The following is a 49,856-nucleotide window of genomic DNA, read 5'->3' on the forward strand; positions in this document are numbered from 1 at the left end:
TAATCGCCTTTTCTTTATTTACAATAAATGACTGTTTTCCCATTTTCGACACTGTGTAGCAATTGTTACAAAAGAAATCCCCCACGAATATCTCTTATTAATACTCTATGTTATAAAGTATAACGAAAACACCATAGGTTGTACTATCAAAAAAAAACGTCATTTCATTTTTACTGATAGTGCTTTCTAGTTACGTCCAATAAGCTTTTTTCTATTTCTGGCAAGTCACTATCAAGTCCTAACGCCGTAATCACATATTTAGCGAGCGCACTATTTTTGTAATTTTTATCCATGAAATTAGTCACGACCATATCGTAGCGGCGACTGGAGTCATAAACGCTCACATTAGCCCGTAGGTTCAAGTTCAGCTCTTGACTCGTATTCCTAACAAATAATTCCTTAACACGTTCATTCGCATTCAAATCAATCCCAAGCGTTAACATTTTTTCTTTTTCAAGAAGTTTAGCGCTGAATATTTCAATAATCTTATTACTAAATGGTTGCCTGAAGTGTCGATAAAAATCTGACCACTCCTTAGACAACTGTGGGCTTTCAATTAATTCATCCATGGCATCTATCACATTTTGTCTCACTAAATCGTTGGAGTATTTTTCTCGATACCCGTCCATCATGTAAGTCCCTACGGCATCCATAGTTCCTCGAAAACAAAATGCTTCAGCACAAATTGGGTATAGCGAATCACTAACATCTCCGCCACCAATTTTAATGTTCAACTTAGATTCAAATCCTTGCTCCAAGTACGCAACGGCCTGTTGTAATTTCGTATTGTTCTCTCGGTTAACCGCAATAAAATCGCGAGACAAGTACGTTGTCGAAGGCACCGGAACAAACGCGGCTGTCCACGCATACAATAAAGCACTCTCAAAATGAATGTCAATTTTATTCGAGAACTGCACGTAAACATCGTTCATCTTTTCTTCAACTTGATCAAACAACGAATTATTTGAGATCATGTCTTCTAAAACATCAGAGATTAACCAATTATCCCGATTCTTCCCCATCATTCTTTGAACACTAACCTTCATCCATATTTTTATTCTCATTAAATTACTATCATTAACGTTGAAATCAAAATATTTTTCAAATAGCTTAATGTACTCAACAATAACACCGGCTTCTACCGTATCATCGAAATTAAAGTCCGTTGCTAAAAATAATGAATAGTAGAAGAATCTAATTTGTATCTCGCTACCCGTCATTTCACCATGTGCAATTTGGATATCAAACTCAGCTAATAATCTATTTAATTGTTTAATTCTTCTAAAAATTGAAGATTCACTAACGTTCAAACTGAGACTTAGATTATCAACACTATTATTCTCATTGTGATAAAACGCCATTAAAATTTGATAATTTATTGATTCTTGAACGTATCGATAAATCGTTTCATAAAAATTGATTTTACCTCGTCCAATGAATTGAACGTTATTCTTTTTGATAATCATGAAGGGTTCATCACCCGAATTAAATTCATCATCTAATTGTTGTAACGCGACTCGCAATGCCGTATTTGAGACATTTAATTGATCACAGATTGCCTTTCTCGATAATCCGTGTTGGTCTAACGATAACAATTCAATAATTTCACACATTAGGAACTCTTGTCGATCTAAGATATCTTTCTTGTACATTTATTCCTCCAAGAATTTTTCGATCGGCTTTTATACATCGACCTTTAGATTAGAATAATATATACCTTATTTTACCACAGTGTGCCAAGAATGGGATATTCTATTTTATCCTTAATCTCTAATACCCATTCCCCCATTAATACTGGTAAATGTCCCATCTATTAACCACTTGTTTATTAAATTAAGATTAAATTTTTACGCCAATTTTAATCTAAAATAAAAAAGAATAGTAAGTTTGGCAGTCATCCACCAAACTCGCTGTTCTTCCCTATTCTAATCAATAAGTTGTAACTTTCCTCTAAACTTGTTCAACAAACTTAACAAATGCATCCTGTCCATGAGCATCTTGTTTATAAACGCCGGCGTCTTCTAGAACACGCATAAAGACTTTTCCGACTTCATTTTGTACAACCGTACCAACTGTTTCTTCTGAGATTGTTGCATTTTCTCGTTTAATCTCGTCAGCCCACGTTTGGTGATACGCTGCGATGTTATTTGGTTGATCAATCAAATATTTTTCAACTTCTGCCATTTCAGTTTTTAAACGTGGTGGCAAGATAGCTAATCCCATGACTTCAATCAAACCGATATTCTCTTTTTTAATATGTTGTACATCGGCATGCGGATGGTAAATACCATCAGGAAATTCATTAGACGTTTGATTATCTCGTAAAACTAAATCTAATTCATAACGATCATCACGCATTCTTGCAATCGGCGTTACCGTATGGTGTGGTGTTCCATCAGCATCTTTAGCTAAAATTTGTGCGTCGTCATCGCTATATTTTTGCCAAGAAGTCAGCACTTTTTCCGCTAAATCAACTAACCGTTCTGGATCTTTACCATTTAATCGGATAACCGACATTGGCCACTTCACAATTCCCGCCTGAATATCATCAAAACCGACAAAATGCATTGTCTGACTGATTGGTGCTTTTGCCATTGGAAAATCATGGCGCCCGCCTTGATAATGTTCATGCGTTAAAATCGATCCGCCAACAATCGGTAAATCGGCGTTACTACCAGCGAAATAACCAGGAAATTTACCAACAATTTGTAACAAATCTTCAAATGTTTTCTTGTTAATCACCATTGGTTCATGCTTCTCATCTAGGAAAATTGAATGTTCTTTGAAATAAGCATAGGGTGAGTATTGAAATCCCCACGTTGCTTTTCCTAAATCAAAACGTACAATCCGATGATTACGGCGGGCTGGAAAATCTACCCTCCCAGCATAACCTTCATTTTCCATACATAATTGACACTTAGGATAACCTGTTTGCTTCATGGTTTTCGCTAATGCAATTTGCTTTGGATCTTTTTCAGGTTTAGATAAATTAATCGTAATCTCTAAATCACCATACTTTGTCGGTACCTGATAAGCAATATTTTTAGCAATAGCGGCCACTTTGATGTAATCGTTGGCTTGGCTCAATTCATAGAAATGTGCCAACGCAGCCTCTGGATCTTTTGCATACAAATCCCAGAATCTTTTATTAACATGACTTGGAATTGGTGTAACCAAATCCATTAATTTAGCACCAAGAATATCTTGTTCTGCGATTAATTCATTTATTTTTTTATTCTTGATAGCTAACTCAAGTAAGGCATCTTTAGCGGCGATTATTGTATCATCAACTGGTTTATCGAGCTCTAACTCTGATTCACCAACCAAATCCAAAACAACGTTCACTAAATAATTTTTATCATCCATGGAATAAGTGATTGGATCAAACCGAATCACTTTATCGACAAATCTTGAAATCAATTGATTAGAATCCATATTTTTTCCTCTATCTCTTTATGCTTAATCTAGTTTTTTTGCGCCATCAGAAATTTCTGCTAAATAGAAACTTGGTGCATAACCAATTTTTTCTTCGTAAATGCGTCCAACTTCTTTTTCAAACGTTTCAACTTGATCTTTAGCAACGATTGCAATTGCACAGCCACCAAATCCGGCACCGGTCATTCGTGCACCTAGCACACCAGGTTGTTTCCAAGCCGTTTGAGCAAGTGTATCTAATTCAACACCCGTCACCTCATAATCAAACTGTAATGAAACGTGTGATGCGTTAACTAGTTTACCAAAACGTTCTAAATCTTTATCTTGTAAAGCTTTTTGAGCCATGATTGTTCGTTGGTTTTCTGAAACTGCATGACGCGCACGTTTTAAAAGATTTTCTTTTTGGATTAAGTAAGTTTGTAAATCAAAACTTGCATTATCCATATCGCCTAATGATTTTATATCATTTTTTTCTTGTAGTAATGCTAATGCTGCTTCACATTCGCTACGTCGTTCGTTATACTTGGAATCTGCCAATTCACGACGTTTGTTTGTGTTCATAATAATAATAACATTGTCTTGTAAATCAATTGGTACCAAATCATATTCAAGCGTGTTTGTATCTAATAAGATAGCATGATTTGCTTTACTCATACCAACCGCAAATTGATCCATAATACCTGAGTTAACACCGATAAATTTATTTTCTACTGTCATACCCGTTTTAACAAGGTCAATGCGATCAATATCCAAATTAAATTGGTCTTCTAAAATAACACCCATCAACAATTCGATTGATGCAGATGATGATAAACCGGCACCATTTGGGATATTACCTTCAAGAAGAATATCCAATCCTTTATCAATTACGTATCCTTGTTCTTGCAAGTAAACAATCATTCCTTTTGGATAATTTACCCAGTTATGTTCTTTTTGATATGATAGATCACTTAAATCAAATGATACAACACCGTTATCTTTAAAATTATTCGACATGATGTTAATTTTTGTATCATCACGTTTTGTTGCAACTGCATATGTGCCTAATGTAATGGCCGTTGGAAATACATGTCCACCATTGTAATCTGTATGTTCACCAATCAAATTAATTCGACCTGGTGAGAAGTAACTTGCATTTGCATCCACGCCGTAAACATCTTTAAATTCGCTCTTTAACTTATCAATTTTCATTATATTTTCCTCCAATTTATTAACCGCTTTCATTTTACTAAATATTTACTAAAATTACAATCTTTTTCACTCAATTATTTTTATTATGGTAAACTAATAAACATAATCACCCAATCAGGAGGTAGTCATGGCAACACTTAAAGATATTGCACAGCTTGCTAAAGTTTCTAATGCGACTGTTTCCCGTGTCTTAAATTACGATCAAACATTATCTGTCGGAGATGATACGCGTAAACGTATTTTTGAAGCGGCAGAAAGTTTAAATTATTCAAAAAATACAAAGAAGGCAACAACGACTAAAGGTAAAATTGCCATCGTCGAATGGTACACAGAAAAAGAAGAATTAGAAGATTTATACTACCTTTCTATTCGTATCGGCGTTGAGCGTAAACTAATTGAACTAGGCTATGAAATTACCCGTTATTTCCAAAATGATCAATTCGATTCCTTAAATAATGTACTCGGGGCCGTTGTTATTGGAAAATATAGTCCCGCACAGATTACCGAACTAAAAAAAATGAATTCAAATTTAGTTTTTGTTGATATGAACACACTGGATGCCGGCGTCAGCTGCGTTATGACTGATTTTAAATCACCAGTTAAGTCGGTAATCGATTGTTTTAATGAACAAGGTCTCACAAAAATTGGTATGCTCACCGGACAAGAAAGTACTTTTGATGGTGTTAACTTAGGACCCGATCCTCGCTTCATCTACTTTAAACTATATTTAGAAAATATGAATAATTATCATCCCGAATGGATTTACACAGGTGATTTCACGCCAGAATCTGGTTACCAGTTAACTTTAAAATTATTAACTGACCATTCAGATAATATGCCAAACGCACTATTCATCGCAAACGACGCAATGGCCATCGGTGCATTACGTGCCTTGAATGAATCGACGATTAAGGTTCCGGAACAACTCAGCTTAATTAGTTTCAATGATACCTCTATCGCCGAATATACTTTCCCGGCACTTAGCTCAGTCAAAGTTTACACTGAACAAATGGGAAAATCCGCCGCTGAATTGTTAATTAATCAAATGACTATGTCTGATGAAATCATTCCTCAAATTATTACAATTGGAACGACTTTATCGCTCAGAAACAGCTCAAAATAAAAATAGGTTAATTCAGAGTTTTCCTGAATTAACCTATTTTTATTTACCCCTATTACGACCAATTAACCAAAATACTAGGCCAACGGCCACCATAATTAAACTTCCAACCAGCATCGTATCAAAGGTATCACTAATATACGTATTCACGATATCAGTAAATACTGATGCTTTACTAGATACAATCTCAACTACCCCACTATATACGACAATTGCTGATCCAATTGCAACTAAAATACCACTCCAAATCGCACTAGTACCAACATATTTAAGCGGTAAAAAGAAGGCGCGATTAATAAGTACTAGTAGCAACAAAATTATAATCGAAGCAATCAGACTGTATAAAAAGAAGGATTGAACTATTGATTTCGTTGAATTAACCATTGATGTTATTTTTGAAAGATATGGTGTTTGAATATTATTAGTCAAATACTCATTCAGGTTACTTTTAAAAGTTGCAACCAGACTATCTACTTCACCACTCGCCATCGCATTTGACGCATTAGCTCTTTTCGAAATGTTACTAGCAACTTGATTTGTTATCTCCGTTGGATTAATTACTTTTTCTTTACCCGTGTAGATATTACTAAGACTCGCTTTTGCGATATCATCAACTTGTTTATCTGTTAACGCATCTTTGACAACTGATGTTGGTACGTTATTTAACGACGCAATATTTGAAATTGCATCGTTCATCTCCCTGGTCACTAAACTTACGCTTGTGTCCGTCAAGACTCTATCTTCCGTATATTTTTGATCTAACACGGTCATCCTTAAAACACTTGTCACAAATAATACGATTAAGCTAAGTGTTAAGAAGAATGCCAACCAGCCGTTCAATATTTGATGACTGTCCACTTGATTTGAGCTGTTATTCTGTTTTTGAAATTCTTCTCGCATTATTTTTCTCCTTTTAAAGTTTCTGATTTTCTCGATGAGACTTTCGTAAATCAATTGTACTCGCCATAACTAGAAAATGGTAGTTTGAACGATTAAAGTAAATTATTTATGAGACCTCAATGCAAACAAAAAAAGTATTATCACTTTTCATGATAATACTTTTTTAGTATCGCCGTTAATTTTTGCTCTACACCAATCACGTCGTTATCCGTACCTAAGCCAGTAATAACGTACTTTTCAAACGTTGAATTCAGATAATTTTTATTCATGAAATTGGTAATGACTAAATCATAATTTCGATTGGAATCATAAACATCTAAGTTCACTCGTAAATTACCATTTAATAATTGGCTGACGTACATAATAAAAACATCTTTAACTCTTTCGTCCGTGTTTAAATCAACACCTACAGTCAATAATTGTTCCTTAGCCAGCAGCCGTGAATTAAAGATTTCCATAACGGAATTAGCGAATGAAACACCATACCTCAAATAAAATTGGTGCCATTCAGGTTGATCTTTTACTTCTTCAATCATTGCATCCATTGCTTCTTCTACATTTTTACGAACCAGTGCGTTATCACTTTTGATACGATATGTCTCCATCATCGTTGTACTAACTGATTTTAAAATACCGTGAAAGCAAAATGCTTCTGTACAGATAGGATATAATGATGCACTTAAATCTCCGCCAGAAATTTGAATACCTAAACTTTTTTCAAATCCATTTTCCAAAAACTCAACAGCTTGTTGTAATTTATTATTATTTCTCCGGTTAATGGCCACAAAATCATGCGCAACAAAGGTACTCCAAGGCACCGATACAAATGCTATCGTCCACGCGTAGAGCAGAGCACTTTCAAAATGGACATCAACTTTGTCTTTAAATTGTTTAATTATCTCCCCTAACTCTTCTTCGACGCTATCAAATAAAGAGTTATTCGTAATCATATCTTCTAAAACGACTGAGATGTTGTGGTTATCTTGATCGTTGACCGTCATTCGTTGACTCGTTACTTTTAACCATATCTTCACTTGAACTAGACTACTATCGTTTACATTGAAATCAAAATATTCTTCAAATCGTTCAATGATTGTCATGATACTGCCATTTTCGATTGATTCTTCAAATTTAAAATCAATTCCTAAAAATAATGAGTAATAAAAAAATCGAATCTGACTCTCATCACCCAACATGACGCCTTGCGCAATTTTTAAATTAAAACCCTCCAAAAGAGGCGTTAACCGTTTGATTCTTCTAAAAATTGAAGCCTCACTTACGTTTAATTTGGCACCTAAATTTTCAACCCTAGTGTTACCTTTAGTATAAAATGCCATTAAAATTTGATAGTTAATAGATTTCTTGATGTAATCATATATTTTTTCATTGAAGTTAATTTTACCTTTACCGACTAATTGGACATTATTTTTTTTAACAATCATGTAGGGTGTGTCCCCAGAATTGAAATCTTCATCTAGCTGAAGCAAAGCAACTTTTACGGCGGTTTCGGAAACGCCTAATTGCTGACATAACGTTTTTTTTGATAACCCGGTTTCATTTAACGCTAAGATTTCAATAATCTCACAAATCAGCCATTCCTGTTTATCAAGGATACTTTTTTTGTACATACTTGCCTCCAGGTTTTTCTAATCGTCATCATATTTTTAAATAAATTTATTTTTATCATACGGAATACCATTTCCAAAAGAATAAATTCTCTTTTTAAGATTTTAACATTTAACGTATCCCGTGTCATTTTTTTCCAGTCTAGATATGTCATGCCAACAAAAAAACCATTATCATCAGATAACAGTTTTTTCACATTATTATTAACTTAATCGTTCAGGTTATATCGTAATTTCATTTGTTCAGAACCAGAAATAACCATCTCACCTAATAATTGTGTTTGGCGTTTCAACGATTCCTTAGCTAATTTAGCATTAATTTCTTCTAAGAATGTAGTAGCGTTAGATTTTGTAGGTAATGCCTTATCAGCGGCATTTTGAATGGCGTGGTACGCGCTCATCGCTTCTAGTTCGAATGTATTTCGCATATCTACATAGAAATCATAATTCGTATCGCCCAATAATGCCGTCGTACAACTTAACCAATACATATTGTTCAAATCAAATTCACCGGTCGCATTTTTATACGAATCTGGCGTGTCATTAACATTAGCATAGAATGGCACAATTGTGTTAAATGTATTTGCCCCATAAGCCAACCAATGAATACCAGCGATTTCATCAGGAACATCATTACGAACTTGTAGTAAATGTACATTATGATTACGGTTAATTCCAATTGGACGAAAACGAGTTTTAATATCTTCAGGTGCACTTCCATAAGGATCATAATCCGTATTTTCAAAATGCGCACTTAAAACAAATTTCACGTCTTCAATCGAGATTTTACGATTTGCACGACGGATAAATGGTAAGTCTTGATCCATTGGATCCTGTGTAATTTCAGGATTAAAGAATTGTTGACCATACCATGTACGAGGATTGTTATAAACTGTATCTTTAATTGATGCACTACCAAAAATATGACGCAGATTATAACCGTCAAAATCAGGATTCAAATGATTATTATCAATCAAAACTTGTAAATCTTCAGAACAAAGAGTGTCTTCTGAATCAAAATCAAATGTATCAATATTTCTACGATTAGGTGCTACTACGTAAGCGTCATCCGGAATACGGACGGCGGCCCAGTGATGACCACCAATTGTTTCAAGCCACCAAATGCTATCATTATCAGAAAATGCGATACCATTTGGTTCATATGTGCCATGAGTTAGAAGTAAGTCACCTAAACGTTCTACACCTTCTTTAGCGCTATGGATATAAGGTAAAACAAGTGTGACAAGATCCTCTTCGCCAATACCGCCAGCAACATATGGATCAATCCCTTGAATCCGTGGATTAGTTGTTATTGTTTCTGTTGCAGACATTGTAACGTTGTCACTATTAATGCCCGCAGCGGGCCAAATACCGTTCGTTAAGAGTGAGTTTGGAATTGATGTATAACGCATTGGGTTATCCGGTAATTCTACCTTCACACCACTGATCACAGCTTGATAATTACGAGGTTGATCTTCAGGTTGTACCACAACAAAACGTTGTGGGTCTAAAGCCTCATGCCCATCGTCATTTCGAGAAATCATCGTTGAACCGTCGATTGAAGCCTTCTTACCAACTAGAATTGATGTACAAGAACCGTGAACTCTTTTTTTCATTTTCCAAACACTCCTTATCGATTTAATACTAATAGTATAGCTGTTTTCACAATAAAATAACAGGTCTTAACGTCAAACAAAAAGAAGTCTTAACGCCAGTTTCGGCGTTAAGACTTCTTCAATTAATTCTAAATACTTACTTGCTTACTTCTTTGTCCGTTTTGCTTTTTTTCTACCTACCATAAAGATCAGTGATGTTGCGAGTAAAGCAGCACCGACCAAGGTCATCAAAAGACTTGTTGCTTCATCAGTTTGAGGTAAACTTCCTGTTTCAGTTTTTGTCTTGTTGGCTGAGGTTGCGTGAGAACCGCCATTTGGTGTATCAGTCAATGTTGTTGTCGTTCCTTTAGACTGATCATCCGTTGTTGGTGGTGTTACAACGACTGCTTCCTCGTCCTTAAGATAAACATACGTAACTGTTTGCGTCGCATCTGTGAAGATTCCTTCAGCATTGTTTGGTGTTTCTTTCAATTTCCAACCTGAAAGTTGTTTTGCCTTAGATGTATAGCTGTCGCCAACTTTTCCAGAAAGTGTAATCGATGCCGATAATTCATTACCATCTTTATCAACATATTTAACTGTTACATCTTTAGCTTCTGCTCTGACGTAAACATAGGTGACCGTCTGAGCCTTATCTGTAAACTTACCCTTTGCATTGTCTGGCGTCGTCTTAAGCGTCCACCCTACAATACTCTTAGCAGTTGTTTCATAGGCATCCCCTAACTTACCAGAAAGGTTGTCAGGTGTTGCTAATTCGTTTCCTTTTTCATCTACATATTTAACTGTTACGGCCGCAGCATCTGTTTTTTCATACACATACGTAACCGTTTGAGCCTTATCTGTAAACGTCCCCTTAGCATTCTTTGGTGTTTCTTTTAATGTCCAACCTGCCAACTCTTTTGGACTAGATGTATATTCATCGCCAATTTTCCCCGACAAACTATCAGGCATTGCCAATGCGTTACCATCTTTGTCAACATAGTTAACCGTCACATTGGCCGCATCTGTTTTTTCATACACATATGTGACCGTTTGTGCAGTATCTGTAAATAGCCCTTTGGCATTAGTTGGTGTTTCTTTTAATGTCCAGCCAGCAAACACCTTAGGATCAGTTGTATAAGCATCTCCAACTTTTCCAGAAAGTACGTCTGCCTTAGCTAAATCATGACCTTCTCCGTCCACATATTTAACTGTAACAGGGACGGCGTCCGCTTTTTCATAGACATATGTGACCGTTTGTTTAGTATCCGTAAAGGTTCCGGTCGCATTTTTTGGTGTCTCTTTCAGTGTCCAACCGGCAATATTCTTAGGCATTGTACTGTATGGGTTGTCAATCTTCCCTGAAAGAATGTCTGATGCCACTAATTTGTTTCCTTTTTCATCAACGTAATTAACCGTTACATCAGCCGCGTCTGCTCTTTCATACACGTACGTGACTGTTTGTGCTTTATCTGTAAACGTTCCTTGTGCATTATTTGGTGTTTCCTTTAATGCCCAACCGGAAATATTTTTAGCCGTTGTGTTATAAGGGTTAGCGACCTTTCCTGAAAGCACATCTGACGCCGCTAGTTTATTGCCTTTTCCGTCAACATAATCAACTGTCACATTAGCTGCGTCTGCTCTTTCATACACATATGTGACTGTCTGTGCTTTATCTGTAAACGTTCCTTGTGCATTATTTGGCGTTGTTTTTAACGTCCAACCTGATAATACCTTAGAATCAGTCGTATAAGCATCCCCAACTTTTCCTGAGATAACGTCGGCTTTAATTAAATCATTGCCTTTTTCATCCACGTATCTAACCGTAACGGACACAGCGTCCGCTTTTTCGTAAACGTATGTGACTGTCTGCGCCTTATCTGTAAACGTTCCTTGCGCATTATTCGGTGTTTCCTTCAACGTCCAACCAGCAATATTCTTAGCCGTTGTACTGTACGGATTAGAAACTTTCCCTGAAAGAATATCTGATGCTACTAACTTATTACCTTTTCCATCAACATAATCGACAGTTACATCGGCCGCATTTGCCTTTTCGTAGACATATGTCACTGTTTGTTTAGCGTCTGTAAACATCCCTTGCGCATTGCTTGGTGTTTCCTTTAATGCCCAACCGGAAATATTTTTAGCCGTTGTGTTGTATGGGTTAGCAATTTTCCCTGAAAGCACATCTGGCGTTGCCAATTCCTTACCATCTGTATCAACATATTTGACAGTCACATCAGCTGCATTCGCTCTTTCATACACATATGTGACTGTTTGCGCTTTGTCTGTGAACGTTCCTTGCGCATTACTTGGTGTTTCTTTTAATGCCCAACCTGACAATACCTTCGAGCTAGTTGTATAAGCATCTCCAACTTTCCCTGGAAGAACATCAGTGTTCGTTAAGTCATTACCTTTTTCATCCACATACCTAACCGTGACAGGAACTGCATCTGCCTTTTCATAGACGTATGTGACCGTTTGTTTTGTATCCGTGAAAGTTCCAATGGCATTCTTTGGTGTTTCCTTCAATGTCCAACCGGAAATAGTTTTAGCCGTTGTATTGTATGCGGCGTCTATCTTTCCTGAAAGAATATCCGATGCCACCAGTTTGTCACCTTTTTCATTTACGTAGTTAACTGTGACGTCAGCCGCGTCCGCTCTTTCATACACATATGTGACTGTTTGTGCGTCAACTGTGAATGTACCAGTTGCATTATTTGGTGTTTCTTTTAATGTCCAACCAGCAATATTTTTAGCCGTTGTATTGTATGGGTTAGAAACTTTTCCCATCAACTTATCTGGATCCGCTAACTTGTTGCCTTTTTCATCCACATAGTTAACTGTGACCGGTGCCGCATCTGCTCTTTCATAGACGTAAGTTACTGTCTGTGCATCCGCAGTAAACGTACCACTTGCATTTTTTGGTGTTTCTTTCAATGTCCAACCGGAAACATCAGCTGCAGTTGATGTATAAACGTCACCGAAATCACCCGTTAATTCTTTCGAAGCGGCAATTGTTTTACCAGCCTCATCGACATATTTTACTGTGACTGGTGCAGACGTTTTCTTATAAATATAAGTCACTTTAACGGCGTCTGCTCCAAATTTACCAGAAGTTTTACCTTCCACCTTCACAAAGTCATAACCTGGAATTTGTTTCTGAGTTGTTGTGTAGTCATCATCAAAGTAGCCACTTTGTACAACATCATCGGCAATCGTATCGCCTTTAACATCAACGTAGCTCGCCGTTACATCAGCACTGGCACGAATTAATTGCGTCCCTATGGCACCCGTCTCAACAACTTGTAGCTTATTAGCCGCAATTCCGAAACTGTTATAAGCACCACGCGTTTCTTGAACAGCACGTGAAACTGCTGTTGTTTTAACCGGTTTATTACTAATTAATGTTGAATCTGAAATTTCAGATTCTTTAGGTGCAACTAAATCAAATGATAACGTTACGCCCTTGCCTTGAGCCCATTCAACGCCATCGTTAAGTGTGATTTTGTATGAGTGAATGGTTGACCAATCACTTACTTTGTCGGCTGCTACCCAAGTTGCATCCTCAGCACCTGCTGGATCAACAATTTTAGCAGCGCCTGCTGGGTAAACAGTATTTTTATCCAAGATACCCGCACGTTTAGGATTTTTAGAAGTACTGTAGAGCACGGTCATCTTATTTTCCCACTCGCTAGGTAATGTAATTTCACCATCTAACTTCATTTCATAAGCTGAATTACGAGCGGCACCATCAGTAATATTGGCATCTCCGATTGAAGGTAAGACATCTAAAAATTGCATTGATGTTATTTTATCGTCAGTATCATTTTTAAGAGTTGCTTTATAGGTAGCTTTTTTACCAACCGTTACATTACCTAAATCGCCATAACCAGTATCCTTATCACCTTTGATACTTGTGCTAATATCGAGATTAGACGCTTTATTTAAGACGTAGGCGTTACCCGTTTTAACAATTGGCGTATCCGTTTTACCATCTTTATCAATATCGTCCGTATCTTCAGATTTAACGGTATCCGTTAAGAGAACCGTATCACCTGTTGGTTTAACCGCGGTATAATCAGTATCACCGATGGTACCAATCATATTAAATGTCATATTAGGTGTTGCGTCTTTAGAGATATCTACTTTAAATTGTCCCGTTAAGTAACTACCGGAAACTAACTTACCATCTTCCATCGTCACTTTAACCATTTGACGTCCAGTACCCTGATAATCTTTGTCGTAGAGTTCGGCACTGTATTTGGTTGAAGAAACGGCCTCTTTAAATGTGACCCCAGTTGGTAAAAGAACGTAACTTGTGTAAGGCCCATTTAAGGGTGAAATTGATGCTTTATTATTTTCAATTGAAGTTAAAACTGTGTTTTCACCTTCATTGACGGTACTTCCAACAGTATCTAGTAAACTAACTGAAGCTTTAACAACTTTAGTTTCTCCGGTTGTTTTAGCCGCAACTTCAACACGACGGGGGCCAATTCGGTCTGTATAGACCTGACCAACATCGCCACTAAATTCTTCTGCCCATGTATTCGTTGTATAATCTACATATCTTGCTGCTTCAAAACCTGTTTCATCGGCAGACTGAGCACCGTAAAAGGTCATATCCATGGTATTTTTTACTTGACCCGTATAGCCTTTATCAATCGTAGCATTAACCCTCATACCATTATTGTATAACCCGGCCGGAGCCATTTTGATTGGTTTTCCGTCTGGACCTTCAGATCTTTCTGCCGCCGCATCCCGATTTGCTGGAACTTTTGTATAACTTTTATCATGGAACCATAACCAAATATTCGCAACCTTTTTCCCGTCTGGGATTCCTAATTGAGAACGTGAATATTTAGCGTTCGTTTGCATATCCATCTTAAGTAATGACCAATCGGCATCGACTTTACCATTTGTTTCATATTTTACCAACATCGCAAATGAAACTTTTTCCTTAGGTGCTCCATATGTTGGTAGCTTATTATTTGGCATGTAATAAAAATTACCAGTCGTGAAACTATCAAGATCTAAGTGCGCATCCATATTATAATAAATATTGTAATACGCAAATCCAATATATGTTGACGTTGCTGTTTGTGATGATAATGTTAAGCCGTAACTTAAGAAAGCATCATCATTAACTGTTATATCAGGATCAATATTCGAAGTCGACGCCACCCCACCATTTCCATTCGATGGACCTAAATGGTTAGTCGGAAATGCTGAACCACCAGGAATTGGAATTGGTACTTCCGTAGGATCATTTGGCATAACCATAACAACTGATTTAATTGGTGTCGTATCATTCGTACTGCCGTCAAGGAATGTTGCCGTTGAACTCATTGTATTCGTAATTTGTGAGTAGTACGCCGCAGTATCCGAAACTTTAGCTTGAATTGTGACATTTTTTTCAAAGAAGTTAGTTGCTGCGGCCTTTTGTTCTGCGTAACTTGGTGCTGTATATTCCCAAGTTAACGTTCTACCATCGGCGCTGACTTTAGGCTCTTGTGCCCCATCTTTTACACCGTAATAGTCTAACCCTGCTCCTAAAGTATAGGTTGCCTTGACTGTTGATCCTTCTTTAACATAAAGTGCACCCGATGCTTTTTTGGGTGCACTAATACCGACACCGTAATTAACGATATCGCCACGATTAGGATTATTATATGTTTGGCCTTCAATGCCAATTAGTTTATTTGTTGCAGCATAATTATTATCCGCTGTGATTTTCACTGCTGATTTTGAGTCATAACTCTTACTTTCACCATTTTGATCTGTACCAGTGAAAGCCGCAGCTACATTCAAAGTTGTATTAGGTAAAATTGCTCCATTGGTTGTTTGAATTTTTAAAATTGCTTTATTAGCAGTTCTTGCATCAAGTTTATCAAAATGATAATTCAAGATACCCTTATCTTTATCGTAAGTTGGTGTGACGCCCGCAATTTTAAGCTCAGCTAAATCTTGCGTAAAGGTCACATTCTCATCTAAATTGTCCGGTAACGTTACTTTTAAATCAACGTTTGTGAATGATGTATCTCGACCTGACATTTTAAAATACAGATTAAAATCAGCCCATTGTCCGGCTTCAATTGTATCTTTTTGAGCCTCAATGGTAATATCTGTATTAACATCTCCGGCACGCGTCATACCCGTTTTTGACTTAGCGGTAGTCGACGACGATGATGTTGATGGTGCCGCTTTTGCGGTCGTCGTTTCGGATGTTCTGTTAACCCCCTGTGCAAAAACAGACGATAATGGTAACTGTGTAAACAACGTAATAACCGTTGTTGCGATTGTTAGTCCTTTTTTCATATTTAATTCCCCCTGTAATCCAATAACCCATGTACCACCCCGGTACAAGCAAAGTGTACCTTAACGCTATTTTTTTGTAAACGATTTCAACTCAAGCTATTAAAATACCCACGTATGAACCTAATAAACGTTAGATTCATGCGTGGGTATTTTTAGTAGACCAATTTAACCGTTATTTAAAAATAAAATGTTCGTCCCCATTCATGCACACCCGTGTAATCAAATAATGTTGAATTAAACCCGGATAACGCATAACTACTAAACATAACAATGGCACCAAACCAAATCATGAACAAACTAATCTTAATCCAATTATGACGTATATATTCAAACATTTTATACAATCTCCTTTAATCTTCTTTTCAAAATCCGACCTACTAAGTGCGTTAAACCTGCCACGAATCTAATTAAATATCTGACCGAATACCAAGCCACCGGTGCCATTAGAAACCCAACACCCAACATTGTAGCCCCTAACCCCAATTGCATTAACCCAATTAGTAACCCTTGTCTCAGACCTACAAGCGGCGACAAGAATACGCTAAACACACCAACAATAATTGACGATAAGGATAAGACACTTGTGGCTACTGGGATTAACCACATTAATAGATAGCCTACAGTAACTAAAAATATACTCACCAATTTATGTCGTAATTGTCTTATCATTTTAAGCCGCCGATCCTATTTTTCTTCTTAATAGCCGACCTATCCAACGCGTTAAATTAACTGAATATACGATTAAGTATTTTGCCGTGAATCTTGTCATTACGCCACATAAGAGCCCCACGCCAATCATGACAAATCCCATGCCAAATTGCATTAAGCCAATCACAAATTCCTGATTAACCATCACAACTGGTGACAGTATCAAACTAACAGCTCCACCCAAGACAAATGATGCGAAAAAAATGCCGGCAAGTGCTGGTACCAACCAAATTAAAAGATAACCCGTTGCAATCAAAATGGCAGCCGTTAACGCTAAACTTCCCCATAATGGTGATCCCAATATAAGTAAAACAACAATTAATGCCGTTAACGTTGGTGACCGTTTTTTCTGTCCACCTGGACGCTCAATCAGCGCCAATCTCATGGCAATTTGGTTCGGCGTTTCTAAACTAGTAAAGATGGTGGTTTCGGATTCGCCGGCCTCCAATCGGTCATCGATTAGCTCATCGTAGTACGCAATCGTATTATCAACATCCATCACTCGATAACAATTGAGTTCTTCTTCCAATTTTTTAATAAATTTTCTTTTATCCATTAGTTAACCCCCTTTATGTAATCATAAACCGTCATTACTTGTTGCCAATCATTCAGAAATCCCTGAATATCCGCTAGCCCCGTTTCGGTTAGATGGTAGTACTTTCGCAATCGTCCATTATGCTCAACACTGTAACTCTCAATAGCCTCTTGTTTTTCCAAGCGTTTCAAAATAGGATATAGAGTTGAATCTGAAAGATCAATGACTCCCGACGTGTCCTTAATAATTTGATAACCATATGAATCCGACGTTCTTAAAGTAGCTAGCACACAATATTCCAACATGCCTTTTTTTAACTGACTATTCATCAACTCACTCCCTTCAAAATATATACTATACGTTACATAGTATGATGTCAAACACTATATTTATTTTTAGGCATAAAAAAATCCTTTGGAAACTCTCCAAAGGATTTAAGAATAACTTATTTACTACGTTTAAAACTAAGCGTTAGACGTTTAGTTTGCATGAAGTATTGGCAAATACCTGCAAAGACAAGTGGAATGACGATACTTACTAGTACGATAAGCCAAAGATATGGCTGTCCAAAATCAAGTTCATCGATACTTCCCATCCCGCTAAAATCATTATAATAATTCTGCCATCCAGGTAATAAGTTCACGATAGCAGGTTGAATGTATGCTTCAAATAATTTTGATACAACCAACCAGGCGCCTAGAACAACCCACCATATTTTACGTTCAAATAATGTCACAAAACTACTGATAGCAATGGCACCGGCCATTATGCTCCAAATACCCAGGATAATTACAATGATCATTTTAGGGTCCAATAAATTCGTGGTACCCGAATAACGACTGTTAAATAAGATTCCCATAATTGGGTAAAAAATAACAAATGTCACCAGTTGGCTACCGAAAAGGCTGACCAATTGTGTGATGTAACTCGTTTTTCTAGATATACCATTTAGAATACCAAAATCAAATGGCTTACGAGCTGTTGTAAATGACAGTATAATTAGGTCCGCCTGCGTCACAATCAACCCGCCTGCAGCTAAACTAATGCCCAACGTAGATGATAAGACTGAAAAATCGGCAAGTTTAATACTCAAAATAATTTCAGTAATAATCATAAACGCTTCTACAATCAGAAATGCAATAATTAAATCACGCCAGATGGCCGTTAATCGATACTTTAACATTGCTTTAAACATTTAACTCACGCTCCTCTTCGGTTAACTTGATAAAACTATCTTGTAAATCACTATGTTTAATCACAATACTGTCAGGAATAATGCGATCGGCAGGAAGGTCGGCGTATATGTAACAAGTGTAGAGTGTACCAATCTGTTCATCGTCCAAAATTTGAAGACCCTGACAGTACAACTGGACTTCCTCTTTGGGTCCACTAATCTGATAACTCTTTGCCAATAAATCTTCGACATCAGAATCAATAATAATTTTTGCATCTTTTAGTATCAAAACATGTGCCACTAAATTAGCGATTTCTTCAACAAGATGTGTTGAAAGAACAACTGTTCTTGCTCTATTCTCATAAGCTTTTAAAATATAACGGTATAGCATAACTCGATGGTTAGCATCCAACCCCAGAATAGGTTCATCCAGGAAAACATATTCCGCGGGTACACTCAGCGCAACAATCGTTTTAAAAATTGTTCGATACCCCGTTGAAAGTTGTGAGACTTTTTTCTTAGGGTCCAGCTTAAATGCTTTTAACATCTCATCCGCCAATGTTTGGTCGAAAGCCCCCTGTAATAAAGTCGTTTTCTTCATAATATTCTTTAAACTATCCGACTTATTAAAGAGATTATGTTCTGACATTAAATAAAATTCCTGAACTGGGTGATCACGCCCCGTTAATTCTTTGTCCTGCCAAACAACTGATCCGCTAGAAGCGAAGATATGATTAGCTAAAATACTCAACAACGTACTCTTTCCCGCACCATTCCGGCCTAATAATGCATAAATTGTATTAGGTTTAAGATTCAAATTCAAATCATCCAACACTACTTGATTACCAAATTTCTTCGTTAAATGCTTTGTCTCTAAATTACTCATTATCATAACTCCTCTCAATAAGTGCGATTAGTTCAGCCTTAGTTAACTTTAATTTTTGTGCTTCCTTAATGAACGTTTCAACGTAATGATCATTAAATTCAGCTTGCCGTTTAGTTGTTATCTGATCCTGTGCCATCTTAGTCACAAACATTCCACGCCCTCTTTTCTTTTCAATTAAACCGTTCTCTACCAACTGGTTCATTCCTTTTAAAACTGTCGCCGGATTAATATTAAATTGCCGTGAAATCTCGGTCGTTGAGGGTACTTGGCTTTCGGCCGGGAAAATGCCCGTAAAGATACCCTCTTCAATTTGTTCAGCTATCTGCCGATATAAAGGTGTTTCATTATCAAATTCAAAAAACAAAATTATCACCACTTTCGTTAGTTAGTTAATTACTTATGTAACTAACTTAGCATTTATCTTTTTATTATGCAACCTTAATGGTTAAATCATTTATGACAAAAAAAGAGATAAAGCTGTTAGACGGCTTTATCTCTGAGTTAAATTATTTTTTCCACACCATTAAATATTCTTTTTCATTGTTATCTGTATCCATATCTTCTGACTTAATTATAAACCCTTCTCTTAAATAAAAATGAGTTGCCCGTTCGTTTTTTTGATATACATTTAAATTTAATTCAGATTTTATCTTTTTTGCATCATCTAATAATTGTTTCCCAATTCCTTTAGATTGCACATTAGATGATACAAATATGCCAGAAATATAGGTGTCATTCAGACCAATAAATCCTGTAATTACACCATTTTCTTCATATACAATTATTTCCGCGAGCGGCAACATTTTTTTAACCTCATCAAAATGACTTTTCCAATAGTCTTTAGAGATAAAAGCGTGCGCAGTCACGTTTACCTGATACCATAATTGAACAATTTCTTCAATATCATCGTTCGTTGCTTGTCTTATCATTTATTCTTTCTCCCTTTATTACCTAAAATAACGACCTGTCTTTTCCAAATAAATCCTAAATAAATACCTATCGCTAACCAACTTAATAACGTTATATAACCAGAGACCTTTTGAATCAAGGTCTTCTTATACACCACTTGATATACCATTTTCCCAGGCATTATTTTTGCCGCCACAAGCCCATGACTCGCGTACGTCGGAATGGTTTGATTATTATCCATCTGAACAACATACCCTTTATAATAAATTTTCGGAAAAACAACAATAGTTGGTTGATCAAAATTAAAGGATCCTGAACTCTTTTTTTCACGTAGTGCTTTGTAATTGATATCTTTAGGTAGATAATCAAGGCCACCACCAATAGCAGTATTATATTTTTTCGTTATATTCTGGTTCGTCAACGTTAAATTATTAGCTTTAAAATTATTTGATACAGAAAAATTAAACGTCATCGCCAACATCAGGATTAAAAAAATTAACGATTTAAAATACTTATGTTGATTCGTTTCTGACATTTTTGCCAGCAATAAACTACCAAATAATGTCGCAAAAATTAGAATCCGCCATTCAAATTGAATATTTGAAAACCATGAGTCTTTAAGCATTGGCCAAATCAATAAATTAGTTGAGCCAACCATAAACAGAATTGTGATTATTAATAATCGTTTAATGATTGGTAAACTACTTCTATACATGAATAAGCCAACAATCACGGCCAACATTAGGAGCGGTCCAACATTGGGAGAACTATTATTCCAGACACCTGCCGCATTTGACATTGATCCATAGATTAATTTAGACAAAGAAAAATCCAGCCCGGTCCCCCATAATGAATGATGTCCCATGAAATTATATTTTTCACTCGCCATTTGTTCTAAAACTGGAAAAACTGTCGCGCTTGCTAATATAATGGCGAATAGATAAGCATCAAATTGTCGTTTTACAAATTCAATTGATTTTTCTTTTTTGATTAATACGTATATATTAATCACTCCTATGATATAGACACAGATTAGCGTAGTCATGGGATGAATACTTGTGACTAACCCTAATCCTAGCGCTAATGTTAGGATACCGTGTTTTTCATTTTTATAGACCTTATAAAATCCTAAAATAACCAACGGTAAAAAGATAAAGGCACCGGCCTCGCCCAAATCCCCACGAATAAACAAATCACTCAATCGATAGGTACTACAAGCATAGACAACTGTTGCCAGTAACGCCGTTCGCCTATTTTTAAAGAAGTATTGCGCAGAATAGAAACCCACGAGTAGCGTCGCAAACGTATACGTCCCAATTAATAAGTAATATGATGCGATAAAGCCTAATCCCAATGAATAGAATAAGACAAATGGCAGTAAACTGTAGGATGGATAAAATAAATCAGTAGCATACCCATAACCTTTTGCCATACCATCAAAAATCATGGGATGAAAATCCTTGTTCACCATAACCGAATGGTAATAAGACAGTAACCTGTTTTTATGAAACAAAAAGTCATCATTAACATTTATTTTATGCTCTAGTAAAAATGGCATAACCGTTAGTATTGAGATACCGATAAATAGTATCACCATTAAAATTTTATTTTTGCGTGACATGAGAACCCCTTAATTTTAAGCCCATTGATTCGGATTAATGCTACATTATGATCTAGTCTTTATAATCATATACCGCACATACACAATTGAATTAATAATAGCAATCAAAGCAGTCGTTATGACAACTACTGCAAATTGATTAACCATCAGACTTACCAGTAATCCAACAATTGTTGTAATGGTAAAAAAGACAATTACCTGCTTATCTGAGTTCAACTGTTTCTTATTATACGGACTCGTTAAAAATAATCCTAAGTAAAACAAACTTAAGCCTAAATATAAACTTAATATCGCAAAATTTTTAGGAATGTGGCTCTCTCCGATAAACTCTAACGAAACAGTCACCAAACTTATCCCAAATAAAATGAAATAATGAACATAAATTAATCGAATACCCGTTTCATCAGAACGATTCTCGTCTATATAATGATCCATTTGCGTGATGTACGTCATAAACAGTGCGCCAACAATTGTAAATATGAGAATCGAATAAAAATTAAACGTTTTAACCGTAAAATATGACGCAATACCAACGATAGTTTCTCCAAAAGTAATGATTGTTAGTAATGTTAATCGTTCCAATATATGCGGAAAATTAAGTGCATGGAGCTTTAAAATAGATCCAAAAAGACCTGGTAATACCCAACTAATTGCAATACCAATCAAGGCGACCGGAATACCCAACTTAAGTGGTAAAAATGCGCCAATAAAAACTAAGACTGTTCGCGCCGCAGTAATTGTCATCATGAGTCTAGAAATTCTTTTATCTGCACTTTTTTTAGAGGTCAGATAGACCGTTCCATACTGAATGACTAATACGGTGGACAACAGCCCCGTTGCGACAGCAAAAGGTTGAAACCAATCTTGAATATTACCTTTAAACGCATTAGACATATATAACAAAATAGCGACGTCAATCATAAAAAGAATAATATCCGCGATTGAATTTTCCCCATATCGATTAATAAACACACTCTTAATCATCCAGGTATTAATAAAAACAACCATTACTACCGAAAAAATAATAAACGCTTCGGCGACGCTCGCCAGATTCCCTTTAAAATGATAAAGCAAATCAGTCGTTTGCGAAATTGCATAGGCAAATACTAAATCATAAAATAATTCCGGTAATTCAACTTTCTTCTTAATTATTTTTTCCGCCATGTTAATCTCCCTCAAAAATGGTTTACTCTTATTATAAACGATTAATTAAGTTCAAGCCTCATATTAACTTTGATTGACCCTAAAATAAGCTGTTCACCCTATCCCTTTCATGTTTTCTTCAGAATGGTACAATTAAACCAACAAAAGAAAGGTTCGGTGAAAATAATGCCTATTACAGTTAATATTTTATATAGTGGTACTGGCACGAATGCTCAAGACTTCGCCAATGAAATGATGTCTACCGGAGTCGTGTCACAGATTAGACAAGAATCCGGAAATTTACGTTATCATTATTTTACGGATATGGAAGATAACCAATCTGTCTTACTAATTGACGAATGGACTGACCAAGCAGCTATTGATAGTCATCACAAAAGTGACATGATGACCACCATCGCAGAACTCCGCATAAAGTATCATCTTAAAATGCAGGTCACTCGCTATGTTAGGGATGAAAAGTAGCCCGTTTACGCTACCCTTAAACAAAAATACCGCATAACAATTAGATTTCCGTCTAATCGTTATGCGGTATTTTATTATCTAGATAAAAGGTCTTCCACCCGCAAGCATAAGTCCTAAAACCCCTACTCCTATACAACAGATGCCCACTGCGTAAATCACACTTTTATTTAATTGTTTTCTGTTTTTTCGTGCAAAAGTCATTTCAGTTAATCCGATAAATATTATAGCAACAATCAATTTAATGGCTGTTAGCATTGGATCCCTTTGCCATGCATAGCCCAACAACATAATCCCACTAGCAATTGAAACCAAATATCCCAGTCTTGTAATCATTTGATAAATTTTTGTATTAGAATTTGTAAAAATCGTGAGTGCCACTAAAACTGCTATCACAACCCAAGTAATAAGATGTATCAATAACCAAATCATAGTTAATCTCCCTTTAAATTAATCTTATTATTAGTTTATCATTATTCTTCGTGAAATCAAGGTTTCAAAATTTATGCAAAAAAAATAATCCTTTTGTTAAAGGATTATCTGTTTTAGTCTATTCCCACTCAATAGTTGAAGGCGGCTTGCTCGTAATATCATACACGATACGGTTAACGTGTGCGACTTCATTTACGATACGTACTGAGATATTTTGTAAGACATCCCAAGGGATTCTAGCAAAATCAGCAGTCATACCATCAATTGACGTTACGCCACGAATACCAACTGTGTAGTCATAAGTACGACCGTCACCCATCACACCAACACTTTTAATGCCCGGTAGGACAGTAAAGTATTGCCAGATTTCACGGTCAAGACCAGCTTTTTTAATTTCTTCACGTAAGATTAAATCACTATCTCTCACGATAGTTAATTTTTCTTCAGTAATTTCACCAAGTACACGAATTCCAAGACCAGGACCTGGGAATGGTTGACGCCATACTAATTCATCACTCATACCCATTTTTTCGCCAAGTTCACGAACTTCATCTTTAAATAATGTACGTAATGGTTCAATTAAACTAAATTGCATATCATCAGGAAGGCCACCAACATTATGATGAGATTTAATCGTTTGGGCAGTCTCTGTCCCAGATTCAATCACATCAGTATAAAGTGTTCCTTGAGCCAAGAAGTCAATTCCCTTTAGCTTAGTAGCTTCATCATCAAAGACACGGATGAATTCATTACCAATTGTTTTACGTTTCGTTTCAGGATCAGAGATTCCCTCTAATTTACCTAAGAAACGTTCTTGTGCATCAACTTTGATAATATTTAATCCAAATTTACCGCCAAGCATTTCCATAACTTGATCAGCTTCATTCTTACGAAGTAAGCCATGATCAACGAAAATGCTTGTTAATTGGTCACCAATTGCTTTGTGTAATAAAACACCAACAACTGAAGAATCAACCCCACCAGATAAACCAAGAAGAACCTTCTTGTCACCAACAGTTTCGCGGATTTTAGCAATTTGTAAGTCGATAAAATCTTCCATTGACCAGTTACTTTCAGCTTCACAAACATCAAATGCAAAACGACGTAAAATGTCATCCCCAAATTCAGTATTGCGCACTTCAGTATGGAATTGAAGACCATAGAATTTTTTATCAAGATTTTGGATTGCAGAAATAGGACAGTTAACTGAAGTTGCAACCGATGTGAAACCATCAGGAACTTCTGTTACTAAGTCACCATGACTCATCCAAACAGTTTGTTCAGTTGGTAAACCTTTAAATAAAGTTGCTTCTGGATCTGTAACTTCGATAACGGCTTTACCGTATTCTTTGTTATTTGCATTTTCAACTTTACCACCAGGCATGCAGTATGCCATTAATTGCATACCATAACAGATGCCTAAGATAGGAATGCCTAATTCGAAGATTTCAGGATCAATTCTGAATGCATCTTCATCATAAACACTATTTGGGCCACCAGAAAAGATAATACCTTTAGGGGCAATCTCTTTTATTTCGGCCGCACTAATCTTGTGTGATAACAATTCAGAATAAATTCCAAATTCGCGCACACGACGAGTAATTAATTGATTATATTGACTACCAAAATCAAGAACGATAATTTTGTCGAAATCTTGCATGTTAACGTTGGCCAAAAATAGTCACCTCTTCATATTTTTTAATTTCTTATTACGTCTATTCTACTGATTGAAACCCAGTTGGTCAATCGTTTGATTTAATTTTCATGAAAATCTGTGAAAATACGTCTTTTTTCTAATATTTGCGTAAATAAACGGTGTTGATTCGATGCTCGTCTGTCTTCTCTAAAATAAGATCAGCACGATTTCTAGTGGGTAAGATAAAGGTATTCAAATTCTTTAGATTCACGGTTTTCCAAACATTACGAGCTAACTTAAATGCCTCATCATGACTACCAATTGCATAGTCATAATAGTAATTTCCAGGTTTCTGAAAAGAAGTATTCAATAAGACACCGAAACGTTCCAAATACCATTTTTCAATTAAATCCGCATTGGCATCAACATAAATTGAGTAATCAAAAAAATCACTAACATACAGTTGTTGGTTACTAGGTAATTGTAAAACATTAATCCCTTCGACAATTAAAATATCAGGCTGATCAATAAGTTGAACGGCTCCCGGTACAATATCATAACTATCATGCGAATAAACAGGTGCTTCAGTTTTCAACCCACTCTTAACATCATTCAAAAATAAAATCAGTTTCTCCATATCATAACTTTCTGGAAACCCTTTGCGGTCTAATATATCTCGACGAATAAGCTCTTTATTGGGAAATAAAAAACCATCTGTCGTAATTGACTGCACCTTTTTAGTTGGATATAACGTCGTGAGCAATAGTTGTAATAACCGTGCAGTCGTACTCTTACCAACTGCCACGCTACCCGTGATGCCAATTACAAAAGGCCATTTTTTAGCTTTAATTCCCAAAAAATCGGCTTTTTTTGATTGCAAATCTTGTTTACCCGCCAATGTCATATTCAATAAATGAACCAGGGGCATATAAATTTCCCGTACATCTTGAACCGATATTTTATCGTTGACGGATTGAATTTGATTCAATTCTTGTTGGGACAATGAAACCTGCTCCGCTTTATAGAAGTTTTGCCACTCATCCCTTGGAATTTTATAATAATTCATTTGTTTATCCATTTTAGAAATCCTCTAATAAAAATTACTTACCTTAGCAAATAATTTCTTTCACAGCTTATTTTAAAATATATAATGCTTTTGAAACATGATCAAATAATGGTGACAATTCAGTTTCAGCATAGACATTCAAGCGGTGCATTGCTCTTGAGCAAATCGTATAAACCAATTGACGTTCGTCTTCTTCATGGTAATTGACTTTTGAAGCGCCCCACATCACAACAGCATCAAATTCCAAACCTTTAGCCAAGAAAGCTGGCACAATAATTGTCCCATCAGCTAAACGTTGGTTTTCCGTTTTAATCAACGTTACGGGCACACCATCAGCCTGTAAATGATTATAAAGTGCTGTACATTCGGCCAATGATTTCGCAATAATAGCTGTCGTCAAATGATCATCTACATTTTGCGTTAATTGACTTTCTAAATCTTGAACCAATTTATCCGAGTTCTTATCCACAGTAATTGTGGGTAAGTCCCCTTGTCGGTTGAACGAGGTAACTGATTCACCATTTATCAACACTTCTTTTGTGAAATCGGTGATTTGTTGTGTTGATCGGTATGATTTCGTCAATTGAACAACCTTTGTTTTATCAGCAGGGAATAAATGCCCCAATTCTGACAATAAGCTCTTACTATTTTCTTTTGTAAAAATAGCTTGATTCAAATCGCCTAGCAAGGTGAACTTAGCTCTTGGGAACCCTTCCTTCAAAAAGGCTAACTGGAATGCCGTATAATCTTGAATTTCATCAATAAAGACATAACGGACATCCGTTTCCCCATGTTTACCCGTCATTCGATCAAATAGGTAAAGGTACGGTGTTACATCGTGCATCGAAATTTGACGCGTTTTCAATCGCGCGACAACATCAGCAACATCGTCTTGCCATTCTTCTAAAGTAACCCCATAATCACTCAAATTAACATACTTAGGCACATTGTGTAAAAAGTTCACATATTGTGAATTAATATTCAAAAATCGGTTACGCACAATAGCTTTGTGGACACTTGTGAATTGACGCATGACAAATGTTCGTGTTAAGAAACGCATTTCTTTATCGCCACTCGCAAATTCTCGATCTTGATCACCGTATAAAGCATTTAATTGTTCTTTTGACATATCTTGAATGGCTTTTTCAACCCATTCTAACTTAGCCTCAGCTTCAATTCGACGGTTCAACAATTTAACTAACGACTCGCGCGTTGCTTCCAATCTCGTACGCAAATGGTAATTTTCGTTATATTTATAGTAAATTGATTTAATTTTATCTTTTGAAATAAAGATTTCATCATTAAATTTAATATCTCTAAATTTCATATCCGCTTGTTCCAAGTGTTCCGAATAAGCCATTGATGCATTGAAGAAAGCGAGACTATTTTTCAACACCTGAATATGCTTCTTAGCAGGCGTATTGTCTTCTTCAAATCGCTCTTGTAAGGTTTCAACTTGCATGTTCGGTAAGCGTCTTGATGCATATTGGAAGTAAGTCATCTGAACCATGTTTTGTTCGCCAAGTTCTGGCAACACTTGATCGATATAATCATTGAACAGCTGATTAGGTGAGAATAACACAACTTGGCTGGCCGTTAAATTACCACGATAACGGTATAACAAGTACGCCACTCGTTGTAAGACTGCTGATGTTTTACCCGATCCAGCTGCTCCTTGAACAAATAATAATTCTGCTTTAACGTCACGAATAATTTGATTTTGTTCTTTTTGAATTGTTGTAACGATACTCTTCATTTTTGTATCTGCAGAATCATTTAAAACGTCTAACAACATTTGATCTCCGACAGCTTCATCGGTATCAAATATTGTTTCAATCTGGCCATCTTCAATCACAAATTGACGTTTCAATGAAACGTCTACCGTCTGGTCACCATCTGGCGTCTGATAGGTGACATCCCCTAGCCCACCATCATAGTAAACGCTTGAGATGGGTGCACGCCAATCGTAGACCATAAAATGTTCAGGACGGTCCGCGAATGATCCTAGTCCAATATAAATTGTTTCTTTTTTATGATTTCCTTCTTGAATATTCAGTCTAGCAAAATATGGTTTCTTCTCTAATTTCTTTAAAATATCTAAACGTGATGTGGCGTTTTTCCAACTTGTCTCACGTTCAGCCAGCATTTGTTGTTGTTGACGAACGGACATTGCCGTATCAATCATTCCGGTATACGTTGTCGTATTGATATGGACATCACTTGTAAATTCACCATTGATTGATCGTGCTTCATTTTCAGCGTACTTAATTTCATTTTGGCGTTTAACTTCAGCGTCTTTAATCTTAATAATCACGTCATCAAGATGTGCTTGTTCTTCTATTTTAATTTTATCAGCCACTTCTTAATACCCCACTTTACATGATTTTCTTAGGCTTAATAGTGTATCACTTTTCAATAATCAACTCAAATAAGATCCCAGTCGACTTTATTTTTTATTTGGTAAGAATTGGTCAACCGTAATACCCACAGCCAGTCCAATTAGTGTCGCCACGGCAATTTTATCCATCATAATACCGGCAACTAATCCAATTAATGTTGTCATCCCTGCAATTAAAGCACGTCTTGTCATATTGACCTCCAAAAATTTAATATATCAAGTATACCAGTATCAAAACCGGTTTGACACCAACGACCCTCGATAGTGTGACAAATCTTAATAAAAGCTAAATATCGGCTAAATTAATAGTCTTTTTTTACATTTCGGTTTAATATAATTATTAAGAATGAAAGGACTGGAGGAACCCGACAATGTTAGAACAAGCTTGGTTTTTATTCACCCATTTCGAAAATTATCTAGAACCCTTGTTTCAGACGTTAGGCAGCTGGAGTTATCTAACTCTTTTTGTCCTAATTTTTGCCGAAACAGGCCTTGTTATTTTCCCCTTTTTGCCCGGCGAAACGTTACTTTTTTTCACCAGTTCGATTGCCGCTTACTCAACTCAAACGTTGGATATTCGTGTCTTAATTCCAGTCTTCTTTTTCGCGGCACTTATTGGCGATGCCGTTAATTTTGAGATTGGCCGTCACTTAAATAAATTACCGTTCCTTAAAAATAGAATTTCGCCAGAAAAAATGGCATCCGCAAATATTTTTTTCAAAAAGCACGGAGCTAAAACCGTTATCTTCGGACGCTTTGTCCCTTTAATTAGGACCTTTGTGCCCCTTATTTCGGGTAGTGCTCGAATGAGTTATCGCCATTTTGGACTTTATAACTTTATCGGCGTCACACTTTGGGTGGCACTAGGAGCCGGTATCGGTTATTATTTTGGCGCACTCCCTTTTGTTAAAGATCACTTCTCGGTCATTTTTATCTCAATTGCCGGAATTGCTCTAATTCCTTCAATCTTAGCCGGATTATTACAATTATTTAAATTTATTACTAATAAAAAAGCGCGTTCTTAAAATTTAGAATGTGCTTTTTTGGTCTCATAAATCTTTAGATTAATCGTTTTCTTTAGCGTATAATGGGCCTATCATATAAATTTCAGGAGGTTCACATGTCATTTACAGTCTATCTCGTTCGTCATGGTCAAACAATTTTCAACAAATATAACCGGATGCAAGGGTGGTCCGACTCTCCACTAACAGAAAAGGGCATCAACGATGGTCACGCAACTGGTAAGAAGTTAGCAAACATTCACTTTGCTAACGCTTATAGTAGTGACACGACTCGTGCAAACCGTACAGCAAATTATATCTTATCTGAAAATGAAACATCTTCAAATCTAACCGTTAAATCATCTGAATTCCTTAGAGAACAAGGATACGGATACTACGAAGGTGCTGATTCTTCTCAAGCTTGGTTCGTTGTTGGTAAACCACATGGTGCAGCTAACTTTACCGAAATTCTACAACAATTCTCAATTGAAGAAGCCCGTGATTTTTTTAAAGAAACAGACCCTTTTCACGATGCAGAAGATGATGCTGATTTCTGGGCACGTCGTGATAAAGGCTTTAATTTATTACGTGAAGATGCTAAAGACGGCGATAACGTTCTCGTTGTCAGCCACGGTACAACTATTCGGAGTGTCGTTTCTCGCTTTGCGCCCGAAATTGATATCACAATGAGTCCTAAAAACGGTAGTGTAACGAAATTAATTGTTGACGATGATTCTGTTAAAGTTGTCTACTTTAACCATCACGATGACGATAAAATCTAAATTAAAAGGAGTAGCCAGTTGATGGCTACTCCTTTTAATTTAGATTGCTTTACGTTGTGCTTTGTAATCAATAACTTCTTTTTCAGATAAGTTACCTAATTCTTGTAGTTTATCTTCAATGATATTTAAAACAACATTACGATCAGCTTCGTTTTCAACGAAATCATACTTGTCGCCATCAATAACTAAAAATTCTGAGACATCATATTCTTTTTCCCAATCTTCATAGTAACGAAGTAATGTTTTATAGTATTCAACCAATGAATGATCCGTTTCGATTTGTTCGTAATCGCGTCCACGTTTTTGGATACGGTTAACCATTGTTTCGTAAGAAACTTTGATCATAATCATCAAATCAGGTGATTTTTTATGTGCCGCATAAGGCAATTCTTCAAGCATATTTTCTAATAAATCTTGATAAATGTCATATTCAACATTTGTCGCATTACCCATTTCCGTATTCATCTTCATGAAAATCGCATCTTCATAAATTGAGCGGTCAAGGACATTGTTATCCTCTTGCATCGCTGCTTTAATCATTCTAAAACGACGATTTAAAAAGAAAGTTTGTAATAAGTAAGCATATGGGTTAGTTGCGTCCTTATCTCCTGCTTCACGTTTTTTTGCAGCAATCTCATTACCCTTGTAGAATAAAGGTAATACGGGGTTATCTGTTACGGGTTCGTAGAAAGCTTCTACCCCAAGTTCTTCAGATAATATTTTTGTCATACTAGATTTTCCTGAACCAATAATACCAGCCAACGTGATCAAAATAATAAACACTCCTTCTTAAATAGTTAATCCAATTTATGTCGTCAAAAATAATCAAATCTAGACTTATAACACCTCATTCGGTATTATCTTACTAGTCAATATTAATAAATAATCTCATATTTTTAATTCTCCGTTTATTTAGTATACATTGGTTTAAATAAAATAAAAGTCTTTTCTTTTTCCAATATTAATGATTTATAGTAAACTTTTTATTGAAAGCTAGACAGCTCTAAGCACCTTTTTATTTACAAAATAAATATTATTTACCATGAAAGGATTCTTATGTCATTTACTGTTTATATGGTCCGTCATGGCCAAACATTGTTCAACTCTTTCCAAAGAATGCAAGGTTGGTGTGACTCGCCCCTTACAGACGCCGGAATTGATAATGCGATTCATTCAGGCAAACTTTTACAAGATAAATCCTTCAATGCAATTTATCGAAGTGACACAATGCGTACAAAAAATACGTTGATTCATCTTTTAAAAGAATCTCATGTTCCGGAGAATACTCGATTAACGCCAATCGAATCAGATCTTTTTCGTGAAGAGTTTTATGGTTTTTTTGAAGGTCAGAATACTGATAAAGTCATGGAAACGGTTGGTCTACCCTATGGTTGTCGAACATTTCTTAATATTCTTGAAAAATATTCAATTGAAGAATCTCGCGATTTTATGAAAAAGGCTGATCCATTTGATCTAGCTGAAGATAATCAAGAATTCTGGGATCGTTATGATAAAGCATTCGATTTTTTACGTGCTCGCCAAAATGATGACGATCAGGTACTTCTCGTTGGTCATGGTACAGCCATTCGAAGTATCGTTTCACGTTATGCGCCAGAGATTAATATTTTAAAAAGTCCCAAAAATGGTAGTATCACTAAATTAATTGTTCACTCCGATACAATCGAAGTGAGCTATTATGGTAACTTGGGTGAAACGCCAGTCTAAATATTAAAAAAAATGCATATTACTCAGTTTTTTACTATCTGAGTAATATGCATTTTTATTTTATTTCTTCAATACAATACCTTTATACAAGCTAACCGTTAACCAATAGTAACCCAAGTAGAGCACCGCAAATATGATAAACGGAATCGCAATATGTGAATAAGTATCTGGAATCATTTCCTTAAACATTTGTAACCCGAATAAAACATGGGTTACACCAACAATTCCTGGTAACAAAAAGAGAATTCCAATTTCACGATTAATTGATTTTCTCATCAATTGGTGTCTAGCACCCAGTTGATTTAATAAATCATATCTTTTTTTATCAGCTGCTGCGCTTGATAAAATTTTAAACATCAGGATACTTGCTAACATCGCCAACATCGCAATGCCTAGGAAGAAGCCCATGAATTCCATACCGCCAAAAATACCATTAACACTTTGGTAAACGACATACTTATTCATTAAGTATGTTGAACTCTCAATCTGGCTCTGAGAGATCCCCTGACTTAATGATTTTAAAGTATCTTTATTATCTTTGAAAGAAGCGAGTCTAACCGCATGAACATTTCGAGTTGGTGCAGAAATAGTTGAAAATGATTTATCCGAAACAATCTCTGGATCCAACATGTCAGATTCCAAAGTAGTTCGAACGACATTCCCCCACACATCATCTTCATTTTTAGTCGTCATATTATTGGGGTCAATTTTAGATAACTTACCCGCATTCATGTTTGACGCCGTGAAACTCAGCATGTAAAGTGGCGATTTTACAAAATCTGATTTTTTAAAGTAACGTTTATCGCCCACTTTTTTCGTTGCATAAATGGCCTCTTTTTTATCAGTTAATTGACCAAGTAATTTTTGTTCTTTTGCCGAAGGGGCTTGAAGGACAACGTCGTATGGTGACGCATTGTCTACTGATTTATCAGTAATACCAGAAAATCCCATACCAACTGTGATAGCCCCCAAAGCCAACGCAAACAACATTGCAACCATTGTTAGTACTCGATTTAATGACCCTAAACGAAAGCTAAGTTGGCCAACTAAGAACGTATTTAATTGTTTCTCTGAAAACTTTTTACTACGTTTCAATAATTGAACTAATCCACTAAATAATGAATTAAATATTAAGAACGTCCCAACGAAAATAGTCACAATTGAAACGGCTAGTCCGGCTACTTGATACTGTGCCATGTGACTTAATAAATAGTAACCCATGATAATTAAGGCCAATCCCATTACGCTCTGGATTAAAATCGTACGCAGTTTCATTTTTTTACTATTTGGTTGTTCCGCCTCATTTAATAATTTTAATATAGGCGTATTCAGCAATACGTGACGATTAAATAGTGCGGCAATCATAAAAATAACAATAAAAAAAAGTAACGTTATTAAGATAGCCGGAATATAAAATGGTTGGAAAGAATGTGGTGCGATGTCCATCTTACCGATTAGTAATTGTCCAACACTATACGTCAACCCGACACCAACCAAGGCGCCAACAACTGTTGCAATAAGTCCAATAATTAACGTTTCCATAAAAATTAAACGTCCAATTTTACGCTTCTTTGCACCAAGCATCATGAACAACCCATAATCTCTCTGTCGCATACTCATTAAGAAAGTATTCGCGTAGATGATATAAAATAGTGTAATAATTGCCAACAGGACTGAGCCAAATTGAAAAATCATTGCCGCATATTTAACCGTTGCATTCTGTTTAATGAACTCTTGATTTGTTGCTAATGCCTCAAACATATAGAAAATTGCTGAAGCCATAATGAGTCCTGATAACAGAATTAAATAGTCTTTAAATCGACTTTTTATCCCCGTTAAAGATAATTTTAATAACATTTAGTTTCCCTCCTTCCTAGAATTATTGTTCAGCGTTTGCCAATTCTTTTAAAATTTCTTGATAAAATTCTGTTCTTGTTTGTGTCCCTTGAATCAATTCTTGTCCAATTTTTCCATCTTTAATGAATAAAATCCTCTGGCAATAACTAGCGCTAACTGCGTCATGCGTCACCATCAAGATAGATACTTGCTCATTTTTGTTGAGCTCTTCCATTGTTGAAAGAAGTGATTTAGCACTCTTAGAGTCTAAAGCTCCTGTTGGTTCATCAGCCAACAGAATTGCTGGATTATGCACCAATGCACGTACGGCCGCAACACGTTGTTTTTGACCACCAGATAATTCAGTTGGGTATTGTCCCAAGACATCACTAATTCCAAGCGTTTTCGTTAGTTTGTTAATACGTTCTTGATATTTTGAAATTGAGGCATTCTGTAAAGAAAGTGGCAATGAAATATTCTCTGAAGCTGTTAAATTATCTAATAAATTAAAACTTTGAAAAATGAATCCAATTTGTTGTGCTCTAAAATCAGATAATTTATCGCCACGCATTTGTGAAATATCTTGATGATTAATTTCGATGCTCCCTGAAGTAGGCTGATCTAACGTTGATAATAAATTCAATAACGTAGATTTACCTGACCCTGAAGCCCCCATGATACCAATAAATTCACCCTGTTCGACAGAAAAATTAATTCCTTTTAAAGCCTCTGTTTTTTTCTCTTTGTTCTTACCATAAATCTTTTTAACATCTTTCACATTTACAACGATTTCTTTCATTTTATCCAGCCTCCGTTTTATATTTAATATAATGCTCTATGTGTACCATTATACATAGTACACAATAAAAATCAATTTTTAACTTTTATATTCCTAATTTAATTCTCATTAAACCGATTACATTGATTATTAATTTAATTTATCGTGGAATTTAATTAGGTAGTTCACTATACTTATAAACTGTTAGTTTAATTTACATAGTCAGTTACCTATTCGGGAGGCACTTATGGAAAAAGAGAAAAAAACATTTATATCGTGGCCAATTCTGGCATTAATGTCATTTGTAACAGTTATTGGCTTCGACGATATCGTCTATAACTTTCAAAATCAAGGTATGGGCGTTATTACATCTTGGATTATTTTATTGCTATTATATGTTATCCCCTATTCTTTAATGGTGGGGCAATTAGGATCCGTCTTCAATTCAGAAGGTGGCGGATTAAGTTCATGGGTTCGTGGTACTCGTGGTGAAAAATTAGGTTATTTTACGGCCTGGACTTACTGGGCTGCTTCAATTCCCTACGTTGTTGATACGGCTAACGCAGTCGTCGTGGGCTTCGGTTGGTTGCTCAATGGGAGTAACGCACTCGAGGATAGTTTATCAACTGCCATGTTTGCCTTAATAACCCTGATCATTTTTGTTAGTTTCATCTTCATTCAACGTTTCTTCAAGGGTTCATTAGAATTCTTGGGCTTAGTTGGTGGGGGAGCCATGTTCATTCTCACAATTTTGTACGTTTTCATGGCATTTGGCTCATTGTTAACACCATCTGGCCATATCGCAACAACAAATATGAGCTGGCGTACATTAATTCCTAAGTTTGATTTACATTACTTTACAACAATCGGTTTATTAATCTACGCAATTAACGGTGCAGAACTAATCGCACCATTTGTGACAAAAATGAAGCGACCAAAAAAAGATTTTCCTAAGGCAATGATTATGCTAACGGTAATGACGATTTTCTTAACCGTTTTTGGATCATTTGCCCTTGGTATTTTCTTCAATGCTCACAATATTCCTAATGATTTTAAAATGAATGGTTCGTACTACGCATTCCTTCGTTTAGGGGATCAATTTCACATGGGTAGTTGGTTGATGTATGCCTTCGCTGTTACTCAAATTGTGTACATGTGCGCGCTTCTAGCTGTTCTTCTTGATGCTATGACCCGCATGCTCATCTCCGACACAGGCGCTCGTTACATGCCTAAAAAATTACTTAAAGTTAACAAAGATGGTTTACCCATTAATGGTTATATTCTAACCTGTGCTTTAAGTGCCTTCATCCTCTTCTTGGGTGTTTTCTTACCAGATATGAATACGATTTTTAACTGGTTATTGAACTTAAACGGGATTATTTCACCTGGTGTCACTTGTTGGATTTTCTTCGCCTTCATGCAAATTCGTAAAAATAGTGACAAATATCCATCAGAATACGTTTTTATTAAAAATGATAAACTCGCTTATGCTGTTGGTTTATGGTGTTTAGTCGTTACGGTTCTAGCAACCATCTTTGGAATTATTCCACAAGATGTTGCCATGGGTAGTTCGTTATTCTATTATCAATTAGCAATTAATGTTATTAGTATCATTGTTCTAATTGGACTTGGTTTCATCATGCCAATTATCGCAGAACGCGAACGAAAAAGAGATGGACTTAAAGATTAACTAAAAAATGCTGTCATTACTTTTAAAAGTAATGACAGCATTTTTTAGTTACACGAGGACACTCTTTGCACTTACTGACTCACAAAGTGTCAAAAAACGAATATTCATTAATTTTTCAAAATGAGCGCTATACCGCCTGAACCATCTGCGGTATTCCTTATAAATCATTATCATTTGGATTGCCTCACGTCGGTTTGTTTTAAAATTAGCAAACAAGCTTTTTCGGTCCCCGTTAAATCCGTAAAACTCTGTAAAAGTAGCAACACTTTCAAGAAATACATCAAGGATTGTTCCCCAACTCACCCGATTCTCTGAAAGATGCCTTTCATTCAACAAAAGACGAGCATCATATGGTAACTCACTCATGGCTTTTGCTTTTTCGCCTAAACTCATTCGATTACCCCCAATGATAGCACCACTATATCATATCTTTCCTATTGGCACCAAGTACTTGATTTATTGTTGGTTTTAAAAATTAAATAACCCTATAACTAATAAAAAAGTTGAACAATAGTGTTCAACTTTTTCACATATTAACTGCCTTATTATTCTCTACTTGGTTAAACCAATGTTCACATCTTTTTTCAGGTATCAAAATATCTCTATCTTGTGATAGAACTTCATAGCATTTATTAACAACAAGTGTATCCTTACATAAATTATAATCAATCTTGAGCTCAGACGGTAATGGCTCGTCTGATGCTAAATAATCATCACGCAGTTTATGCAAAACTGTCTTCAGTTTTTTCAATAGAATCAGCTGATCTTCTAACTTATTCTTAGTCGCGCAATGGTCTAAATCAATATCATCTATGCCAATGAACTCGCCGTCTGCCTTAAACATTAGATTCAGATAGCATCTACGATTTTCATTAGCACAATAAATATAAATTTCACAATGATCGTACTGCACGTAATCTTTTATAATCGCTAATATTTCCCTTTTGTATTCTAATTTGTTATCCTCAAATTTTCCCATTTGTCCTCCAGTTCGTTAACTTCCCCTTGATCTATGTTCAAACACTGCTCAGTGCCCCGTTCGCAGACAGTTAGAAATTTCACCTCTGCAAACCTATCAAAATAAGGTTGATACTTTTCAAACCAATTTTTATAATAACGGTATTGATCAACTAGCTGCGTTGCTTCCGTTAAATCTTTTCTTAAATCATTAAATAATTGTCTTCTATTATCATTAAATCCATAAAATTCACTAAGATTTACTGTACTTTCAATAAATAAATCAAACAGAGTAGCCAAATTTTTATCATCCGGACAGAGATGGCGCTCCCTTGAAAGTACTCGGACATCGTTTGGTAATTCCCTGTAAGCTTCGTCGTATATTTGTGTATTGTCTTTCATTTTGGGCGCTCCATTCTCCCCACTACCCGAAACCCTTTATGTCACTTCCTACTCCATAATTTGTGCTTTTAATATTGGCCAATCTTTATCTTCTGGTAATCCATCGAGTAATATCTGTCTACATTTCAAATGCCCCATAACAACGTCCGAAATATAAATATCTGTCCGATTAGACAATCTTTTTTCAAATTTAATGGCACTTTCACCCTGATCTGTTAGCATCTTAATAACATAATCATTGTATAAATCACCCTCTGAGATATCGACGCAAACATGTATCGTCCGACTAATATAGTTCAGCGGGATGCTGTTAATGAGTAACAGCATATACTCCAGATATAAAGGTTTAAAATTTTGATATTTATCTTGAATATGACTTTCGCTAATTCTTAAAGATAAAAAATTCGTTACGAATTCATGAAAAGTCTGATACTTAGCGTCAAATGTAACTTCATTTTGCGTTGCCATATAATCAGTGCGTATCAGAAATCGACTATTAATTTTAATTAATTCCGTTCGCATTTTATGAACTAACTGGTGCCTGTACTCATCACTTATTCTATCCGTATTCAGATACACTTTTGTCACTTCAGTCATAAATAAATCGGTCACCCTTTTAATGCATTCATTTTGACTTGAATTAAAATCAGAATTAATAAGATTCTCAATACTCAGAAAAAGAATTAGATTTTGTGTTTCTTTCTTTGACATTAGTTTAGGTTGACCCATCACTTCAGCAATAAACACTTGGCATTCCTCATTGAAGTGTTTGATTTTGTCGCTATCTCCACTGACGTTACACGAAGAATAAAACTCAATATGATGCTTATTTTTAATTCTAAAATAATTAATTTCAAAAAATAATTTCAGCTTCACTTCGCCTGTCGGCGTTAATTTTAAATTAAAGTAAGAAACAACAAAATCAACCATCTTCTTACTATCAACTTTCACTCTATTCCCAAAAGTAGGTAGTTCAATTCGATTAAAAAATTGATAGTAGATATTAAATAATAACTTTCGAATATTAAATTCGTCCCCAACAATTTCACTATCTTTAAATTTTAGATCATATAAATCTAAAAATGACTCCAGCTCATTTTTTAATTCGTAAGCCCTGGAAACACTAATGAAATATCGCTTAGAGAACTGTCTCACGGTCACCGGCTGTACTAATGAATCTTCTAAAAAATGAAATAGATAGGACTCCTTTAGGTACTTAAGACGAATCTGTCTCACAATTTTTTTTGATAAATCGTGACAACCGATGATACCCTTACTATCAAATCTCATTTCTATTGTAGCCGTTTCGGCCAGATCCTCATTTAATTCTTTAAACCTTTTGTTTATTTTAAATTTTGAAAGACCTGATTCCCGTTCAATTTGTGAAACGGTTACATTAGTATTTCTTTCCAACAAATTTAATATTTTCAATTTAGTGACATTTTTATCACTAATTAAAACGAGTAGATTGTCTTCGATTTAAATCCCTCTGTTCTCTTTTTAATCTAATGCATTCTATAATAATAGTATATCTTTTTAATTTATTAATATCATATATAAATACTCATAATATTCCACATTTTTTTATTAATTTTATAATATTTCATATTTTTTCAAACTAATCACTAAGAGTCTAGTTTACTCCTTTTCCAGGGAACAAGAAAAGGCCTTTTCAAATTTTTTTGAAAAGACCTTTTTAAGTTAATACTACACTTCTTGTAACTGTGCTTTTACAGCACGTTCTTTATACATTTCGACCTCGTCTTCACTGGCCAAAACAAAATGTTCTGGTGCAATTTCAACCATACGCCGTTGCTTACCATCGGCTTCAACTGACGCATCATAAGGAACTTGAATACGATTGCGTTCAAATTCAGGATCAGGAACAGGGACAGCGGAAATTAAACTTGCCGTGTAATCATGTAAGGGATGCGTGTAAATTTCATTAGCAGGTGCAATTTCTAACAACTTACCATAATGCATGACACCAATTCGATCACTGATATATTTAACCATTGATAAATCATGTGCAATGAATAAATAAGTTAACTTATTTTTTATTTGTAATTCTTTCAATAAATTAACGACCTGGGCCTGAATGGAGACATCCAAAGCCGAGATTGGTTCATCGGCAATAATAAACTTAGGCTCAACAGCTAAAGCCCTAGCAATTCCGATTCGTTGACGTTGTCCACCCGAAAATTCATGTGGGTAACGACTTGAATGATCTTTATTCAACCCAACTGTTTCCAATAATTCTTCGACGCGTTTTGCACGGGCCTCATCGTTGGCAGCAAGATGATGAATATCAATGCCTTCAGCCACAATATCTTTAACTTTCATTCGCGGATTAAGTGACGCATAAGGATCTTGAAAAATCATTTGCATATCACGTCTAAATTGTAATTTATCTTTTTTTGATTTTATTTTACGGATATCTACACCGTCAAAATCAATTTTACCGTCCGTTGGTTCATATAAATTAATAATGCTACGGCCAGTTGTTGTCTTACCAGACCCCGACTCGCCCACCAAGCCGAATGTCTCACCTTCATAAATATCAAATGAAATGTCATCAATAGCTTTCACTTCGTCCGGTTTGCCGACATTAAAATACTGTTTCAAATGGCGTACTTTTAAAATTTTATTTTTCTTTTGGTCAACCATGTCTAGCTCCCCTTCCTTAGTTTTCTACCAAATTTTGATTCGCTTTAATCTTTGTTTCCTGTTGTTCAGCAAAAATTTTGTACCGTCTTTGGATTTCAACCGGCGGTGTCACCTTTGGCGCATCCGGATGCAATAACCATGTGGCTGCTGCATGCGTTGGTGATACATCAAAGAATGGCGGCTGTTGTTCCGTATCAATCTTCATGGCATAATCATTACGAGCCGCGAAGGCATCCCCTTTTGGTGGATCCAATAAATCAGGAGGTGTACCTGGAATGGCGTACAGATGTTCACTATCAAGTGTTGGCATTGAGTTCAATAATCCCCAAGTATATGGATGTTGCGGATTATAAAAGACTTCATCAACCGTTCCATATTCAATAATTCGACCGGCATACATAACCGCGACACGATCAGCCATACCAGCAACGACACCCAAATCATGAGTAATAAAAATGATTGATGTTTCAATTTTCGATTGTAACTCTTTCATCAATTCCAAAATTTGTGCTTGAATAGTGACATCCAAGGCCGTTGTTGGTTCATCCGCAATTAAAATTTCTGGATAACAAACTAACGAAATGGCAATCACTATTCGTTGGCGTTGCCCACCGGAAAACTGATGTGGATAATCTTTAAATCGTCTTTCAGCATCTGTAATTCCAACTAATTTTAAGATTTCTAAAGCTTGCGCCATTGCTTTTTCTTTTTTGAAATGTTTGTGTTTCATTAATGGTTCAGCAATTTGTCGCCCAATTCTCATCGTGGGATCCAAAGAAGTCATAGGATCTTGAAAAATCATCGCGATATCCTTACCACGAATACTTTCCATTTGCTTCTCTGACTTTTTAAGTAAATCTTCGCCATGATAGAGGATTTCGCCACCCATCACCTCCGCGTTATTAGCTAGTAAACCCATTAAACTTTTTGTTGTAACAGATTTACCGGAGCCGGATTCGCCAACGATTGCTAAGGTCTCACCTTTAGCCAGATGGAAACTAACATCACGTATGGCCTTAACATCCCCGGCATACGTATGAAAATTAATTTCTAGATGATTAACTTCTAAAATATTTTCTGTCATTTTTCAACACCTACTCTTTCGTTTTTGGATCAAAGGCATCACGGAGTCCATCGCCTAATAAGTTAAAGGCAACCATGATAATACATAGGACAATCGCTGGATACCACATCTGATATGGTAGGAACTGGAAGTTCTTTTGACCATCATTCAACAATGATCCTAAAGAAGCTTGAGGAGCACTGATCCCGATTCCAATGAAACTTAAGAAAGCTTCGAAGAAAATTGCACTTGGAATTGTAAACATGGTTTGAATAATAATCACACTTGATAAGTTAGGTAAAAGATGTTTTACCGCAATCTTCATAGGTGATTCGCCCAATGTTCTAGCTGCAAGAATATATTCTTGATCCTTTAATTTTAATGTTTGTGCCCTAACAAGCCGGGCCATAGTTGTCCAACCAGTTACAGCAATCGCTAATATGATTGATGTTAGACCCGGTTTGAAGACAAGTAACATTAAGACAATGACAACTAGGTTAGGAACAGACGAGATAATTTCTATAATTCGTTGCATGACCGTATCGACATGTCCACCACGCCAACCTGACAGAATCCCGTATGCCACCCCAACGCCCAAATCAACCAATGCAGCAACTAAAGCCACAATTAGGGAAATTTTAGTTCCGTACATAATTCTTGATAATAAGTCACGGCCAAAAACATCCGTCCCTAAAATAAAGTACTTATCTTTTGGAATGCTATTTTGCTTGTAAGCATCGTACCACTCGCCCGATGATGTTTTTAATTTACCATTTAATCCATCAATCGGAACACCGGGAATTTTAGGTGGTAAATTGGTATATTCAACATTTTGTTCCGTCGCACTATGCGGTGCTAAAATTGGAGAACCAAAGGCTAAAATAAAGATGACAACCAGTACCCAAAGTGAGATAAATGCCCCTTTATTCTTCTTTAACCGGCGCCAAGCATCTTGAACGAAAGTCAACGACGGTGCAGCAATTTTTTCATTATCAATAGTGTTATTTTTGTCTAACGGTTCAAATGCATCTACTGGTAGATCAATTTTATCTGCCATCGTTAATTTCTCCTTCCGGTTAATCGAATTCTTGGATCAATAATACCGTAAATGATATCTGTTAATAAGATAACAACGACTAAACCTGCTGAATATAACATTGTAACGCCCATAATTGTTGGGAAATCATTCGTTAAAATTGATTTAACAAATTGTTCACCAATTCCGGGAATTGAGAAGATATTTTCAACAACCATTGAGCCAGTCATTAACGCAACCGTGTAAGGGCCGATTAATGTCACTAAAGGAATCAAACTGTTACGTAAAGCATGATGGAACACCACGCCAAACTTCGTTAATCCCTTAGCCTTAGCTAACTCAATGTAGTCACTGCTCAAGACGTCCACCATTTCGGTTCGAATGAACCTGGCCGTTTCCGCCAATGGCCCGACACCCAGCGCTATCGTTGGTAGGATGGTGTAGCTAAATCCACCCCAATCAGCAATTGGTAACCAGCCTAACTTCAATCCAACGTAATACTGTAGTAAAACAGCTAATACGAATGATGGAATTGAAATACCTAAAATTGATAAAATCGTAGAAGATGTATCAATCCAAGTATTCTTGTTAATTGCACCAATAGCACCAATCACAATTCCGATAACTAACCCAAAGATAATTGCTTGAAGTCCAAGCTGTCCCGATGGTCCAATCCGACTTGAGATCAAGTACGAAACCGGTTGATTACTGTATTGGAATGATGTTCCTAAATCGCCTTTAACTAATCCCAATAAATAAATGAGATATTGTTGCCAGACCGGTTTATTCAATCCGTATTGTTCATTCATAATTTGTAATTGTTCAGGCGTCATTTTTTGTTGATTCGCATACGGTGATCCAGGCATTAACTTCATTAAAAAGAAGGTAATGGTTGCAACTAAAAACAACGTCAGTAACATATAAAAAATTCGTTTGACTAGGTATTTACCCATAATTCTGACCCTCACTTTTTGCTTTATTATGTAATTAAAACAAGTCAGAACTAGCCATTACGGTCAATTCTCACTTGTTAAATTTTACCACGTTGGTTATTTATTTAGTAACATAAGCACCCTTAAAGTTGTAATTAACACCGGCACCGTTGTAGATAACACCCTTAACTGTTGATCTCAGCAATTGTGCTTGAGACATTTGGTAAAGTGGTGAAATACCTTGGTCTTCCATCAAGATTTTTTCAGCTTTAACCAAATCGTCCCAACGTTTGTCAGGGTTACTTGCATCTGTTGATTTTGATGCTTTAATTAGTGCATCAAATTCACTATTCTTCCACTTACCTGCATTTTGCGCATTATCTGAAGTAAATAAATCTAAGAATGAGATTGGGTCTGAGAAATCAGCTGCCCACGCTGTCACAACGATATCAAAATCACCACTTGCTGATCTTGCTAAACGTGATTTGAACGGAATGTTCGTCAACGTAACATCAGCGCCGTCTAAGTTATCTTCAATCGCATTTTGTAAAAATTCATTTGTTTTCTTAGCCTTATCAGTATCTTCACTCATGATTGAGAAACTAGCTTTTGAAACGCCAACTTCTTTCAAACCGGCTTTCCATAATTTTTTAGCTTCTGGAATATCAGTGCTTACAGCTGATTTAACTTCTGATTCTTTTGAAAAATCTGTTCCCGTTTTAGGATTTGCGGCAAGCTCTGTGGTAACCAATCCTGCGGCCGCTGTTGATCCGTCACCTAATATTTTATCAACAAATTGTTTTCTGTTAATAACTAATGAGATAGCTTGACGAATTTTTTTGTTTTGGAATAATTTATTCGTTTGATTATATTGTAGGTAGAACGTTGACGCTTGTTTACGCGTGATATAGTCCTTATCTGAACTTAATGTCTTAGCCTGTTCAGCCGATAAATTCGTCATATCCAATTTTTTACTTTGGTATAAATTATAACTTGTCGTATTATCTTTAGACACTTGGAAGTTCATTTCTGTTAACTTAACTGCTTTTTTATCCCAGTAAGTATTATTTTTCTTTAATTTCCAGTTAAGATTTGTTCCCGTCCATCCGTCTAACGTGAATGGGCCATTATAAACCATGTATTTACTTTGCGTTCCGTAATTTGATCCATATTTTTCAACCGTTTTTTGATTTTGTGGATAAAATGCTGGGAATCCCATTAATAATTTAAAATATGGCACTTTTTTATCTAACGTCACAACTAATGTGTGTTTGTCTTTTGCCTTAATTCCTAACTCTGATAACGCCATCTTTCCAGTGCTGATTGCGTCATAGTTCTTAATTCCTGAGAAGAGGTAACTATATTGTGAAGCCGTCTTAGGATTGACCGTCCGTTGCCATGAATAAACGAAATCTTGAGCTGTTACGTTATCTCCGTTACTCCACTTAGAATCGCGAAGATCAAATGTATAGGTCATACCATCCTTTGAGATTGTTGTTTTAGTAGCGAGTGCATTTGAAACTTTACTATTTTTACCAATGCTATACAAACCTTCATTTGTATTGTTCAACATATCAAAACTAACTGCATCCGTTGCTTTTGATAAATCCATCGATGGTAATTCTGCTGTCTCGGACCAATTAATAACTTGTTTATCGGCTAGCTCTTTACTATCCGATGATGAAGATTTAGATCCACACGCTGCCAATACAACGACAGACAATGCAAGTACACCACTTAATTTCAACACTGACTTTAACTTCATAATATGACCTCTCCTTTTTTATTTACCTTTTCTTAACGTAAGTTTATCTTACATTAGAATAAGATTAAAATCAACATTAAAATCTAATTTAATCTAAAATCACTTACAAACAGTGTTTAAATAGTGTTATCAAACATCGTAATTCATTTTAAATTGGTATTATTAAATGGTTAAATGAGATTTTAGCCATTATTAATTACAAATTCTCATTTATTTCTTTCTCTCCATTTTGATGTTCGAATATTTTTCCCGATAAATGTTATACTTAACCTATTAAGTAAGTTCCACGAGGAGGTTCTCATGAAAGAAACATATTCTACAGAAATACCAGTTATTGATGTTTTTATTGCCGGTATCGAAAAACAACGTGAAAATTTAGATTATACAATGTCCGAATTAGCTGCATTAGTTGAAGCAAATAACATGCATGCAGTTGAAGATATTCGCCAAAAATTAGATCGACCTACTGCCGCTCTTTACTTTGGTAAAGGTAAGGCAGAGGAATTCAAAGCCGAAAGTGAAGCACAAGGTGTTAAAATTTTAGTTGTTAACGATGAACTATCACCAACTCAAATTCGTAACCTTGAAGCCGCATCAGGCATGGAAGTCATGGATCGTACAGGACTAATCTTGGCTATTTTTGCTTCTAGAGCTCAATCTCGTGAAGCAAAACTCCAAGTTCAAATGGCTCAACTTCAATACCAATTACCTCGTTTAAGAGGTATGCAAGCTAAATTAGATCAACAATCTGGTGGCGCTGGTCTGGCTAACCGTGGTGCCGGTGAAACAAAGATTGAATTAGATCGTCGTGTTATCGAGAATCGGATTACTCATATTAAAAAAGATCTAGCTGAAATGGACAAAGAAGAATCAACCAGACGTAAACAACGTGATAAATCTGGTATCCCTACCGTTGCCCTAGTTGGGTACACTAACTCAGGTAAATCAACAACAATGAATGGGCTGCTTCGTCTAATCGGACAAGATGAAGACAAACAAGTTTTCGAAAAGAATATGTTATTCGCTACATTAGATACAAGTGTTCGAAATATTCAATTTGAAGACAAGAAGCAAATTCTATTGAGTGATACTGTTGGATTCGTTAGCAAGTTACCTCATCAATTGGTTAAAGCCTTCCGCACAACCTTAGCTGAAGCTGCCCAGGCTGACCTATTAATTCAAGTAATTGATGTTGCCGATAAACATGCTGAAGAGATGATTCAAACGACTGAAGAAACATTGAAGGCCATTGGTGTTGAAAATATCCCAATGATTTATGCCTACAATAAAGCTGACTTAGCAGATATTGCTTACCCTACATTTTCTGATGATAAGTTTACTTACAGTGCTCGCGATGAAGCGTCACTTAATCAACTGGTTGATATCATTAAAAAGAATGTCTTTAAAGATAACGAGATTATGACCGTTTTAATTCCATTTGATAAAGGTCAAATCGTTGATTTAATCAATGAGAAAGCAACAATTTTAGAAACGACTTATGAAGAATCAGGTACAAAATTAAAAATAGATGCTCCAAAGATTATTGCTAATCAAGTACAAGATTATATCGTCTAATCTAATAATTAAAAGAGTAACTCAATCAAGTATTTCTTACTGATTGGGTTACTCTTTTTTTGATGTGACAGTATTGTCAGATTAATTGCGTCGCCCCCACCGTTATGCTAAACTTCTAATATTCATTTTAGAAAAAGGAGGATTCAATTTTGGAAAAAAAACCAGCAGTTGAACTTAACAGATCGTTAGGTCTGTGGTCAGCACTATCAATCGTCATTGGAACGGTTATCGGTTCCGGTATCTTTTTTAAGCAAGCATCGGTACTCGACTATACCGGATCTACTACAAATGCCTTGCTTGCATGGCTATGTGGTGGCATCATAACCTTAACCGCCGGATTAACTGTTGCCGAAATTGGATCTCAAATTCCGCAAACTGGTGGTTTATATATCTACATGGAAAAGATTTACGGAAAAATCTGGGGATTTCTAGCCGGTTGGATGCAAGTTATCGTTTATGGACCTGCCATGATTGCTGCTCTCGGTGCCTATCTTGCCATTTTAATAGTAGACTTCTTCGGTATTCCAGCTGGGTATTCACATCTCATTGCACTGGTTGCTGTTGTTTCTATCGGGGCACTTAATATGTTGTCTAATCGTTATGGTGCGTCATTTCAAATCATCACAACTATCTGTAAATTATTTCCAATTGCCGCAATTATTATCTTTGGCCTGTTTTTTGGAGACGCAAATGCGCTTGGTCAGTCAGTTTCAACTGTCAGTCACTCAACGAGTAATTTTGGAGTTGGTATTCTTGCCACTTTATTTGCTTATGATGGTTGGATTCTAATTGCTAATATGGGTGATGAAATAAAAAATCCTAAAAAAACACTACCTAGAGCAATTGTTTTAGGTATTTCATTAGTTCTTTTCATTTACGTTCTGGTTTCATTCAGTATCATGCGCGTTGTCCCCGCGGATCAAATTCATCAGTTAGGCGAGAATGCGACACCGCAGTTCGCTAAGATTGCTTTTGGCGAAATTGGCGGTAAGATTATGAATATTGGTGTAATTATTTCTATCCTTGGTTGTATGAACGGAAAAATCATGACATTTCCTCGGATAATGTGGGCAATGGGTAAAAATAAACAACTTCCTTTCCATAAACAAATTTCTTATTTACATCCAAAATCTCACTCGCCTATTGTTGCTACATGTGTCGCCTTAAGTATTGCTGCCGTTATGATTTTATTTTTTGACGCAGATCGCTTATCTGAAATTTGTATTTTTACGGTTTATTGCTTCTACGTTATGACTTTTATCGGCGTCTTCATCTTACGTCGTCGGAATAAAGAATCAAATTTAAAACGCGTTTTTTCGGTTCCGTTATATCCATTTACACCTATTGTGGCCATTTTGGGCGCAGCATTTGTCTTAGTTAGTGAAATCCAATCAGACCTTATAGGGGTTCTTATTTCTTTCACAATTGTGGCAATTGGCATACCTGTCTATTTATATGAATCACATAAAAATAAAGATTTATAACAAATAAAGACCTAATGACATTACCGTCGTTAGGTCTTTATTTGTCTATTCATCATGGTTATCGGTTAATTCAATCCTCCGCGACAAAAGGAGGGCCCTCCGACGAATCCCTCCTTAAGTATTATCCGTTATAATTATTTATTTTTTAATACGTTTTTTGATAAAAAGGCCTATCAATGATAATCCTGCTACTAAACCTCCAATCATCATAGTCAGAACGGAATTGGCTTTCTCATCCGTTTGTGGCAATTGTTTTTTATCTTTCTGTACTTTTTTTGATTGTACCGTCTTTGTATCGTTTTTCTTATTTTTATTTTCCACTTCCCCCATTACTTTTATATTTTTACTTGTTTTTTCAGTTACCTTTAAGCGCTCTTTTATCGGTTTGATTACTTCTGACTTTGTTGCTTTTAGTTTTGGTATTTCTAGTTTTGGTACTTCTGGTTTTGGTACTTCATTCACAAGATCTTTTGTATAAACGTAAATTACGATAAGGTTATTATCCGCATATACACCACCCGTTTCAGCACTTCCGTTTTTAATCTCTTTAAATGTGTATCCTTTTATTTCTTCTCTATCCACTGAATACGATGATCCAACTGGTCCGGTCATTAATACATCCGTCCGAAGTGCCTTACCATTTTCGTCAACATATTTTACCGTTATCGTGCCATTTACAATAGGTTTCATATATTCTACGTATACATAAGTGATAATCTGGTTCTCATTCGTATACTTTCCTGTCGTTGAGGCACTTCCCGCTAACATCTCTTTAAATGTGTATCCTTTCACTACTTGTTGGTTTGTTTTATATGTTGTGCCCTGTGCACCGGTCGTTTTTATATCTGCACTTATTTGGCGTCCGGTTACATCCACATATCTTGCTGTTACTGTTCCCGTTGATACCGGTAATTCTTCTTTTTCATATACATAAGTTACAACTAAGTTGTTCTTCATGTACTTGCCTGTCTCAGATGCACTTCCTGCTAAT

General features: G+C 35.9%; 43 protein-coding genes. 8 read left to right on the forward strand and 35 right to left on the reverse strand.

The features are described from left to right. Positions 1 to 170: 170 nt before the first annotated feature. From N0K80_RS07255 to N0K80_RS07265, 3 genes are all read right to left on the reverse strand, one after another. Positions 171 to 1,652, reverse strand: coding sequence for a helix-turn-helix domain-containing protein (locus tag N0K80_RS07255; RefSeq protein ID WP_269024253.1), 1,482 nt, complete (start codon positions 1,650 to 1,652; stop codon positions 171 to 173). Between the two features lie 298 nt (positions 1,653 to 1,950). Continuing rightward, complete coding sequence (gene galT / locus N0K80_RS07260; RefSeq protein WP_269024252.1) at positions 1,951 to 3,435, reverse strand: UDP-glucose--hexose-1-phosphate uridylyltransferase; 1,485 nt, start codon at positions 3,433 to 3,435, stop codon at positions 1,951 to 1,953. 24 nt (positions 3,436 to 3,459) lie between these two features. Then, a complete protein-coding gene (locus N0K80_RS07265; protein WP_269008131.1) occupies positions 3,460 to 4,626 on the reverse strand; it encodes a galactokinase in 1,167 nt (388 codons plus the stop codon). A 127-nt stretch (positions 4,627 to 4,753) separates the two neighbouring features. Here N0K80_RS07265 and N0K80_RS07270 point away from each other — a divergent pair, with 127 nt between their 5' ends. After that, the gene (locus tag N0K80_RS07270) at positions 4,754 to 5,749 is read left to right on the forward strand and encodes a LacI family DNA-binding transcriptional regulator (protein WP_269024251.1); all 996 of its coding nucleotides are present in this window, start codon (positions 4,754 to 4,756) and stop codon (positions 5,747 to 5,749) included. Positions 5,750 to 5,788: 39 nt separating this feature from the next. Here the strand turns inward: N0K80_RS07270 and N0K80_RS07275 are convergent, their stop codons facing one another. From N0K80_RS07275 to N0K80_RS07340, 14 genes are all read right to left on the reverse strand, one after another. Continuing rightward, positions 5,789 to 6,646 (reverse strand): hypothetical protein, encoded by an 858-nt coding sequence (locus N0K80_RS07275; protein ID WP_269024250.1) that lies wholly within the window; start codon positions 6,644 to 6,646, stop codon positions 5,789 to 5,791. A 140-nt stretch (positions 6,647 to 6,786) separates the two neighbouring features. Then, positions 6,787 to 8,274 (reverse strand): helix-turn-helix domain-containing protein, encoded by a 1,488-nt coding sequence (locus N0K80_RS07280; protein ID WP_269024249.1) that lies wholly within the window; start codon positions 8,272 to 8,274, stop codon positions 6,787 to 6,789. Positions 8,275 to 8,480: 206 nt separating this feature from the next. Then, positions 8,481 to 9,887 (reverse strand): C69 family dipeptidase, encoded by a 1,407-nt coding sequence (locus tag N0K80_RS07285; RefSeq protein ID WP_269024248.1) that lies wholly within the window; start codon positions 9,885 to 9,887, stop codon positions 8,481 to 8,483. 144 nt (positions 9,888 to 10,031) lie between these two features. Next, on the reverse strand, positions 10,032 to 16,184 hold the full coding sequence (locus N0K80_RS07290) for a MucBP domain-containing protein (RefSeq protein ID WP_269024247.1): 6,153 nt from the start codon (positions 16,182 to 16,184) through the stop codon (positions 10,032 to 10,034). 176 nt (positions 16,185 to 16,360) lie between these two features. Continuing rightward, the gene (locus tag N0K80_RS07295; RefSeq protein WP_186726304.1) at positions 16,361 to 16,519 is read right to left on the reverse strand and encodes a hypothetical protein; all 159 of its coding nucleotides are present in this window, start codon (positions 16,517 to 16,519) and stop codon (positions 16,361 to 16,363) included. A gap of 1 nt (position 16,520) precedes the next feature. Continuing rightward, positions 16,521 to 16,853, reverse strand: a complete 333-nt coding sequence (locus N0K80_RS07300) for a hypothetical protein (protein ID WP_269024246.1) — start codon at positions 16,851 to 16,853, stop codon at positions 16,521 to 16,523. Position 16,854: 1 nt separating this feature from the next. Further along, a complete protein-coding gene (locus tag N0K80_RS07305) occupies positions 16,855 to 17,448 on the reverse strand; it encodes a DUF1700 domain-containing protein (protein WP_269024245.1) in 594 nt (197 codons plus the stop codon). After that, positions 17,448 to 17,756: a PadR family transcriptional regulator gene (locus tag N0K80_RS07310; protein WP_269024244.1), complete on the reverse strand. Its 309-nt coding sequence runs from the start codon at positions 17,754 to 17,756 to the stop codon at positions 17,448 to 17,450. The genes N0K80_RS07305 and N0K80_RS07310 overlap by 1 nt, the downstream gene beginning before the upstream one ends. Before the next feature lie 116 nt (positions 17,757 to 17,872). Continuing rightward, entirely contained in the window at positions 17,873 to 18,622 is a 750-nt protein-coding gene (locus tag N0K80_RS07315; RefSeq protein WP_269024243.1) for a hypothetical protein, read from the reverse strand. After that, positions 18,615 to 19,487, reverse strand: coding sequence for an ATP-binding cassette domain-containing protein (locus N0K80_RS07320; protein WP_269024242.1), 873 nt, complete (start codon positions 19,485 to 19,487; stop codon positions 18,615 to 18,617). The genes N0K80_RS07315 and N0K80_RS07320 overlap by 8 nt, the downstream gene beginning before the upstream one ends. Next, complete coding sequence (locus N0K80_RS07325) at positions 19,480 to 19,851, reverse strand: GntR family transcriptional regulator (protein ID WP_269008144.1); 372 nt, start codon at positions 19,849 to 19,851, stop codon at positions 19,480 to 19,482. The genes N0K80_RS07320 and N0K80_RS07325 overlap by 8 nt, the downstream gene beginning before the upstream one ends. A 142-nt stretch (positions 19,852 to 19,993) precedes the next feature. Next, positions 19,994 to 20,416, reverse strand: coding sequence for a GNAT family N-acetyltransferase (locus tag N0K80_RS07330; protein WP_269024241.1), 423 nt, complete (start codon positions 20,414 to 20,416; stop codon positions 19,994 to 19,996). Further along, positions 20,413 to 22,017, reverse strand: a complete 1,605-nt coding sequence (locus N0K80_RS07335; protein ID WP_269024240.1) for a glycosyltransferase family protein — start codon at positions 22,015 to 22,017, stop codon at positions 20,413 to 20,415. The genes N0K80_RS07330 and N0K80_RS07335 overlap by 4 nt, the downstream gene beginning before the upstream one ends. 45 nt (positions 22,018 to 22,062) lie before the next feature. Then, entirely contained in the window at positions 22,063 to 23,181 is a 1,119-nt protein-coding gene (locus tag N0K80_RS07340) for a low temperature requirement protein A (protein ID WP_269024239.1), read from the reverse strand. A gap of 165 nt (positions 23,182 to 23,346) precedes the next feature. Between N0K80_RS07340 and N0K80_RS07345 the strand changes: the two genes are divergently transcribed. Beyond that, positions 23,347 to 23,643 carry an antibiotic biosynthesis monooxygenase family protein gene (locus N0K80_RS07345; protein WP_269024267.1) on the forward strand — a complete coding sequence of 99 codons (297 nt, stop codon included), beginning with the start codon at positions 23,347 to 23,349 and terminating at the stop codon, positions 23,641 to 23,643. Positions 23,644 to 23,721: 78 nt separating this feature from the next. Here the strand turns inward: N0K80_RS07345 and N0K80_RS07350 are convergent, their stop codons facing one another. From N0K80_RS07350 to N0K80_RS07370, 5 genes are all read right to left on the reverse strand, one after another. Continuing rightward, positions 23,722 to 24,072, reverse strand: coding sequence for a DUF1516 family protein (locus N0K80_RS07350; RefSeq protein ID WP_057974313.1), 351 nt, complete (start codon positions 24,070 to 24,072; stop codon positions 23,722 to 23,724). Between the two features lie 118 nt (positions 24,073 to 24,190). Further along, the gene (gene guaA, locus N0K80_RS07355) at positions 24,191 to 25,732 is read right to left on the reverse strand and encodes a glutamine-hydrolyzing GMP synthase (protein ID WP_186726306.1); all 1,542 of its coding nucleotides are present in this window, start codon (positions 25,730 to 25,732) and stop codon (positions 24,191 to 24,193) included. A gap of 133 nt (positions 25,733 to 25,865) precedes the next feature. Further along, the gene (coaA, locus tag N0K80_RS07360; RefSeq protein WP_269024238.1) at positions 25,866 to 26,786 is read right to left on the reverse strand and encodes a type I pantothenate kinase; all 921 of its coding nucleotides are present in this window, start codon (positions 26,784 to 26,786) and stop codon (positions 25,866 to 25,868) included. A gap of 55 nt (positions 26,787 to 26,841) precedes the next feature. Then, positions 26,842 to 29,133, reverse strand: a complete 2,292-nt coding sequence (gene helD / locus N0K80_RS07365) for an RNA polymerase recycling motor HelD (protein ID WP_269024237.1) — start codon at positions 29,131 to 29,133, stop codon at positions 26,842 to 26,844. An 87-nt stretch (positions 29,134 to 29,220) separates the two neighbouring features. Next, positions 29,221 to 29,364, reverse strand: a complete 144-nt coding sequence (locus N0K80_RS07370) for a hypothetical protein (RefSeq protein WP_186726305.1) — start codon at positions 29,362 to 29,364, stop codon at positions 29,221 to 29,223. 179 nt (positions 29,365 to 29,543) lie between these two features. Here N0K80_RS07370 and N0K80_RS07375 point away from each other — a divergent pair, with 179 nt between their 5' ends. Both N0K80_RS07375 and N0K80_RS07380 read left to right on the forward strand, forming a co-directional pair. After that, positions 29,544 to 30,197: a VTT domain-containing protein gene (locus N0K80_RS07375; RefSeq protein ID WP_269024236.1), complete on the forward strand. Its 654-nt coding sequence runs from the start codon at positions 29,544 to 29,546 to the stop codon at positions 30,195 to 30,197. Positions 30,198 to 30,292: 95 nt separating this feature from the next. Next, a complete protein-coding gene (locus tag N0K80_RS07380) occupies positions 30,293 to 30,955 on the forward strand; it encodes a histidine phosphatase family protein (RefSeq protein WP_146343092.1) in 663 nt (220 codons plus the stop codon). Between the two features lie 39 nt (positions 30,956 to 30,994). Here N0K80_RS07380 and N0K80_RS07385 read toward each other — a convergent pair whose 3' ends face one another. Beyond that, positions 30,995 to 31,726 (reverse strand): deoxynucleoside kinase, encoded by a 732-nt coding sequence (locus tag N0K80_RS07385; RefSeq protein ID WP_112251371.1) that lies wholly within the window; start codon positions 31,724 to 31,726, stop codon positions 30,995 to 30,997. 285 nt (positions 31,727 to 32,011) lie between these two features. On the opposite strand from N0K80_RS07385, the gene N0K80_RS07390 reads away from it, so the two are divergent. Continuing rightward, entirely contained in the window at positions 32,012 to 32,680 is a 669-nt protein-coding gene (locus N0K80_RS07390) for a histidine phosphatase family protein (protein ID WP_269024235.1), read from the forward strand. A gap of 60 nt (positions 32,681 to 32,740) precedes the next feature. Here N0K80_RS07390 and N0K80_RS07395 read toward each other — a convergent pair whose 3' ends face one another. Next, the gene (locus tag N0K80_RS07395) at positions 32,741 to 34,537 is read right to left on the reverse strand and encodes an ABC transporter permease (protein WP_269024234.1); all 1,797 of its coding nucleotides are present in this window, start codon (positions 34,535 to 34,537) and stop codon (positions 32,741 to 32,743) included. A gap of 22 nt (positions 34,538 to 34,559) precedes the next feature. Continuing rightward, complete coding sequence (locus N0K80_RS07400) at positions 34,560 to 35,315, reverse strand: ABC transporter ATP-binding protein (protein WP_269024233.1); 756 nt, start codon at positions 35,313 to 35,315, stop codon at positions 34,560 to 34,562. A 226-nt stretch (positions 35,316 to 35,541) separates the two neighbouring features. Between N0K80_RS07400 and N0K80_RS07405 the strand changes: the two genes are divergently transcribed. Continuing rightward, a complete protein-coding gene (locus N0K80_RS07405) occupies positions 35,542 to 36,984 on the forward strand; it encodes an APC family permease (protein WP_269024232.1) in 1,443 nt (480 codons plus the stop codon). 48 nt (positions 36,985 to 37,032) lie between these two features. Here N0K80_RS07405 and N0K80_RS07410 read toward each other — a convergent pair whose 3' ends face one another. The 9 genes from N0K80_RS07410 to N0K80_RS07450 all read right to left on the reverse strand — a co-directional run bounded on the left by N0K80_RS07410 (position 37,033) and on the right by N0K80_RS07450 (position 45,806). Further along, on the reverse strand, positions 37,033 to 37,377 hold the full coding sequence (locus N0K80_RS07410) for a hypothetical protein (protein WP_269024231.1): 345 nt from the start codon (positions 37,375 to 37,377) through the stop codon (positions 37,033 to 37,035). A gap of 133 nt (positions 37,378 to 37,510) precedes the next feature. Next, complete coding sequence (locus tag N0K80_RS07415; protein ID WP_146343098.1) at positions 37,511 to 37,963, reverse strand: hypothetical protein; 453 nt, start codon at positions 37,961 to 37,963, stop codon at positions 37,511 to 37,513. Next, positions 37,936 to 38,343: a hypothetical protein gene (locus N0K80_RS07420; protein WP_269024230.1), complete on the reverse strand. Its 408-nt coding sequence runs from the start codon at positions 38,341 to 38,343 to the stop codon at positions 37,936 to 37,938. The genes N0K80_RS07415 and N0K80_RS07420 overlap by 28 nt, the downstream gene beginning before the upstream one ends. Positions 38,344 to 38,391: 48 nt before the next feature. Continuing rightward, positions 38,392 to 39,756 carry a helix-turn-helix domain-containing protein gene (locus tag N0K80_RS07425; RefSeq protein WP_269026237.1) on the reverse strand — a complete coding sequence of 455 codons (1,365 nt, stop codon included), beginning with the start codon at positions 39,754 to 39,756 and terminating at the stop codon, positions 38,392 to 38,394. Between the two features lie 294 nt (positions 39,757 to 40,050). Continuing rightward, a complete protein-coding gene (locus N0K80_RS07430) occupies positions 40,051 to 41,010 on the reverse strand; it encodes an ABC transporter ATP-binding protein (RefSeq protein WP_146343101.1) in 960 nt (319 codons plus the stop codon). A gap of 16 nt (positions 41,011 to 41,026) precedes the next feature. Beyond that, positions 41,027 to 42,094 (reverse strand): ABC transporter ATP-binding protein, encoded by a 1,068-nt coding sequence (locus N0K80_RS07435; RefSeq protein WP_269008163.1) that lies wholly within the window; start codon positions 42,092 to 42,094, stop codon positions 41,027 to 41,029. Positions 42,095 to 42,104: 10 nt separating this feature from the next. Next, positions 42,105 to 43,130, reverse strand: coding sequence for an oligopeptide ABC transporter permease (gene opp3C / locus N0K80_RS07440; protein WP_146343103.1), 1,026 nt, complete (start codon positions 43,128 to 43,130; stop codon positions 42,105 to 42,107). Between the two features lie 2 nt (positions 43,131 to 43,132). Further along, positions 43,133 to 44,062 carry an oligopeptide ABC transporter permease gene (gene opp3b / locus N0K80_RS07445; RefSeq protein WP_057974295.1) on the reverse strand — a complete coding sequence of 310 codons (930 nt, stop codon included), beginning with the start codon at positions 44,060 to 44,062 and terminating at the stop codon, positions 43,133 to 43,135. 100 nt (positions 44,063 to 44,162) lie between these two features. Beyond that, the gene (locus tag N0K80_RS07450) at positions 44,163 to 45,806 is read right to left on the reverse strand and encodes a peptide ABC transporter substrate-binding protein (RefSeq protein WP_269024228.1); all 1,644 of its coding nucleotides are present in this window, start codon (positions 45,804 to 45,806) and stop codon (positions 44,163 to 44,165) included. A 300-nt stretch (positions 45,807 to 46,106) separates the two neighbouring features. On the opposite strand from N0K80_RS07450, the gene hflX reads away from it, so the two are divergent. After that, entirely contained in the window at positions 46,107 to 47,381 is a 1,275-nt protein-coding gene (gene hflX, locus N0K80_RS07455) for a GTPase HflX (RefSeq protein ID WP_269008165.1), read from the forward strand. A gap of 146 nt (positions 47,382 to 47,527) precedes the next feature. Continuing rightward, positions 47,528 to 48,865, forward strand: a complete 1,338-nt coding sequence (locus tag N0K80_RS07460) for an APC family permease (protein ID WP_407932696.1) — start codon at positions 47,528 to 47,530, stop codon at positions 48,863 to 48,865. A gap of 138 nt (positions 48,866 to 49,003) precedes the next feature. Here N0K80_RS07460 and N0K80_RS07465 read toward each other — a convergent pair. Beyond that, on the reverse strand, positions 49,004 to 49,856 hold an 853-nt coding region (locus N0K80_RS07465), incomplete at its 5' end, for a MucBP domain-containing protein (protein ID WP_269026239.1).

This window comes from Dellaglioa carnosa (assembly GCF_026948345.1).
Taxonomy (GTDB): domain Bacteria; phylum Bacillota; class Bacilli; order Lactobacillales; family Lactobacillaceae; genus Dellaglioa; species Dellaglioa algida.

Coding starts and splice junctions, on each gene's coding strand:
- N0K80_RS07255 (WP_269024253.1), bottom strand. CDS start 1,652: ATGTACAAGAAAGATATCTTAGATCGACAAGAGTTCCTAATGTGTGAA.
- galT (WP_269024252.1), bottom strand. CDS start 3,435: ATGGATTCTAATCAATTGATTTCAAGATTTGTCGATAAAGTGATTCGG.
- N0K80_RS07265 (WP_269008131.1), bottom strand. CDS start 4,626: ATGAAAATTGATAAGTTAAAGAGCGAATTTAAAGATGTTTACGGCGTG.
- N0K80_RS07270 (WP_269024251.1), top strand. CDS start 4,754: ATGGCAACACTTAAAGATATTGCACAGCTTGCTAAAGTTTCTAATGCG.
- N0K80_RS07275 (WP_269024250.1), bottom strand. CDS start 6,646: ATGCGAGAAGAATTTCAAAAACAGAATAACAGCTCAAATCAAGTGGAC.
- N0K80_RS07280 (WP_269024249.1), bottom strand. CDS start 8,274: ATGTACAAAAAAAGTATCCTTGATAAACAGGAATGGCTGATTTGTGAG.
- N0K80_RS07285 (WP_269024248.1), bottom strand. CDS start 9,887: ATGAAAAAAAGAGTTCACGGTTCTTGTACATCAATTCTAGTTGGTAAG.
- N0K80_RS07290 (WP_269024247.1), bottom strand. CDS start 16,184: ATGAAAAAAGGACTAACAATCGCAACAACGGTTATTACGTTGTTTACA.
- N0K80_RS07295 (WP_186726304.1), bottom strand. CDS start 16,519: ATGTTTGAATATATACGTCATAATTGGATTAAGATTAGTTTGTTCATG.
- N0K80_RS07300 (WP_269024246.1), bottom strand. CDS start 16,853: ATGATAAGACAATTACGACATAAATTGGTGAGTATATTTTTAGTTACT.
- N0K80_RS07305 (WP_269024245.1), bottom strand. CDS start 17,448: ATGGATAAAAGAAAATTTATTAAAAAATTGGAAGAAGAACTCAATTGT.
- N0K80_RS07310 (WP_269024244.1), bottom strand. CDS start 17,756: ATGAATAGTCAGTTAAAAAAAGGCATGTTGGAATATTGTGTGCTAGCT.
- N0K80_RS07315 (WP_269024243.1), bottom strand. CDS start 18,622: ATGTTTAAAGCAATGTTAAAGTATCGATTAACGGCCATCTGGCGTGAT.
- N0K80_RS07320 (WP_269024242.1), bottom strand. CDS start 19,487: ATGAGTAATTTAGAGACAAAGCATTTAACGAAGAAATTTGGTAATCAA.
- N0K80_RS07330 (WP_269024241.1), bottom strand. CDS start 20,416: ATGATAAGACAAGCAACGAACGATGATATTGAAGAAATTGTTCAATTA.
- N0K80_RS07335 (WP_269024240.1), bottom strand. CDS start 22,017: ATGTCACGCAAAAATAAAATTTTAATGGTGATACTATTTATCGGTATC.
- N0K80_RS07340 (WP_269024239.1), bottom strand. CDS start 23,181: ATGGCGGAAAAAATAATTAAGAAGAAAGTTGAATTACCGGAATTATTT.
- N0K80_RS07345 (WP_269024267.1), top strand. CDS start 23,347: ATGCCTATTACAGTTAATATTTTATATAGTGGTACTGGCACGAATGCT.
- N0K80_RS07350 (WP_057974313.1), bottom strand. CDS start 24,072: ATGATTTGGTTATTGATACATCTTATTACTTGGGTTGTGATAGCAGTT.
- guaA (WP_186726306.1), bottom strand. CDS start 25,732: ATGCAAGATTTCGACAAAATTATCGTTCTTGATTTTGGTAGTCAATAT.
- coaA (WP_269024238.1), bottom strand. CDS start 26,786: ATGGATAAACAAATGAATTATTATAAAATTCCAAGGGATGAGTGGCAA.
- N0K80_RS07370 (WP_186726305.1), bottom strand. CDS start 29,364: ATGACAAGACGTGCTTTAATTGCAGGGATGACAACATTAATTGGATTA.
- N0K80_RS07375 (WP_269024236.1), top strand. CDS start 29,544: ATGTTAGAACAAGCTTGGTTTTTATTCACCCATTTCGAAAATTATCTA.
- N0K80_RS07380 (WP_146343092.1), top strand. CDS start 30,293: ATGTCATTTACAGTCTATCTCGTTCGTCATGGTCAAACAATTTTCAAC.
- N0K80_RS07390 (WP_269024235.1), top strand. CDS start 32,012: ATGTCATTTACTGTTTATATGGTCCGTCATGGCCAAACATTGTTCAAC.
- N0K80_RS07395 (WP_269024234.1), bottom strand. CDS start 34,537: ATGTTATTAAAATTATCTTTAACGGGGATAAAAAGTCGATTTAAAGAC.
- N0K80_RS07400 (WP_269024233.1), bottom strand. CDS start 35,315: ATGAAAGAAATCGTTGTAAATGTGAAAGATGTTAAAAAGATTTATGGT.
- N0K80_RS07405 (WP_269024232.1), top strand. CDS start 35,542: ATGGAAAAAGAGAAAAAAACATTTATATCGTGGCCAATTCTGGCATTA.
- N0K80_RS07410 (WP_269024231.1), bottom strand. CDS start 37,377: ATGAGTTTAGGCGAAAAAGCAAAAGCCATGAGTGAGTTACCATATGAT.
- N0K80_RS07415 (WP_146343098.1), bottom strand. CDS start 37,963: ATGGGAAAATTTGAGGATAACAAATTAGAATACAAAAGGGAAATATTA.
- N0K80_RS07420 (WP_269024230.1), bottom strand. CDS start 38,343: ATGAAAGACAATACACAAATATACGACGAAGCTTACAGGGAATTACCA.
- N0K80_RS07430 (WP_146343101.1), bottom strand. CDS start 41,010: ATGGTTGACCAAAAGAAAAATAAAATTTTAAAAGTACGCCATTTGAAA.
- N0K80_RS07435 (WP_269008163.1), bottom strand. CDS start 42,094: ATGACAGAAAATATTTTAGAAGTTAATCATCTAGAAATTAATTTTCAT.
- opp3C (WP_146343103.1), bottom strand. CDS start 43,130: ATGGCAGATAAAATTGATCTACCAGTAGATGCATTTGAACCGTTAGAC.
- opp3b (WP_057974295.1), bottom strand. CDS start 44,062: ATGGGTAAATACCTAGTCAAACGAATTTTTTATATGTTACTGACGTTG.
- N0K80_RS07450 (WP_269024228.1), bottom strand. CDS start 45,806: ATGAAGTTAAAGTCAGTGTTGAAATTAAGTGGTGTACTTGCATTGTCT.
- hflX (WP_269008165.1), top strand. CDS start 46,107: ATGAAAGAAACATATTCTACAGAAATACCAGTTATTGATGTTTTTATT.